Consider the following 56,598-nt stretch of genomic DNA (forward strand, 5'->3'; position numbering starts at 1 on the left):
GGTGCGCAATACCGATCTGGCCGCCGACGAGCGCGTGCGGCGGGACTACGCCGTGCTGTCGCGCGCCATTCTGGCCGGCGCGTCCGGGCAGATACGCAACCGGGCGACCACAGCGGGCAACCTGCTGCAACGCACGCGCTGCCCGTATTTCTACGACACCAACATGCCGTGCAACAAGCGCGCGCCGGGCACGGGCTGTTCGGCCATCGGCGGCGTAACGCGTCAGTTGGCCGTGATCGGCACCAGTGACGCCTGTATCGCCACGCACCCCAGCGACATGGCGGTGGCCATGCGCGTGCTGGACGCGCAGGTGGAAACGGTGCGGCCGGACGGCGCCACGCGCGTGATTCCTATTGCCGACTTCTACCGCCTGCCCGGAGACACGCCGCATATTGAAAGCACGCTGGAACCCGGCGAGCTGATTACGGCGGTAGCCCTGCCCAAGCCGGCCGGCGGCACGCACGTGTACCGCAAGGTACGCGACCGCGCGTCCTACGCGTTTGCGCTGGTGTCCGTGGCCGCCGTGGTCCAGGCGGACGGCAGCGGCCGGGTGGCGTTGGGCGGCGTGGCGCCGCAACCGTGGCGTCTGGACGCGGCCGACGCCGCATTGCCGCAAGGCGCGCAAGCGGTGGCCGACCGCCTGTTGGCCGATGCCCGACCCACCGCCGACAACGCGTTCAAGCTGACGCTGGCGGCGCGAACCCTGAGTGCAGTGCTGGCGCAAGCGAGGGCCTGACGCGATGAAATTCGATACTCCCGCTACCCAAAATCCCATCGATCAAATGAAGGTCGTGGGCCATGGCGTCGATCGCATCGACGGCCCCTTGAAAACCACCGGCCGGGCGCCCTATGCCTACGAGCGGCATGACGTGGCGCCGGACGCCGCCGTGGGCTATGTGCTGGGCGCGGCCATTGCAAAAGGCCGCATCACGTCGATGGACATCGAAGCCGCGCGCCGCGCGCCGGGCGTGCTGGCGGTGGTGACCGCGCAAAACGCCGGCAAGCTGGGCAAGGGCAAGATGAATACCGCCACGCTGCTGGGCGGCCCTGCCATCGAACACTATCACCAGGCCATCGCCTTGGTGGTGGCCGAAAACCTGGAACAGGCGCGCGCCGCCAGCCGGCTCATCCGCGTGCAGTACGAACGCACGCAAGGCGCGTTTGATCTGGCCGCCGAGAAAGCGTCCACGGACAAGGCCGGCAAGGGCGATCCGCAAGAGGACCGCGTGGGTGAATTCGAAAGCGCCTACGCCCAGGCGCCGGTGAAGATCGACCACACCTACACCACGCCCGACCAATCGCACGCCATGATGGAACCGCATGCGTCCGTGGCCAAGTGGGAAGGCGATGCGCTGACGGTGTGGACGTCGAATCAGATGGTGGATTGGGGCCGTGGCGACCTTGCGCGCACCTTGGGCGTGCCGCGCGAAAAAGTGCGCCTGATCTCGCCCTATGTGGGGGGCGGCTTTGGCGGCAAGCTGTTTGTGCGCGCGGATGCCTTGATGGCGGCGCTGGGCGCGCGGGCGGCGGGCCGGCCGGTAAAGGTGGCGCTGCAACGCCCGTTGATGGCGAATAACACCACGCATCGGCCCGCAACGATTCAGCGCGTGCGCATCGGCACGACGCCAGACGGCAAGATCACTGCCATCGGCCACGAAAGCTGGTCGGGCGATTTGCCGGGCGGCCAGCCCGAGTTGGCCGTGCAACAAACGCGGTTGCTGTACGCCGGCGCCAACCGGCTGACCGCGCTGAACCTGATGCAGCTGGACCTGCCCGAAGGCAACGCCATGCGCGCGCCCGGCGAGGCGCCCGGCATGATGGTGCTGGAAATCGCCGTGGACGAAATGGCCGAAGCGGCCGGGCTGGACCCGGTGGAATTCCGCGTGCGCAACGACACGCAGGTGGACCCGGCCAAGCCGGACCGCCCGTTCTCACAACGCCGTTTCATTGAATGCCTGCGCCTGGGCGCGGACCATTTTGGATGGGCCAATCGCAGCGCCAAACCCGGCGCCCGCCGGGACGGGCGCTGGCTGGTGGGCATGGGCGTGGCGTCGGCCTTTCGCAATAACCTGGTGACCACATCGGCGGCGCGCGTGCGTCTGGATGCGGCGGGCCAGGTCATTGTTGAAACGGACATGACCGATATCGGCACCGGCAGCTATACGATCATTGCGCAGACTGCCGCGGAAATGCTGGGCGTGCCGCTGGCCAAGGTGATTGTGCGGCTGGGCGATTCCAACTTCCCGGTGTCGGCCGGCTCGGGCGGCCAGTGGGGCGCCAATAGCTCAACGTCCGGCGTGTACGCGGCGTGCGACAAGCTGCGCACCCAGATCCTGCAACGCCTGGGCTTTGCCACGGACGGGGCGGTCTTTGCGGACGGCTCGGTCACCGATGCAACCGGCCGGACGGCGACGCTGCGCGATGCGGCGGCGGGCGGCGACCTGGTGGCGGAAGACACGATGGAATTCGGGGACCTGGACAAGAAATTCCAGCAGTCCACCTTCGGCGCCCATTTTGTCGAAGTGGCGGTGGACGCGGCCACCGGCGAGACGCGCATCCGGCGCATGCTGGCCGTATGCGCGGCCGGGCGCATCCTGAACCCCAAGACCGCGCGCAGCCAGGTGATCGGCGCCATGACGATGGGCGTGGGCGCGGCCTTGATGGAAGAGCTGGCGGTGGACGACCGCGTCGGCTTCTTCGTGAACCACGACCTGGCCGGCTACGAGGTGCCGGTGCACGCCGACATCCCAAGCCAGGAGGTCATCTTTCTGGATGAGACCGACCCGATTTCCTCGCCCATGAAAGCCAAGGGCGTGGGCGAGCTGGGCCTGTGCGGCGTGGGCGCGGCGATTGCCAATGCGATCTACAACGCCACCGGTGTCCGCGTGCGCGACTACCCGATCACGTTGGACAAGCTGCTGCCGGGGTTGCCGGAGCTGCGCTGATGGAGCTTTGGGGCTGCACAGCGGCAGGCCCCACATCGAGATCGGAAAGCCGCACGGCGGTATTGCGCTGACGGCAATCCCGATCAGCAGCCGGCGCTGTCATCAGCGTGCCGCATGACCCAACAACGCGGACAATTCCGCCGCGCTTTGGCGCACGGTGGCAACCACGGCCTCTTCGTTCAGGGCGCGGCTTTCGATGTGCGTGGTGGGAATGGTGACGCCAATGGCGGCAACGATCCGACCGCTGCCGTCGCGGACGGGCGCGACTACGCTGGCGATAGTGGCCTCAAAAAAACCGACATCCTTTACGTAGCCGCGCGCGGCGTCCTGCCGCAGCATGTCGTGCAACGCCGTCACCGTGGACGGCGTGCGCGCCGTGTAGGCGTCCAGGGTTGCGTTGGGGTAGAGCGCTTGCAATTCGTCCAGCGTCAACTCGCATAACAACGCCCGTCCCAATGACGTGGAATGCGCGGGCAGGCGCGTTCCCACGTGAAGCATGCTGACAAAAGGCGTTGGGGCCGACGACTTCGCGACCACCACTACCGACTGCCCGTCGCGGACCACCAGGTTTGACGACAGCTTGGTCTCGTCGCGCAACCGTTCCAGCAGCGGGCTGCCCAATTCGTTCAATTCCAACGACGCCAGATACTCAAAACCCAGGCGCAACACGGCCATGTCCAGCCGATAGGCCGTCCCGGACTCCACCTTGCGCACGAAGCCCATCCGTTCAAGGGTGGTCAACAGTCTGAAGACAGTCGAGCGCGGGATCGACAACCGACGAGCCAATTCCGGAGCCGTCAACGTCCTGTCGTCTCTGTTGAATTCGGCAAGCAGCAGCAGACCGCGCTCCAACGCGGGTACGGCATAGCGGTCGGACGGCGTCTCGCTGTTTTCGGGGTCGGTCACGTATGGGCTCCGGGCAGGGGGTTGAAAAATTGCGACGTCAGAGTACCGCAGCTCGCTTCGAAAAAGGGCGGCAGATAGGACTAGTTCGAAAAGTTGGGGCGCTAGGGATATCCCGGATGCATCCCCACCAGGCGATCACCATAATTGAATCGCAGGCAAAACAATGTTTCGTATATAAAACGACGCAGCCGCCGTCGCTTAAGGAGAAAGGCCATGCCAGTGCCCGCATCGTCGTCCATGACCGACTTCAACCCCGGCCTCGTCCACCGTCCGTTGCCCAGCGCCGAACACACCGCCGGCAAAGGCGATATCGAAAGGCCGGGAGCCGCGCGAAATCTGATTTGGCAATCGCGTAGCCAAGCGCCGACCGATTTTGAAAACGCGTTGGGCGACGCGCTGGAAACCGCATTCGACGCGGGCGCCGAGACGCCGACGGACGTTGTTGCCAGTTTGAATGCACAAGGCTTGCATACGCCGGACGGCCGGCCCTGGACTGAAGACGCCTTTCTTCAGGCCATGCGCGGGCTTGGCGCGTGACGCTTCGCCCGCGCGGTTGGGCAGCGCTCGGCTGCAAACCCTTTCCACTTCACGAGTTAATGCCATGACAGTCGAACTGATAGAGAACCGCTTGAATCAGGGCCTGCGCAATTATTGGTACCCCGTCATCGCGGATTGGGCGGTGAGCGGCGCGCCGGTCGGCATCACGCGCCTGGGCCAGAACATTGTGTTGTGGCGTGATCAGCAGGGCGAAGTCCATGCGCTGGAAGACCGTTGCCCGCACCGCGGCGCGCGCCTGTCATTGGGCTGGAATCTGGGCGACCGCGTGGCCTGTTGGTATCACGGCGTCGAAGTGGGCAAAGATGGGCAGGTCAAATGTGTGCCGGCCGTTTCCCAAACCCCGCTTGAAGGCCGGCACTGTGTGAAGTCGTACCCGGTAAAGGTCGTGGCGGGCGCGGTGTTCCTGTGGTTTGGCGACGGGCCGGCGCCGGAACTGGGTTTGCCGGACGAGTTGCAACGCGAGGACTATTCGCACTTCCTGTGCACGGCGCAATGGGCCTGTAATTACCGTTACGCCATCGACAACGTCATGGACCCGATGCACGGCGCCTACCTGCACGCGGCGTCGCATTCGATGGCGGATGGCGACAAGCAGGCGCAGATGGCCATCCGCGAAACCGACACCGGGCTTGTCTTCGAAAAGACCAATCAGGCCGGCGTGAATTTTGATTGGGTCGAGTTTGGCGAAACGCAGTCGATGTGGTTGCGCCTGTCCATTCCCTACAAAAAGCGATTCGGCCCGGGCGGGCAATTTGGCATCGTGGGCTACGCCACACCCGTGGACGATGACCACTGCCAGGTCTTCTTCTGGCGGACCCGTCAGGTGCAGGGATGGCAGCGCGATGTCTGGCGTTTTTTGTACCGAAATCGTCTTGAAGGCCTGCACTGGGATGTGCTTGAGCAAGACCGCGTTGTGCTGGAGAACATGGCGCCGGACGCACGCAAGCACGAGATCCTCTATCAGCATGACGTTGGCATCACGCGCGTGCGCCGCATCTTGCAGCGGCGCGCGCAAGCCGAGATCCAGGCCGAAATCCAGTCCAAGACCCAGTCCAAGACCCAGGCTCAGATCCAAACCCCGCACAGTGCCGAGCGTACCGACCATGTCCAAGCTTGATTCCCCCCTTGTCGATCCGCGCTTGCTGGCCGGCCGTCGCATCCTGGTGACCGGCGCGGCGCGTGGGCTGGGCCTGGCATTTTCTGAAGCCCTGGCAGAAGCGGGCGCGCAGGTGGCGATGGCCGACATCCTGGGCACGGAATTGAACGACCAGGCGGACCGGTTGCGTGCCGCGGGCTTGCGCGCGGAGCCTTTCGTGCTGGACTTGCGCGATGCGAATTCCTGCAAGCGATGCGCCCAAGACGCCGTCCATGTCATGGGCGGGCTGGACGGATTGGTGAACAACGCATCCATCACCGATTCCGGCGGCCGCTCGGCCGAAGAATTGGACGTGGCGACGTGGGACAAGGTCATGGAGGTGAATGTGCGCGGCACCTGGCTGATCACCACGGCGTGCTTGCCCGCGCTGCGCGCCAGTGGCCGGGGAAGCATCGTGAACGTGGCCTCGGACACCGCGTTGTGGGGGGCACCGAGGTTGCTGGCGTATGTGGCAAGCAAAGGCGCGCTGATCAGCATGAGCCGATCGCTGGCGCGCGAACTTGGTGCGGACAACATCACCGTCAACACCGTGGCGCCGGGCCTGACGCGGGTGCAAGCCACCGACTACGTGCCGGCCGCCCGCCACGAGCTCTACCGAACCCAGCGCGCCATTGCCCGCGAACAAATCCCCGCCGACCTGTGCGGCACGGTTGCGTTCTGCCTGTCGGACCTGTCGCGTTTCATGACCGGGCAATTGCTGGCCGTGAACGGCGGCATGGTCATGCACTAGGGGCACGATGGCGCAACGCGGTTCCAACTAAGCGCGACAACGCCGACCTACACGTTTCCGGCGGCGGTATCACATCAATCTTCAAGGGAAATTTCATGTGGCAGTTGGATGGCAAGGTCGCGGTGGTGACGGGCGGCTCGTCCGGCATCGGGATGGCGACGGTCGAACGCCTGTTAAGCGCGGGCGCGGCCGTTGCATTCTGCGGACGCGATGCGCAACGCCTGGAAAACGCCCGCGCTTACTTGTTGGACCAACGGCCCGGTGCGCGCTTGTTCGCCGCGCAGTGCGACGTGCTGGATGCTTCGCAAATGGCCACCTTCGCGGAACAAGTGCTGGCGCGGTTGGGCCCGGCCAGCGTGCTGGTCAATAACGCCGGGCAGGGGCGGATATCCACCTTCGCCTCCACTGACGATGCCGCCTGGCAAGACGAACTGAATCTGAAGTTCTTCTCGGTCATACAGCCGACCAAGGCGTTTCTGCCGCAACTGAAGGCGGCTTCGGCCCCCGCCATCGTGTGCGTGAACTCGTTGCTGGCCGTGCAGCCGGAGCCGCACATGGTCGCCACGTCGGCCGCGCGCGCCGGGGTCCACAACCTGGTCCGGTCGATGGCCGCCGAGTTCGCGCCCTTTGGCATCCGCGTCAACGCCATCTTGTTGGGGCTGGTCGAGTCGGGCCAGTGGCGCCGCCGCTTCGAGGCCCGCGAAGACAAATCGCTGGGCTGGGACGAATGGGCCGGGCAGCTGGCTACCGATAAGGCAATTCCGCTTGCGCGCCTGGGCACGCCCAGCGAAGCCGCCAATGCGATCTGTTTCCTGGCCTCGCCCCTGGCGGCATACACCACGGGCGGCCACATTGATGTATCCGGAGGATTAGCCCGTCATGCATGAACCACAGCGCATCACCGTCGGCCATGCCATTGCCGCCTTTTTGGAGCAGTGCGGCATCAAGGCCGCATTTGGCGTGATTTCCATCCACAACATGCCCATCCTGGATGCAATAGGCGAACGTCACAACATCCGCTTCGTGCCGGCGCGCGGCGAAGCGGGCGCCACCAACATGGCGGACGCCTATGCGCGCACCACGGGGGGGCTGGGCGTCTGCATCACCAGTACCGGAACCGCTGCCGGCAACGCGGCGGGCGCGCTGGTTGAAGCCACCACCGCCGGGACACCGCTGCTGCATCTGACCGGGCAAATCGAAAGCGCCTTCGTGGATCGCGGCATGTCTTATATCCATGAAGCCCAGGACCAGTTGTCCATGTTGAAGTCGGTGTCCAAAGCGGCATTCCGCGTACGCAGCGCCGACACGGCCATGCGTGTGATTCGCCAGGCCGTCCAGGTGGCGATGACGGCGCCGCGCGGGCCGGTAAGCGTCGAGATTCCCATCGACATCCAGGCCGCGTTGGTCCCCGCAACACCAGAATTGGCACCCTTGCCCGTTGCACCGATCGCCCCGTGCGCCGACGCGTTGGACCGTCTGGCAGACCTGCTGGTGCAGGCGCGCCGCCCGATGCTGTGGCTGGGAGGCGGGGCGCGCGGCGCGGCGGGCGCGGTCAAACGCCTGCGCGAGCTGGGGTTTGGCGTTGTCACCAGTACACAAGGGCGCGGCGTGCTGCCCGAGGATGACCCTGGCTCGCTGGGAGCCTTCAACCTGCAAGCGCCTGTCGAGGCCTTCTACCAGACCTGCGATGCCATGCTGGTGGTGGGGTCACGCTTGCGGGGCAATGAAACGCTGCAATACCGGCTGACGCTGCCCTGCAATCTGACCCGCATCGACGTCGATCCCGCCGCCGACGGGCGCTGCTACGCCAATACCCACTTTGTACAGGGCGACGCCGCCCTGGCGCTGGATGGCCTGGCCAACCGCTTGCAAGGCAGCATGCGGATCGATGAGGGTTTCCTGGCGGATCTGCGCAGCGCACGCGAGCAAGCCCGCGCGACCCTGCGCGACGGGCTGGGCGCCTACGGGGATTTGGTCGACGCGCTTGAACACCACATGGGCAAGCGATTTAACTGGGTGCGCGATGTCACGGTGTCAAACAGCACCTGGGGCAACCGCTACCTGAAAGTGCTGGACCCGCTGGCCGGCGTGCACGCACTGGGCGGGGGTATTGGGCAGGGCCTGGCCATGGGCATCGGCGCGGCGGTCGGCGCGGCGGTGACCGGGTCGGCCAAAAAGACCTACTGCTTGTCCGGCGATGGGGGGTTCATCCTGAACCTGGGTGAACTGGCCACCGCCGTGCAAGAACGGGCCGACGTGGTGTTCGTGTTGATGAACGACCGGGGTTACGGCGTCATCAAAAACATCCAAGACCGCCAATACGGGGCACGCCGTCACTACGTGGATTTGCATACCCCCGACTACGCCGCCCTGGCCGCATCGCTGACGTTGCCGCACGTGCGTGTGTCGCGGGTGGACGACATGGAAGCCGCCCTGAAATTCTGCGCCGGGGTGACCGGGCCGTGCCTGATTGAAGTGGACATGCTTGCCCTTGGAAAATTCAAAACCGACTTCGCCGGCCCGCCCGTCAAGACGGCTGATGCCCTCTGACCCCCGACGCCATGCCTTGGAGTCTTGCCATGAACGAAAAGAAACTCTTGGACATTTGCGTGGGCGGTGTCTGGCGACCGGGGCGGGGCGAGGCGTATGCCAGCGTGTATCCCGCCACCGGCCAACCCATTGCGCACTTGCGTGCGGCCAGCGTGGACGACGTGCACGAAGCGGTTGCCTTGGCGGACGATGCGTTTCGCCGTGGCGAATGGGCGCAAAAAAAGCCGCACGAGCGGGCCTGGGTGCTCTATCGCGTGGCGCAGATGATCCGCGAGCGCGCCGAGGAACTGGCGCAGAAGCAGCGTCTGGATAACGGCAAGCCCATTACCGAGACCCGGGCGCTGGTCGCCAGCGCGGCGGCAACATTTCAGTTCTACGCGGCCGCGTGCGAGTCCCTGGAAGACAGCTTGACCCCCGCGCGCGGGGACTGCCTGACGATGAGCGTGCACGAGCCCATGGGCGTCGTCGCCGCGATCACACCCTGGAACTCGCCCATTGCCAGCGAAGCGCAGAAGTTGGCACCCGCGCTGGCAGCGGGCAATGCCGTCATTATCAAGCCCGCCGAAATCACGCCGCTGATGGCGTTGGAGCTGGCCGCCATCTGCGAACTTGCGGGTGTGCCGGCCGGCATGGTAAGCGTGCTACCGGGCAAGGGCTCGGTGCTGGGCGATGCACTGGTTCGCCACCCGCTGGTCAAGCGGGTGGCCTTTACGGGCGGCACGCGCACGGGCAAGCAGATCGCGCGTATCGCGGCCGACAAGATGATGCCGGTGTCCATGGAACTAGGTGGCAAGTCGCCCACCATGGTGCTGGCCGATGCTGATATCGATCACGCCGTCAACGGCGTGTTGTACGGCATTTTCAGTTCGTCAGGAGAGTCATGCGTTGCCGGCTCGCGACTGTTCGTGGCGCGGCCGCTCTATGCGCAATTCATGGACCGGCTAAGCGACGCCGCGCGCCGGCTTCGCGTGGGAGACCCGGCGGATCCGGCCACGCAGATGGGACCACTGATCAGCGAGGAGCACCGCGCGACGGTGGAACGCTATGTGGCACTGGGCCTCAGCGAAGGCGGCACCATACGGACGGGCGGCAAGCGGCCGGAGGGCAAGGGCTGCGACCAGGGGTATTTCTATGCGCCGACCATCATCGAAAACCTCAGCAACACCGACCGCACCTGCCAGGAAGAGATTTTTGGCCCCGTGTTGGTTGCGATGCCTTTTGATGACGAGGACGCGCTGATCGCGTTGGCTAACGACAGCGTGTACGCGCTGGCCGCGGGCATCTGGACGCGCGACTACAAGAAGGCATGGCGGATCGGGCGGCAGATCCAGGCCGGTACGGTCTGGATCAACACCTACAAGCAATTCTCGATTTCGACGCCCTTCGGAGGGTGGCGCGACAGCGGCCTGGGCCGCGAGAAGGGCCGGCTGGGTATCCAACAGTACATGGAGCAAAAAAGCATTTACTGGGGAATGAATGCGCAGCCGTTGCCCTGGGCTAATTGCTGACCGCGGTTTATCTGAACGAGGAAAACAATGAACCACCGTATCGTCGGAATCGACCAGATCACTTACAGCGCCGATGATCTTGACGCTTGCCGCGCATTCTTCCTGGACTGGGGGCTGACGCTGCATGAGGCGTCGCCGTCCCGCTTGATCTTCCACACCTTGAACGGGTGCCAGGTTGCGGTCTACGCGCCATCGGAAAACCTGCCGCCCGCCATCGAGCCGGGGCCGACGCTACGCGAAGTGGTATGGGGCGTATCGTCGGACGCCATGCTCATCACCATGGCCGACCGCTTGCGCGACAAGCCGGGTTATTGCACGGGGTACGACGGAGTTTCCTGCCTGGACCCCAACGGCCTGACGATCCGCTTCGAGCGCACGCGGCGACAGCCGGTGGTGCTGGAGTGCGGCGCCATGAACACGTGGGCGGCCAAGCCCCGGGTGAATCAGGCGTCGCCCATCTACGAACGCGCGACCCCGATCGAAATCGGCCACGTCGTCTTCTTCGTCAAGGACGTGGAGGCCACCGCGCGCTTCTACACGGAGTTCTGCGGGTTTGTCATGTCCGACTGCTACCCCGGGCGCGGCGTGTTCCTGCGGTGCGACGCAAGCGGCGGCCATCACGATCTGTTTTTGTTGCAGCTGCCGCAAGCCCGCGCGGGCCTGAACCATGTGGCCTTTACCGTGCGAGATATCCACGAAGTGTTCGGCGGTGGGCTGCATATGGCGCGCTGCGGATGGGAAACCCAGCTGGGTCCCGGGCGGCATCCCGTGTCGTCCGCATACTTCTGGTACTTCAAGAATCCGGCGGGCGGCCTCATCGAATACTACGCCGACGAAGACCAGCTGGACGAGCGCTGGCAGCCTCGCGAATTCGAACCCGGCCCCACGGTATTCGCGGAATGGGCGATAGACGGCGGAATCGACGGCAATACCCGCCGCCAGAAAAGCCTCGACGCGGCGCGCCCTGGGCTGTTCCCCACCGATCAATCCGCCGTCAAGCCCTAGCGTGGAATTCACCATTCATCTGGAAAAATTCTGATGTCAGTTCCTGTTCCCATCCCGGTCCGTGTGCAGGGCATGCGGTTTGAAGCGCGCAACGTCGTCAGCGTGGAACTGATGTTGCCGGACGGCTCGGAGTTGCCCGCCTTCACGCCCGGCGCGCATATTGATCTGCACCTGCAAGATGGCTTGAAGCGCAGCTATTCGATCTGTAGCGAGCCCGGCCAACGCGATCGCTATGTGGTCGGCGTGCTGCACGAGCGCAACAGCCGGGGCGGCTCGGCCTACATCCATGAAAAATTGCGCCCGGGTCAGCAAATGTTGATCGATCCGCCCCGCAATCACTTCCAGCTTGAAGCGTCGGCGGAACATTCGGTGTTGATCGCAGGGGGCATCGGCATCACCCCCATCTTGTGCATGTATGAAGATCTGATGCGGCAGGGCAGGCGCGTGAATCTGTTGTACGCGGCGCGATCGCGCCCCGAGGCCGCCTTCCTGTCGCGCGTGCCTGCCGCGGACGGATCGCAGCTGCACTTCGACGACGAGCACGGCGGCCCGCCCGACCTGAGTCGCTTTCTGGCCGCGATGCCCGCATCGGCGCACTTCTATTGCTGCGGTCCCAAGCCGATGATCGACGCTTTTGAAGCCGCCGCCGCCGGGTTGAATCTTGCCCATTGCCATGTGGAACGCTTCAGCGCCAAGGACGCGGGCCCGGTGCGGGGCAAAGCTTACGAAGTCACGTTGGCCCGGGCCGGAATAACCGTTGCGGTTTCCTCTGGCGCAAGGCTGCTCGACTGCCTGCTCGATGCCGGCATCGACATCCCGCACAGTTGCCGCGAGGGCGTCTGGGGAAGCTGTGAAACGCGCGTGCTGCAAGGCACGCCCGAGCATCGTGATTCGGTGTTGAGCGACAGCGAAAAAGCCGCCAACAACTGCATGATGGTTTGTGTGTCCGGGAGTCTGGGTGCAAACCTGGTCCTGGATTTGTAGCAGTTCATAAAAGCCCGCTAGACGGGAATAAGGGGAAAGGCATGACCGTAAACCATCCGCGCCGATTGTCGTGGCGCATTGCAACGCGCGTCAGAAAGGGCTTGTCGACCGGCATGGCCACCTGCACGGGCGTGTTTGGCGCCGTGGCGGGGTCAGGAGCCACAAGCAGCCTCGATCTGTACGGAAGCCTGAGCCAAGGCGCCAGCTATATCAGCGATATCGCCGGGGGCAGTTCCATGCGTACTGACGTCGGGACCATGCAGCCGGATCGCTTTGGATTGCGTGGGTCCGAGGACGTGGGCGGGGGGCTGCGGGCCAACTTTCTGTTGGAAGGCGGCTTCGCCACGCGCACGGGGGCGTCCATCGTGCCGGGCGTGTTGTTCAACCGCAATGCCTGGGTCGGCATGAGCAACGGTTGGGGCAGCGTCCAGTTGGGACACCAGCCGGACTTCATGTTCGATGTCATTGGGAAGTACAGCAGCGGTTTTCAGCTGACCAATTTTTTTCTATTTCATCCGGGCAACCTGGACAACCTGGCCAATACATTCCAGGCGAACAATTCCATCAAGTTGCAGACCCCGGCATCGCAACGTTGGCAAGTGGGCGCGCAGTATGGATTCGCGTCGATGCCGGCGCGCGACGGGCCGCGCAGCACGACCACGCTAAGCACCTACGCGCGCTATCAACAGCACGGCTTTTCCGGCGCGCTGGCCTTCACCTTGATCAAGGACCGCGCCAGGATGGACCTGGCGCGCAGCACCGGCGTCACCCGTTTGTTCGGTCAAGCCCTGGTCTCGGGCGTGCCCATCACGTTACCGCGCCAGCGCATCTGGGGGGCGGGCGGGGCTTATCGGCTTGACGGCCTGCCACTGCGGCTTAATGCGACGCTTACCGGCGTGCAACTGAAGTATCGCGGGCGCGACGAATCGATGCGCAACGCCGATTTGGGCGCAGCGTGGACCTACCGGCCCCGCAATGTCCTGAACCTGGGCTATTCGCGCAGCGCTTTTGCGGGCGGCCAATGGGATTTGTTCAGCGCCAGCCATGTACACCAGTTCTCCAAGCGCACGGAATGGTTCGCCCTGGCGGTGTATCAGCGCGCGGGTAATGGGTTGGCGCACGCGGCGATCAATGGCGTGGGCGTGTCGTCAACGCGCAACCAGACGGTGCTGACCAGCGGTATCCACCACTCCTTCTAACGCGGCACTTAGGCGCGGCGCAACCCGCGCCTTTCATCGAAGCCTGAACTACCGAGGTCACTATGCAACGTCTATCAAACAGATGGTTGGGCGTGGTCGCGATTTTCTTGATTGTGACTATCTCGTACGTCGACCGGATTAACCTGTCGATTCTGATCACGCAGCCCGACTTCCTGAAACAGATCGGCCTGACATCCGTGGATAAGGGGGCGCAGGGCCTGCTCGCCACGGTGTTCATGGTGGGCTATGGCTTGTCCTCGATCGTTTTGACACCGATGTGCGTCGCGGTCTTGGGCGTGCGGCGCAGCCTGGTCTATGGCTTGTGCCTGTGGGGCGTGATCACCGTCACGTCGCCCTTGTATCACAGCTATTCCCTGCTGCTGCTCTCGCGGCTGCTGTTGGGCTTATCGGAAGGCCCCCTGTTTGCTCTGGCCTCGTGCTACGTCAAGGCGACCTTTGACGGGCACGAAAACGGCAAGCCGAACTCGCTGATCAATAGCGGTACCGGCATGGGCTTTGCGCTGGGCTATCCCTTTGTGGCGATGCTGGTGCTTCAACTCGATTGGCAGGCGTCGTTCTATGTGCTTGGGCTGGTCAACTTGCTGGTGGGCATTCCCGTGGCGCTGCTGTTTGTGCATATGCCGCCGGGTAGCGAGCCGCAGCGCGGCGCCACGGTGTCGCTACGGGATACGTTGGTCCGGCACCTGCCCGGCATGTTCCGGGGCGCCTTGCAGACCCGGCACGTCATCCTCATCACCGTCTTGACTTCAAGCTTTCTGGCTTATATGTGGGGGGTGGGTAACTGGCTGCCTGGATACTTGAAGGAGGCGCGTGGTTTTGATTTGCGTGACACGGGTTGGCTTGCTTCGATGCCGCAATGGTCAACCATCCTGGCGGTGCTGGCCGGAGGATGGCTTATCGACCGGATTAAACGCGAGCAAGTGCCGCTGATCTTCGTGGGCGGCAGCCTGGGCGTCGTGGCAGCGGTGTCGCTTGCGCTGCTTGTCGACGATCGCTACCACGCGATTTACTGCTTGAGCTTGGCCGGATTCTGCTGGGGGCTGCAAAGCCCCGCGATCCCCAGCACAATGCAGTTTTACGCGCGACCCGAGCACATAGGCAGTGCGTTCGGCGTGGTCAATGGGGTGGGCAGCATGGTCGGAGGGATGATGCCGGCCGCCATGGGCGCCGCCATTGCCATGTCATCCGCCGATAGCGCGCCCGGGGCGGCTGCGTACTCGGCCGGGTTTTATCTTCTGGTTGGCTCGCAGTTGATCACCTGGGCCTGCGGCGTGCTGCTGTGGCTGCGTGTGCGCGACCGTTCCGGCGCGGGTGGGGTGCCGGCCGGCACCCCACCCCCCCCCCCCCCCCCCGCCGCTGGGGGAAGCGCGCCACGCAAGCATCGCGGCTAGCGGTCGCCAAGGGTCCTGATTTCGTCGTACAGCGCGCGGCCGATCCACACGCCTTCCTGTTCGCTCTTGGCGCGCGCCTTGAAGCGGCGTTCGGAAGGCAGGCGGGCGCCCTGGCCGCTGATGGCGTCCAGCATGGCCTCGGCGGCGTCGGCGTTGGCCGGCGCCAGGCCACGGCCCAGGATGTTCGGGTCCAGCGCGATCACCAGTTCCCCGTGCAGGGGCGTGCCGCCTTTGCCGGCATCGTGCGCTTGCGATTGCATGCTGGTCCAGTCCCCGATCAGCGGGCCGGCCAGCAGTTCGATCATCGTGGATAGCGCGGAGCCCTTGTAGGAACCGAACGGCAGCATCGCGCCCGCCAGCCCGGCGGCCGGGTCGGTGGTGGGCCGGCCTTCTGCATCGATTGCCCAGCCTTCGGGAATGGCGCGTCCGGTGCGGCGGTGCAATTCGATTTCACCGCGCGCGACCATGCTGGTGGCAAAGTCGAACACGTAGGGGTAGGGGCCGGGGCGTGGCCAGGCGAAGGCCAGGGGGTTGGTGCCGAACACCGGACGCGTGCCGCCCGCCGGGGCCACCCAGCTATGGCTGGGCGTCATCGCCAGGCCCGCAAGGCCATGCTGCGCAATGGCTTCGACTTCGGGCCACAGCGCGGAAAAGTGGAAGCAATTGTTGATGGCCAGCACGGCCACGCCGTTGCGCCTGGCCTTGTCCACCAGATGCGGCAAGCCTTCCTGAAACGCCAACAGGGAATACGCGCGCTGCGCGTCCACCTGCACGACGGCATCCGTGGGGTGCGTGACGTTAGGCAACGCTTCGGGGTCGACCAGGCCGGACTGCAAGGTGCGCACGCAACCGATCAGGCGATACATGCCATGAGACTGGCAGTCATCGCGCTGACCCGCGGTGATCGTTTGCTCGATGGCCTTGGCGTGCGCGGTTGAAAAGCCATTTCGACTCAACACGTCAAGCGATAACTCATAGACCTCGGTGATCGAGAGATTGACCATGTCGGTGTTCACATTACCTCCGGGTTTGCATTGCATGGCCCCGGCCGGCGATGCGGACGGGGTCGAATCAAAGCGGCGCGGGGCAGTCTGCGCTTGGCCAGTGTAGCGAGGTACGGGGTCGGCGCAATGCGCGAGAGAATGCGCGCGGCATGGCACTGGGGATCAGTCTGATTGCGACCTGAAAATGTCGCGCCGGAACAAGTCGTGGTTGCGGTTGTGGCGGTGCGTCAATTAAAGCGCGGGGCATCTTCTGCAAGGGGGTGGAACGAGTTTTGCAATGCAGCAATACAAACCGCGTTCGCTTTCCCGGCAAAGGGCATTTTTCTGATTTATCAGAGCGCCAATTAAGCATCTTCCTAGTTAAATCCGCGCATCTAAATCGTATCGTTCAAGGACTCGCCCCAACCCATCCCCGCGGCATCGTCTTGCCGGGGTTGGCGAGCCCCGTGGTCAGGGTGCGGTGTGCCGTGTCCTGGCAGTCATCAAGGCTTCGGCGGCATATTGCGTGCGTGGCGTATCCCCCATTCGAATGGATCGTCGCGCCGCCTTTTCAGCCGCCAAATTCATCTTCACAAAAGGAATACGCATGAAGCGCAGTATCGTGACATCCCTTGCCGCCTCCGGCTTGCTGCTCGCCGCGTTTGCTCCGGGCGCCAGCTTTGCCGCCGGCGGTACCGTCAATTTCTTTGGCACGATCAGCGACGTGACGTGCGACGTCGAAGGCAGCGCGGGTGGCGCCAATGGCGTTACCGAGGTGCCTTCGTTCGGCACCGTCAACCCGAAGGACGTTGTGAACGGGTCCGCGCCAGAACGCGACTTCCAGATCAAGGTGCACGGCTCTGCCGACTGCACCAACGACACCAAGGTGCGGCTGCAATTCCATGCCAACCACCCGAACGTCGACAAGGTCACGGGCAACCTGAAGCTGGTGGGCGCAACCCCGGCCGCCGGCGTGCAGATTCAGATCCGCAACAATCGCAGCGACGCCCCGGTCAATATCGCGCCGATCCGGCTGGGCATCACCGACCCCAACCCGCAAGTCGCCGAGGTCAAGAACAATCAGGCCATCCTGTATTACTCGGCCAAATATGTGGCACAGGATCCCGCCGCCACCGCGGTCGGCATGGGCGACGGCGATTCGTTCGTCACCTACACGCTGCGCTACAACTAAGCTCGGCGACAGCAATGAAAACGATCATCGGGGCGCTTGCCCGCCATGCGTTCACGCGCGGGCTATCGCTCGCTTTGGTCCTGTGCGCCTGGGCGGTTCCCGCCCAGGCCGCATTGGTTTTGCAAGGCACTCGCCTGGTCATCAAGTCCGACGCGCGCGATGCCATCATGATTGTCCGCAACAACGGGGCAAGCCCCGTGCTGGCGCAAAACTGGGTCGACGACGGCAAGGAAGGCGTGCTGCCCGCCGATTTGCGCCTGCCGTTCGTGTTGACGCCGCCGATCATGCGAATTGAGCCCAACAGCGCTGCGAACATCCGCATTAGCTACACCAAAGAGCCGTTGCCGTCCGACCGCGAATCCCTGTTTTATCTGAACGTCGTGGAAACGCCACCGCGTGATCCAGCCGCCGTCAATGTGCTGCAATTTTCCTTTCACACGCGCATCAAGATTTTCTTCCGGCCCGCCACGCTGCCCGACGAGGCCGCGATGGCGCCCGACAAGCTGACCTGGAAACTAGTCGGCGGCGCGGGTGGAAAACGCCAGCTTGAAGTCACCAACCCCACGCCGTTTCATGTGTCGTTTGCGCGTGTCGGGCTGGTGTCGGGTGGCAAGACGATTGCCGTGGATAACGGCATGGTCGCGCCATTCGCAACAACCAACTTTCCGCTTGCCCAGGGTGCTACGGGCTTGCAAAAAGGTCTATCCACCGTCCAGTACGAAGCCATCAACGACTTCGGCGGGCGGCGTGCACTCAACAAGCAATTGCTTGACTGAGTTTCTTCCTGGCCCTGTCGGTGGAGTCTTCCTGGTTTGATCAACGTTCGAATTGCGCGGGCATCCGTGCGCCATTCCGCTTTTGCTCCCTTTAGGGGACGACGACGTATCCGGCCTGCAAGGCGGGCGCGCTGCTGCCTGCTGGCCGCCGCCTGCGTGTGGGGCGGCTGCGCATCGGGGCAAGACGAAATCGCGATCTTCGACCCCTACATGCTGATGCAGGAAGTGGGCGGCGCCACGATAGACACGCGTCGCTTCCAGCGCGTGAACTTCGCGGAACCCGGCATGCACCGCCTGGACTTGTATTTCAATGGCCAATGGCGCGGTGTCGACGACGTCGAGTTTCGCAATGTGCCGGGCCACGACAGCGCGGTGCCCTGCTATGACGCGCTGATGCTGGAAAGGGGCGGGCTGGATCTGGGCAAGGTGTCGCGCGCGGACGGCGTTGAGCCGCTGCCCGAGGTGCTTGCCTGCGACGACTTGGGCCAGTATGTGCCCGGCGCAAAGATCCGGGTCGATATGGCGCAGCTGGCCCTGTACGTGACGTATCCCGAGTATCTCCAACGGCTGGCGGCGTCAAACCGCTACGTGGACCCGTCGCAGTGGGACAGTGGCATCACGGCCGCACGGCTGAACTACAACACCAACGTATTCACCACCGAAAGCAATGGCCGCCGCATGACGCGTGGTTACGCCGGTATCAACGCCGGGCTGAACCTGGGCGCGGTGCGCCTGCGCCACACGGGGTCGGCGTCCTGGTCGCAGACCAGCGGCGCGCGCTATCAAGCCAGTTCCTATTATTTGCAGACCGATATCCCGACCTGGAAATCGCAGTTGCTGGTGGGTGAAAGCTCAACCAGCGGCGAACTGTTCGACGCCGTATCGTTCCGGGGCATGCAGCTGGGCAGCGACGACCGCATGCTGCCCGAGACGATGCGCTATTACGCGCCCATCGTGCGGGGCACGGCCAACAGCAACGCCAAGGTGTCCGTGTACCAGCGCGGCTTTCTTATCTACGAGACCACCGTGGCGCCCGGCCCGTTCGCCATCGAGGACGTGCGCGCCGCCAGCTATGGTGGCGACCTGGACGTGCGCGTGACAGAGGCCGATGGCAGCCTGCGCAGCTTTGTGGTGCCGTTTGCCACCATCGTGCAGCTGTTGCGCCCTGGCGTGACGCAATACAGCGTAACGGCCGGCCGCGCCGCCGACCCGGGCTTGCGCGGCAGTTCGCGGTACGTGTTGCAAGGCACGCTAAAGCGCGGCGTGGGTGACGCGGTGACCGGCTACGGCGGGCTGGCGTTTACCGACCACTATGGGTCCGCACTGCTGGGCGCCGCGATGGGCACCTCGATAGGCGCCTTCGCGTTTGACGTGACGGGCGCGCGCGCGAACCTGCCATCGCAAGAGTCGCGCGCCGGGGCCAGCTACCGGCTGACCTACAGCCGCGACCTGCCCAACAGCGGCACCAACTTTTCATTATTGGCCTACCGCTATTCGACCAGCGGCTACCTGGGCTTGCGAGACGCGGTGGCGCTGGGCAATCTGCCGCAGAACACGCGCTACCAGAACGACGGCGGCATGCGCAGCCGCTTCGACCTGAACGTCAGCCAAAGCCTGGGCGGCCGTTGGGGCAGCCTGTACGCGTCGGCGTCCACGGCCAACTATTGGAAGCAGGCCGGCAACGACATGAACTTTTCCGTGGGCTACAACAACGACTGGAACGACGTGTCTTATTCCATTGCGCTGCAACGCGTCCACGGCGTGGGCTCGGACTATTGGGGCGGCGGCAGCGTCAAAAGCACGCAGATGACGCTTAACGTATCCATCCCGCTTGGCCGGGCGACGTCATCGCGCGCAACGCGAGTCAGCGCCGTCTACACCGCCGACAGCCGCGAGGGCGCGCGCGTTTCCTCCAGCGTCAGCGGCGCGTTGGATGATGAGGGCGCAGGCTCGTATTCCGTATCGGCGTCGCACAACGGCCGCACCAATGCCAAATCGGCGGACGCGGGCCTGGGTTACGACTTTCCGCAAGGCTCGGTGGCGGCCAGCGTGGGACAGGGCCGGGGGTATCGCCAGGCATCGTTGAACGCCATGGGCGCCATGGTCTTGCACAGTGGCGGGCTGACGTTGGCACAAACCCTGGGCGAAACGGTGGCGTTGGTCCATGCCAAGGATGCGCAGGGCATGCGGGTGGGATACGGCGTCAACCGTGTGGACGCCAGCGGCTACGCGGTGGTGGGCAGCTTGAGCCCGTATCGCTTGAACTCGGTGGACGTGGACCCGGCGGACCTGCCCGTAGACATCGAACTCAAGGCAAGCTCGCTGAACGTCGCGCCCCGAGCCGGGGCAATCATCAAGCTGGTCTACCCGACACTGCGCGCCCGCCAGGTGCTTATCGTGGGTAAGCTGGCCGACGGGTCCCCCTTGCCGTTTGGCGCCGAGGTCATCGACCCGGAAACCGGCGTGGCAGTGGGCGCGGTGGGGCAGGGAAGCCGCATCGTCATGCGCGCGGAAAAAGACCGTGGCACGGTACGCGTCGAATGGGGAGAGGGCGACGGCGAGCGTTGTTTTGTCGACTACGCATTGCCTGACCGCGCGTTGCGGGGCGACAGCGCGTACGACATTCTGGAGCGGGAATGCGTGCCAGCGGCGCAAGCCGATCCGAAGTCCATTTCACCGCAAGGCGGCGTCGGGCCGCTGACGCTTCGATGATCCGGCAGCGCGCATGGAGCCGCTGGCGATTGGTGCGGGCGTTTGGCCTTGCCCTTGCCCTTGCCCTGACGGCGGCCTTGACCATGGTGTGCCATCGCGTGGCGTACGCGGACCTGATCGTGACCGGCACGCGCTTCATCTACCCGGCCACGCAGCAGTCACTGACCTTGCACACCGCCAATATCGGCCAGCATCCGGTCCTGGTGCAAAGCTGGCTGGACACCGGCGACTTCACCTCGGACCCCAGCCTGCAAACCGTGCCATTCCTGTTGACGCCGCCGGTGTACCGGCTGGACGCGGGGCAGCGTGCGAGCCTGTTGTTGCGATACACGGGCGAACGTCTGCCCCAAGACCGCGAATCCGTGTTCTGGATCAACTTCCTGGAAGTCCCTGCCAGGGATCCCGTGCAGAACAACCTGCTTCAGCTCTCGTATCGGCTCCGCATGAAAGTGCTGTACCGGCCGGAGGGGCTGCCGGGTTCTGCCCTTGACGCCATCGCAAACGTCGCGTGGACGTATCACGCAGCGGATCACGAAATCGAGGCTTTCAACGCGGCACCGTATGTGGTGTCGCTGGCGCGGCTGGAGCTGGACGCCAAGGAAAAGCCCGGCACGTTCATCACGCTGATGGGGCTGACCGTTGCACCGCTATCCCGCACGCGGTTCCCGTTGCCCAAGGGGGAAACGCCAAGGGCCGGCAAGGGCGCATTGCGGTATCAGGCCGCCAACGATGACGGCGACATCATTGAAGGCACGCGGCCGCTGGGCCTTCAGTAAACCAACACCAACACCAACACCAACACCAACACCAATGCCAGCCGGGCGGTAGGGCGGGGCAGGGAGACCGATATGCACAATGGACGATGGAGCCGCCGGTGGCGCCGGACAGGACGGGGCGCCGTGATGGCGTTAGCGGGCCTCCTGGCGACATGCGCGGTGCCGCGATGGGCGTGGGGCGCCGACGCTGTGATTGCGGCAGCGGAATGTAAGAACAACATTTTACTCGGCCAAGGGTGGCGACAAATGGAACCTTTGACCACTCAGTCGCAAATGCACCAGGTGCTGTACGAAAGGGAGGCGCCGCTGGCCATCTCATTCAGGGTGGCAACGCTGCCTGGCATGACGGAAAAACACAAACTGTTCACCGCCGCGATGTGGCGCAATCCTACTTTTTTGGCTCGGGGCATTGTCGCTACCAATGTGGCCGGCATAGGCATGAGAATGATGTTTCGCGACACCGTCATCGAGTTGGAGCGCGTCTCTTTGATCATTGACGCGGCCGACCTTACCGTGGGCGTCGGCGGGCTGGGCGGTATGCAATACATGCCGTTTATTCAGCAGTTGGTGTTGATGGCAAGGCCGGAGGATCTGCCTCGCGACTTGAACGTAACGGGGGTAGCCCCCAGTACTGCGTTGGTCCTTCAAATATTCACGAATCGCGCCGGAGCCACCGCGCCGGGTCAGGTCGGCATTCGCCCGCCAACCTGGCAACCCCCGCCCCAGACGATTCCTCCGGGACTGACGCTGTGCTCGATGATGGCGGTGTACCAGGGCAGTCAGATCCTGGAGATAGGCTTGGGGGGTACGGTGCCAGGCATCGTCATCAAGCACCAGTGCGACGCCGGCGCGCATCAGGACATCCGGGTCGACATGCCCCCGGCTTTTGTCGCGGACTTTCCCTTCGAAGGAGCGACAGCCGCGCCTAAGCCCTTCAACATCCGGCTGAACAAGTGCAGCGCCCTGGCGAGGCCGCAGGTTAAGTTCCGGGCCAAGAGCGGCCTCGTGCCCGGCACCGATACAGTCCTGGCGCTGCACGGCCCCAGTGGCAAGGCCGAAAGACCGGCTCGGGGCATTGGCGTCATCGTGGTTGACGCGCAAGACCGACGCGTGCGGTTTGGGCCCGTCGGCGGTGCGTATGGGCCCGACTATGCCATGACGTTGATGGACGGTAGCGCGCAACTGTCGTTGGCCGCCCGCTACATCCGCACGGCGCGCGACCGCGACGACGTGCAGGGGGGCGTAGCGAACGCCGCCGCCGAGTTCACGTTCGAATTTCCCTAGGTATCGCTTCAGGGTGTAAAGCCACGCATCGTTCCCCGGAAAAAAGGTGGCGCAGTCCTGTCGGATTGCGCCACCTTCGTCATGGCGTCATGGCAACATAGCGTCGTGGCGCCAGGTCGCCATCGCGCCTTACCACACCGTACCGGTGTTGCGGCCCACCACGGCGCCGCGCGTTTGCAGCAACCACTGGCCCCACCAGTAATTCACGCTATTGCGTGCATGCGACTGGTGGATCAGGCCTTCGTTCACACCAGCCAGCCCGCCCATCGTGACGTGCAGCCCCCCGCTGATGTCGCCATGCGCGGCGCTGTCCATGATTTCGGCGGTCACCAGGTTGCGGCCCACCAGCCCGCCTATCCGGCTCTTATATTCTGCGCGTACGGTGCCGTGCGCCACGGCCTGTTCAATACTGCCGCGATTCACACCGACCAAGCCTCCCACGTCGCCCCGATCGCGCCCGGAGACATTGCCCCTGGCCTCGGTATGGGCCAGTGTCCCGTTGTTGTAGCCCACGGCCCCGCCGACGGCGCTGTGATCGCCCCCGCTGGTGTGGCCGTATGCGGCGGCGTTGTCGATCATCCCGCCGTTGTATCCGGCCAACCCGCCCACGGAAAAAGCCGAGCCGCTTTGCACTTGAACCCGGCCGTAGGCGGCGGACCCGGCGATAGTCGCCTGGTTGGCGCCGACCAGGCCACCAAAGTGACCATTGCCCGATTCGCCGCTATGGGTGACCGAGCCGCGTGCCTGCACGTTGTAGAGCGTACCGGCCGCGTCGTTGTAACCGGCAAAGCCACCGGCGTGGACGTTGCCCGATACCTGCACGGTGACATTGGCCACCGAGTCGCTGATGAAGCCTCCGTTGTTGTCGCCGATCATGCCGCCCACGCGTCCGCCCGTGGCCCGCAGTGTTGAAGCCATGACGCTTGATCGATCGATCGTGCCGCCATTGCTGCGCCCGATCAAACCGCCGACCGCGCCGATGCCCGCGCCCAGGTCGGTCATGCGCGATCCCGTCGCGTGCACGTTTGTGATGGTTCCGGAATTGGTGCCGACCAGCGCGCCGGCGGCCTTGTCGGCCGATTGCGCGCCTTTAGCCGTGGTCACGGAGATGTCCTCCAGGTTCAGGTTGCGAATGTCGCCTGAAGACTGGGCGAACAGGCCCGCATGGTTGTCGGCGTTGACCTCGAACTTGCTCAAGGTATGGCCCATGCCCTCAAATTTGCCGGTAAAGACGTCGTGGTCGCCGCCGATGCTGGCCACTCGCCCGTCCGCCTCCAGGCTCTTGCCCAGCGCATAGCGCCCGGCCAAGTCCTGGTTCATGGTTTCCCACTGGCTCATGTCGTTGATGACGGTATAGCGACCATCGCGGTTTTCGTAGGTGGCGCCCTTGCCGCTCAGTTCGATGACAACGCCATTGTTCAGTTCGAGGTTTGATCTTGCAATCAGGGCCAGCGCCGCGTTGTCGCCCGTCAGCGCCATGCGGGCGTTGATGTTAAGGTCGCCGCTTTGCGTCTTGGCGGCCAGGCCCGCACCGTCTCCCACGGCGGTCACCGGGGCATTGAAGTCCACGTGCCGGGCGGCTTGCAAGGTCAGCGAGGTGGAGCCATTCCAGTGCACGGGCGCGTTGATCGTGACGTTGCCGTATGTGCCGATCAGCGAAACGTTGCTGGTCGCCAGCCGTTTGCTCAGCATGCTGGTGGACAACGTAGCGCCGGCTTCCGTGTTGCCCCAAGCGACGTTCACGTCGTGGGCCGCTATCGACAGCATGCCCGTCCGTCCGGGTGCCCCGCGCGTGTCGATGTCGACGAAGGCATCCAGCGCGGGGGATTTTCCGGCGATGGATACCGTGCCACCCGCCATGGTGTCCCCGCCCGTCGCGGTCAGGCGTCCGGCCACCATGACACGGCCGAAGTCGCCGCCGTCCAGAACGATGCGGCCGGTTTTTCCGTCTAGCGAGTTGGCCTCGATTACGCCAAGGTTATTCACAACGAGGGACGACATGGCATCTTTGGCCGGCCCCTTGAGCAGTACCTGCCCGCCATGCGCGCGAAGCAAGCCGGTGCTTTCTATCAAGGGGTCCAAGGTGGCCCCTTCCACTTGCAGGTCGATCAACGAATTGCCGGCCAAAGACAGGGTAATCGTCTTGCCCGACGCCAGCGCAACGCTGCCCATGTCCGCCTGGATGCTGCCGTAGCTTGTGATACTGTCGGCGACCAGGATGACGCTGCCGCCACCATGGGCGACGATCGAGCCCAAGTGGGTGATTGCGGCGTTGCCTATACCGATCAGTTGCATCGGGCCGCCGCCAAGAAAATCGTCATGGCTGACTGGTTTGGTCGAGGCAAGCAGGCTGCCTACGTTTACCCGCGATGATTGGCCGAACACGACCCCGTTGGGGTTGATCAAAAATACGCTGCCGTTGGCGCTGATCTCTCCCCGGATGTCGCTGTAGAGTTTGCTTAGCACCTTGTTCAGCACGACGGACTCTCGGCCAGGCTGGTTGAAGATCAGGTGCTTGTCGGAGCCCACGTCAAAGCGTTGCCAATCGATAATCAGCTTGTCGGTCTTTTGATTGACCCGCATGGTCTTCTTGTCGGCATCCATCGTAATGTCGACGGCGCCGAGTTTGACCACCCCATCCTTCGGGAAATCCTGAGCATGGATGACGCCAACAACACCCATCAGCGCCGCCCCGACCGCAATTCGACGCAATGCGCCCGGCGATTTGCCGCGTCGGCGCGCGCCTTCACTGACGGCAACCCAGCCGCCGCGTGATGCGCTCCACACCAATGCAAAAGTCTTGTTCATGTTTTCCTCGGGGAAAGTGCTACGCGGCGCACTTGTGGCGCACCGCGTAGCGGGTGGTTAAGACTCAGAAGTAGCGGGTGGCTTGCACCCAAAATTGGGGTTGACGGTCGGTTCTTGCGGCGCCGCTGCCTTGGCGCCAGGGCCACGCGGCGCTGACATTGACGAGATGCTGGGCGCCGCCATGGGCCACGCCCACGCCGAAGGCGCTTAACGATTGCCGGTTGGGTTCCGCGGTCCAGGCGCGTTTGTTGATTTGGACGGAGCCCGTGTCGACGAAGGCCGAGAATTGCAAGCCGGGCAGCGGCAGGTAGCGCAGTTCGCCCGTGGCCTGCCAGCCTTGGTCGCCGCTGGCGGCGCCCGGCGCGTAGGCGCGCACGCCATAGGGGCCGCCCAGGCTGAATTTCTCGGCGCTGTCCAGATTCTTGCTGGACCATTGCGAGCGCATGCGGGCGAAGAATTGAACCGGGCCCGAAATGCGTTGCAGCCGGCTCATGCCAAGGTTGAACACCCCGAAGCCGCCGCCGGCATGCTTGACGTAGCGATCGTCGCGCCGTTGGGCGTCGTCGCCAAAGCGCAGATTTCCGCGCGACACCGCCAGGCTGACGCCGTTGCTGGCGCCGCCCCATAAGGTGTCGTTGAAGCTGCCATTGACCGCGGCCGTCCACAGGCCGATGCGCTGCGAGCGCGACAGATCGAAGTAGTCGTAGTCGTCGCGCAGGCGCTTGTGTTCGTACTGGAGCGTGGCGTGGACATTGGCATCGCGGCCGCGCAGCAAAGTCTGGCGCAGATAGGCGTTGGTGTTCTGCGCCTGGCCGTGCGCCTCTAGCGCGGCGAACTCGCGGCCCAGCTCGTAGCGCATGTTCGACGCACCCGCGCCGATGCGGGTGGACCAGGGGCCAACGGGCACCTGGAAATCAAGGTGGTAATAGCGCTGCCGGCGGTCGCTGGACAAAAGGCGTATGTCGAACTGGTCGCCCAGGCCCAAGGGGCTGTTGATGTTGGCGGCCGCGCTCAAGCGGTATTCGCCGGTGTAGACGCCACCATAGTTGTCGGCGTCGATGCTGCCGGCGATCCAGGGGCCGGGCTGCGCGTTGACGATCAGGTCGGTCGCGCCCGTGACGGCGCCGGCACGCAAGGTGCCGGTGGCAACGACGCCGGGCAAGTCGTTAAGCCGCAGCAACGCGCCGTCCAGATCGCCGCCGTGCACGGCCGTGCCGGGGGGCAAGGCGTCCAGGATGGGGCGTAACGCACCGTCGCGCGTGCGGGACGTATTGTTCAGGAGGACCTGGCCGTACAGGCCCTCCATGACGCGTATGCGCACGACGCCCCCGTCGATCTGCTGCGGGGGCAGGTAGGCCCGAGCAAGCAGGTAGCCGTGTGCGTGGTAGTAGCCGGAGAGGCGGGCGGCGGCCGCGCGCAGCCCGTCCAGGTCCTGATGCGTTCCGATCACGTCAACCAGCAGCGCCTGCAACGTCGCGTCATCGTATACCTGGTTGCCGTCCAGTTGGAAGGCATGCACCAACAGGGTGGTGACGTCGCCGGATTCAGCGGCTGATCCGGTGGCTGATTCGGTGGCTGATTCGGACGGAGGGGCTGCGCTGGACGGGTCGCTTGGGAATTTCAGTCGGGGCGCCGGGGCGGCCGGCGGCGGGGCCGGGATGGTCAGTTCCAGATCGCGAATGGAACGACCGGCGTCGGGAATTTGCGCGTGAGCCGAATGTCCGCAAAGCCATGCCGCGGACAAAGCGGCAACGATCGCCAAAGTGGGTACGTGCAGCATCGAACCACTATACGAACGGCGACGCGCTCAAGCTTTATGAGGACTATGAATTCCTCATGTGACAAGTACTAATACCGAGTGCCCGCGCGCCGCCTTCGCGCGACGCTGTCGATGCCCGTGGGGCATCTGGCGCGTCGGGTGCATCGGGGCATCAGGGCGCCGGGACTTGCATGGCCATGCGTTGGCACGATGCGCCAAATTCCAACAGGGCATCGCTTAGCTGTTCGACGATACCGTCCAACGATAGGACATGGCCGCGTGGTGCCGCGCAGGCTTCGCTTAGCACGGAACAGAGCCGGCTCAATTGCGTGTCACCCGTCATCTGCGCCGCGCCCTTGATGCGATGGGCAAGGTGGCGTAATGCGGCTCTGTCATCGCGTGCTTGCAGCTCGCAAAGGCGCAGCATGTCGATGTCGTTGGCCTTGACAAACGCGTGGGCCAGGGCGCGGATGCGAGCGGGGTCGGCCCCGGTCAAGTCCGTGATGGTGCGGACACGGCGTTCATGGCGCAGTTGCGCCGTACTGGAGGCAACGGGCGCGCGACCACCGTTGGTGCTGGGCGATACGCCGTTTGGGCTTGCGCGTCGCGCAGGGTCTTCGTTGTTGTTTTTGTTCATGGGCTTGCTGACTGTGCCTGTTTCACCGCTGCATCAGACGACGATAATCGCGAAACCTGGCCCGTAGTGATGGGGATGCGTCCGAGTCATGCGCCGGAACGTTGCGCATCGGGTACTTTCGTAGTATTCCTATTCTCTTATTGGCTGTACGGCAGCACTATATCGGTCTATCGATATAGTGGCTTCACACGGCGTACACCCATGCAAATCTGCCGATGAAAAAAAGAACTTGCTTGCGTCGGGCGCTATTCCCGCGTGCAAGGCAATATGTTGCCCGGGGGCTCCCGATGTGGAAGAGGGAAATGCAGCAATGTCATCACGATACATTCGCGTGATCGTCGCCGACGACCACCCCGCCGTGGCGCTGGGGGTCAGCTATGAATTGGGGCTGGACCCGGCCATCGATGTCATCGGGTGCGCCGAAAACTCCACCGATCTGGTCGCGCGGCTTGAAACCCAGCATTGCGATGTGGTCGTGTCGGACTACACCATGCCCGGCGGCAAATACGGCGACGGCCTGGGCTTGATCGCGCTGTTGCGGCGTCGCTACCCCGCGCTACGCGTTGCGGTGCTGACCATGATCGACAACCCCACGCTGATCCGCGCCCTGCTGGCTTACGAGAATCTATGCGTACTGAGCAAATCGGATTCCACCAGCCACATCATCAATGCCGTGCATGCCATGTACCAGGGCAAAACCTACTACTCGCCCACCATCAAGGAAATGATCGTCAACCAGGCGTTTGTGCTGGGGCGGGCGCGGCTGACCAAGCGCGAAGCCGAGATCGTGCGCCTGTTCTGTGCGGGCGCCACCGTGACTGAAATCTCGCAGATGTCGCATCGCAGCGTGCAGACCGTCAGTTCGCAAAAGCGCAGCGCCATGCGCAAGCTAGGCATCGAACGTGACGCGGATTTGATCCGGTACGGCGCCGACGCCGTCCAAAGCCAGCTGGGCGAAGGCGGTTTTCCGGCGCTGCCCCGGCCGGACAAACCGACCTGGAGCTCGGCCTGAACTCAGGCCCAAGCAGGGGCGGGCAAGCCGGGCCGAAGCGTGAATTGCCTTCGGCTACGGCTTCAGCCCTGAAGCCGCCTTGCCGTCAGAAGCCAACAGCCTGGCCGTCGCGGCGCGAGTCCGACGCGGCGACATAGCCGCCCTGGGGCAAGCGGCAAATCAGCTGCGCCGAGCCGAATTCCAGGCTGTCCACTGGCGCCACGGCCACATTGTGACCACGGTCGCGCAGCGTCTGCACCACGTCTTGCGGCAGATGCGATTCCACATTCACCACCGGGCCCTTTTCAACGCGGAAGCGCGGGGCATCGCTCATTGCCTGCGGGTTCTGTTTGAACGCGGCCAGGCGCGTGACCATTTGCAGGTGCCCTTGCGCCTGCATTGATCCGCCCATCACACCGAACGACATCAACGGTTGACCGCCACGCGTGACGAACGCGGGGATGATCGTGTGCATGGGCTTTTTGCGCGGCGCCACCTGGTTGGCGTGGCCGGGCGTCAGCACGAAGTTCAGGCCACGGTTATGCAGGCTGATGCCGGTGCCCGGCACGACCACGCCCGAACCGAAGCCGTGATAGTTGGACTGGATGAACGACACCATCGTGCCGTCCGCATCGGCGGTCGTCAGGTAAACGGTGCCGCCGGTGGCGGGCGTGCCGGCGGTGGGGACGCTGGCGCGGTCCATGGAAATCAGCCGCGCGCGCTCGGCCAGGTAGGCGCGGTCCAGTAGCGCCTTGGCGTCCGTGCGCATGTGGCGCGGGTCGGCCACATGGTGATGCAGGTCGGCGAACGCCAGCTTCATCGCTTCGATGCTGACGTGGTAGTAGTCGGCGCTGTCCACGCCCATGCCTTCCAGGTCGAACTGTTCCAGCATGCCCAACGCCATCAGCGCGGAAATGCCCTGGCCGTTCGGCGGAATTTCGTGCAGTTCGACGTCGCGGAACGATTGCGAAATGGGGGCGACCCATTCCGGACGATGCTCGGCCAGGTCCGTGGCGCTGAGGGCGCCGCCCGTCTGGCTGGCAAAGTCGGTGATCTTGCGGGCGAGTTCGCCGCGATAGAAGCTGTCGCCGCCGCTTTCCGCAATGGCGCGCAGCGTCTTGCCCTGCGCCGGAAAGCGCCACCATTCGCCTGCTTGCGGGGCGCGGCCTGCCGGCAGAAAGGCGTCGGCAAAGCCGGGCTCGTGCGCCAGCTTGGGGGCTTGCGTGGCCCATTGGCGCGCGATGGTCGGCGACACGGGGAAGCCTTCTTCGGCATAGCCGATGGCCGGCTCGAAGAGCTTGGCGAAAGGCAGCTTGCCGAAGCGGTCCGACAGCGCTTTCCAGCCGGCAACCTGGCCGGGCACGGTGACGGTGCCCCAGCCGGTGCCCGGCATGGCGTCGCGGCCGTTGAAGTAGTCGGGTGTCCACGCGGCGGGCGCGCAGCCGCTGGAGTTCAGGCCGTGCAATTGCCCGCCGTGCCAGACCAGCGCGAACATATCGCCGCCGATGCCGTTCATGACGGGCTCAACCACCGTCAGCGCAATCGCGGTGGCAATGGCGCTGTCAACGGCATTGCCACCGGCCAGCAACATGCGTAGCCCCGCCTGCGCAGCCAGCGGCTGGCTGGTCGCGACCGCGTTGGCGGCCAGGACCGGCATTTTTCGGGAAGCGTACGGAAAAGACCAATCGAAGGAGGGGGACATGGATGCTGGAAACTCGTGGTGTAAGGGTTACTGCGGGGTGATGCCGGCTTGGTCGATCAGCTGCTTGGTGCGCGGAATTTCGGCCTTGATGAACGCGGCGAATTCGGCGCGGCTGCCGCCACGCGGCTCGGCGCCCGCTTCGGCGAGCTTACCGCGCAATGCCGGATCCGCCAGCACCTTGTTGACGGCGCGGTTCAGCTTTTCAAGAATGGGTTCGGGCGTGCCTTCGGGCGCGACCAGGCCATACCAGGGGGCAATGTCGTAGCCCGCGTAGCCTTGTTCGGCGATGGTGGGAATGTCCGGCGCCAACGAGGAACGCTTCGAGTTGGACATGCCCAAGGCCAGCAGCGAGCCGCTCTTGACCTGCGGCAGGCCCGTCATGATGGTGTCGAAATACATCGATACCTGGCCGGACAGCAAGGCGGGGATGGCTTCACCCGCGCCCTTGTACGGCACGTGCAGGATGTCGATGCCGGCAATGGACTTGAGCATTTCGCCCGCCATGTGCGACGTGGTGCCGGTGCCGAACGACGCGTAGGTCAGCTTGCCCGGATTGGCGCGCGCATAGGCGACCATTTCAGGCAGCGTCTTGAAAGGCTGTTGGGGGTTGGCCAACAGGATGTTGGGCGTGTAGGCCACCATGGACACCAGCGCGAAGGCGTCCGGGTCATAAGCCAGGCGCTTTTGCAGGAAGCGGTTGGTGACGACAGCGGCCGGGCCGCCCATCAACAACGTGTAGCCATCCGGGGCCGAACGCGCCACCGAGGCGCTGCCAATTGCGGCCGCCGCGCCCGGACGGGCTTCGACGACAAAGGGTTGGCCCAGTTCGGTAGCCAGCGCGGCACCCAGCTGGCGCGAGATCAGATCCGTGGCCGAGCCGGCCTGGAACGGCACAACGATGCGCACCGGGTGCTGCGGCCAGTCGGTGGCGGGCGCGGCGGTTTGCGCGCCGGCCTGGGCGGCGAAGGCGGCGGCAGCCAGGCCGGCCAGCGTCCGGATGAGACGAAATTTCATTGGATTCCCCTTGATCGCGTTATGGAAAAGCTTGGGCCCGCCGGGCGGGTCTGTTGCCCGTTCCGGCGTGTGACACCCCTTGCGGGGCCGTCCGCCAGCAATTAGACGGGACCCGGCCTCAGCGGACCATTGGTATTTGCATCCATGGATCACTGGATCCAGTTTGTGTTATTTTTGCGTTTATCTATCATGGCGGCTTTCCAAGCCCGGGGACGACAATGCTGCAATTTCAGAAGACAGCGATCAGTGCCGAAGACGAGGCTTATCTGCATCTGCAGCGCGAAATCCGCCTGGGCAACTATGCGCCTGGCCAACGTCTGGTGCCGGATGTGGTCGCCACCGAAATCGGCACCAGCCGCATGCCGGTACGCGGCGCCCTGCGGCGGCTGGCCTCTGAAGGCTTGGTTGAGATCCGCGCGAATCGTGGCGCCGTCGTGCGCGGATTGAACCAGCAGGAAATGCTGGAAGTGTTCGAGATGCGCTCGGTGCTGGAAGGTCTGGCCATGCGCAACGCCGTGCTGCACATGAGCGCCGAACATGTCCGCCGCCTGACCCATATGCTTGAGCAGCTGGACCAGGGCTCAAGCGATTACCTGGACTTTACGACCGCGCATCGGGAATTTCACGAATACCTGTGCAGCTTTTGCCAGCAACCGCGACTGCTCCGCCAGATATCGGAATTGCATTCCGTGGTGGAACCGTACATGCGCCTGTGGGCCGCGCAGCCCGGCCGCGTGCTGCGCGTGCGGGAATCGCATCAAGAGCTGATCGACGCGCTGCAAACCCGCGACCCGGCCCGTTGCGAAGCGGCCATGCGCCAACACGTGTTGAACACCGTGCCCGCGTTGCAGGCGTTCCTGGAAAAGAAGGCGTAAGCCGGACTGACGCTGCCCGTCTTTGGCAACGTAATGGGCAACTGCCCGTTTACCGAACGAATTTTTCCGCGACGCAACGCCATTCCCTCTTATAGCCAGGAGTAATATGTTGCGTCCGGCCGGCCCCTGGCCACCGGCAAAAACACGCCCATTCGCGCCGCGTCCTTCTTACCCGTGTCGATAGCGGATTTTGTCCGCGCGTTCCCTGCGGTGTCTGTAAGCCCTGGCGAGCCTGCGGCTACAAGAAGACATCAAGGAGACGGTTGTGAGCAAGCAAGAGTCGGGCGGCTGGTATTTCGGCTGGAACATCGTCGGCGCCGCCGCGGTTCTTACCCTGTTGACAGTAGGCCTGCGCATGGGCATCGGGCCGTTCTTTTTGCCGATGGCAGATGGCCTGGGCTTTTCGCGCAGCCTGTTGTCGGCCATCGTGGCGGTGGGCATGCTGTGCTACGGGCTGGCCATGCCACTGGCCGGTTACCTGGTCAGCGTGCGCGGCACGCGCTTCGTGCTGTTGACCGGCACGGCCATCGTCGTGGCGTCCTCGTTGTGGACGGTGTTCGCGCGTGGCCCCATTGAATTTCTGCTGTCCTTCGGCGTGGCCTTGTCCGTGGGCCTGGCGTTTACCAGCCCCGTCGCGCTGACGCCGGTCATCAGCCGCTGGTTCACGCGCCAGCGCGGGATGGCGCTGTTCTTTTTGTCCACGGGGTCCATGGCGGGCATCGCCTTGATGACGCCGACGTTGACCTTTGCGATAGCGGCCGTGGGTTGGCAGGAAACCCTGCTGGCCTTCGCGGTGCTGTTCGCCTTGCTGACCGTGCCCGTCGCGCTGTTCATCATGCGCGACGACGCGCCGGAACACACCGACCTGCTGCCACACCAGATCCCGGATCGAAAAGTGTCGGCCGCCTCCGTCTCGCCCGGCGCGTCCTCGTCCTCGTCCTCGTCCTCCTCCGCGATGGCTTCCCGGGGCGCATCCTCCACGCCGGGAAAAAGCCGCGCCCCGACCGTGCGCGACGCGTTGCGCACCTTGCCGTTCTGGCAGGTGGCGCTGGGCCTGTTCGCCTGTGGCTACAGCATGAACCTGCTGGGCACGCACGGCATGCCCATGCTGATGGACCACGGGTTCGACGCCACCACCAGTTCGCTGGGCATCGGCCTGATCGGACTGGTCGCCATCTTCAGCACGCTGGTGCTGGGCCGCATGTCTGACCAGGTCGAACGTCGCAACATCCTGGCCGCCATCTATCTGGTGCGCGGCCTGGGGTTTTTTGCGCTGGTCATGGTGGGCGCGCACTGGGAACTGTATGCGGCCGCCACCATCGGCGGCATCGTGTGGGCGGGCAGCATCGCCTTGTCCTCGGCCATTCTGGCGGACGTCTATGGCATCCGGCTGGTCGGCGTGCTGTACGGCCTGACCTATCTGGGCCACCAGGTCGGCGGCATGATCAGCTCGTGGCTGGGGGGCTGGGCATTCGACACGTTCCATACGCACTGGGTCGCCTTTGGCTCGGCGGGCGTGCTGCTGTTGATGGCCGCGGCCATCTCGCTGCGGTTGCCGGGACGCGGCCTTGCGCCCGCCCCGGCAACCGTGGGGCGCTGACCTAGCGGTCTTTCAGCAACGTCACCAGTTCGGGCACGTAGCGTTCGCCACCGCCCTGCGTGACGGCCTGGTCGAACGTGTGCTGCACGGCGGCGCCGATCTCTCGCACGGCGCCGGCTTCGGCTGCCATGGTGTTGTAGTAGGACAGGTCCTTCTGCGCGTTCGACATGAAAAAGCGCAGCGACGACGGGTCCTGTTCCAGCAGGTACGGCTTGATGCGTTCCAATGCCACGCCGCCGCCGCCGCCCTTGCTCAAGACCTCCACGAACACCGCCGGGTCGATATCCGAACGCAACGCGCACGCGGCCGCTTCAGACAGCAGGGCAACAACGCCCAGCGACACGTAGTTGTGCAGCAGCTTCATGCGATGCCCGGCGCCGATGGGGCCGGCATGCGTGATGTTTTCGGCAAAGCAGGCCAGGATCGGCTTGCATTCTTCGAACAGCGCGGCGTCACCGCCCACCAGCAAGTTCAGCCGGCCTTCGGCGGCTTCCTTGGGCGTGCGGGTCATCGGCGCATCCAAAAAGCGGCCACCGGAATCCGTCACGGCTTGCGCCACCTTGATGGTGGACGACGGAATCGCCGTCGAGCAATCGATGATGACGGTGCCCGCGCGCAAGCCCTCCAGCACACCGCCTTCGGCCAGCAAGACGGCTTCGACCTGCGGGCTGCCGGTCACGCAAAGGATGATCACATCCGACTGCGCCGCCAACGCCGCGCCGCTGGTCACGCTGGTTGCGCCCGCCGCCTTCAGGGCATCCAGGGACTGATTGCCCGGATGCTCAAGCACCGTCAACGCATGACCGTGCTTGACCAGATTGCTTGCAATGCCATGGCCCATAAGGCCGATACCCACCATGCCGACTTTCGCCATCGTTTACTGCTCCTGCCAGGTATAGGAATGTTGTGGCGTAAATCTTACTCTTAGATTTCCGCCGGCACGAAGCCAGGCATGCCGTGCCCGCGACCCGCCCCGCTTCGTTCGCTGTGCGTACACCTCTTGCCGCCGGGCATGTTCGACGGGGCGGGCTTTGCGGTACTTTCAGCCATCCAATGTCGGATGTCATCAATTTTCCCGCCATGACTGAATCCATCCCCGAAGGTTTTGCGCCGTGGCGCCCCAGCAGCCCGTTCATGACCCATCTGGCTGACCTGGGCGCGCTATACCGGCGCGACACGGACAACGTGCTGGCGCTGCGCGTCAACCACGCGCACACCAACATGCATGGCATGGCGCACGGCGGTTTGTTGGCCACCCTGGCGGATAGCGCGCTGGGCTTCACCATCGCCGAACAGGCGCAAGTGTCGATCGTGACGGTGCAAATGTCGGTGGAATACCTTAGCGCCGTGCAACCCGGCGACTGGCTTGAAGCCCATGTGCGGATCGACAAGCAGGGCAAGCGATTGATCTACGCCCACTGCCTGTTGCGGGTCGACGGTCGCGTCATGCTGAAAGCGAACGCCGTGTTCGCCGTGCGCGCCGCGCCGTCGCCGGTGTCGGACGGCTAAGCGGCAGGCCGCGCGTTGAACGCTGTCGAACGCAGCGTTCGAAACATTCAACTCCTCGTGGGACGAGGGCGCGAACATAATTCTCCGAAAGCAGTTGAATCACGGAGACACTATGCTTCACAACGCCCTCTGCGGCATCAAGGTCGTGGACTTGTCGCGCATTCTTGCCGGCCCCTGGTGCACGCAGAACCTGGCCGACCTGGGCGCCCAGGTCATCAAGATCGAACACCCGACGCGCGGCGATGACACGCGCGGTTGGGGGCCGCCCGACTTGCGCGCCGACGACGGCAACGCGGCCATGTCCGCCTATTTCATGGCGTGCAATCGGGGCAAGGAGTCGGTCGCCATCGACTTCGCCTCGGAAGCGGGCGCGGGCCGCGTGCGCGAACTTGTCGCCGACGCCGACATCCTGGTCGAGAACTACAAGGCCGGCGGGCTGCGCAAATACGGCCTGGATTACGCGTCGCTGGCGCGCATCAACCCACGCCTGATCTATCTGTCCATCACCGGCTACGGCCAGTCCGGCCCCATGGCGGACAAGCCCGGCTATGACTACGTGTTCCAGGGCATGGGCGGTTTGATGAGCTACACCGGCCAGCCTGACGGTGCGCCCGGCGCGGGCCCGTTACGCACCGGCGTGGCCGTGGTGGACCTGATGACGGGCATGTACGCCACCACTGCCGTGTTGGCCGCCTTGCGCCAGCGCGACCTCACGGGGCAGGGCATGCCGCTGGACATCTGCCTGCTGGACGTTGCCGTGGCCATGAACGCCAACCAGGGCGCCAATTACCTGGTGTCCGGCGTGGCGCCCACGCGCAGCGGCAACGCGCATCCCAATTGCGCGCCGTACGAAGTGTTCGCCTGCGCCGATGGTCATTTGATATTGGCAATTGGCAACGACGCCCAATTCTCGCGCTTCTGCGGTGTGGTCGGTCATCCCGACTGGGCGCTGGATGCGCGCTACGCCACCAACAGCGCTCGCCTCTTGCACCTGGACAGCCTGCGCGCGCAAGTGGCGCAAGCGCTGGCGCGCGCGCCGCGCAAGCATTGGACCGACGCGTTCGACGCCGCGGGGGTGCCATGGGGGCCGATCCACACCCTGGACGAGGTCTTTGCGCATCCGCAGGTGCGCCACCGCCAATTGGTCCAGACCAGCGTGCATCCCGTGCTGGGCGAAATGCGGCTGGTGCGCAACCCCCTGTTGGCCGGCTCGCCCGCCGACGCACTGGGCGCCGCGCCACCTTTGCTGGGCGAACACACCGACGCGGTACTGGGCAACGCGGTACTGGGCAACGCGGTAGTGGGCAACGCGGTAGTGGGCGCATAGCGCTACGCCGCGGCGGGCGACCCCATCGGCGCCGCGCCCGGCCGTCCCGCCGCGATCTGAAGACCTGATTCACCCCGAGGAGACAACAATGACAATCATCAAAAAAACCCCGCTGGCAATGTTGCTGGCCTGCCTTGCCGTACCCGGCTTGGCCGCCGCCGAGTATCCCGACAAGCCCATCCGCCTGGTGGTGCCGTATGCGGTGGGCGGCACCACCGACATCATCGCTCGCGTCGTGGGCAACAAGCTGGGCGCGCAACTGGGCCAGTCCGTCATCATCGAAAACAAGCCCGGCGCCGGCGGCAGCATCGGGTCCGCCTACGCGGCGAAACAACCGGCCGACGGCTACACGCTCGTGATGGCGGTAGAAAGTTCGCACGCCGTCAACCCGAACGTCTACGCCAAGAGCCTCTACGATCCCGTCCAGGACTTTGCCCCCATCAGCAACCTGGCGGACGTACCCAACGTGCTGGTTGTGAACCCCGCGTTGCCCGCGCGCGATCTGACGGCGTTTCTCGGCTTGCTCAAGGCCGATCCCAACAAGTACGCGTTCGGCTCATCCGGCAATGGCGGCTTAAGCCACATGAACGGTGAACTGTTCATGAAGACGACGGGCACGCGCATGCTGCATGTGCCGTACAAGGGCCTGGGCCCCGCGTTGAACGATCTGGTGGCAGGGCAGGTGCAGGTCGTGTTCGACAATATCCCGTCGTCGTATCCGCTGATCCAGGCGCAGCGCATCCGCCCCTTGGCCGTGGCGGCCCGCGAACGGCTGAAGGTGTTGCCGGACGTGCCGACCTATGCCGAAGCCGGGTTGCCCGCCATGAACAACCCGTCATGGTTCGGCCTGGCCGCGCCGGCCGGCACGCCCGCACCGGTGCTTGATAAATTGAACGCAGCCGTGCGCCAGGCCTTGGCGGACCCGGCAACGGTGGATGCCATTGAAAGGCAGGGCGCCGTGCCCAGCCCGATGTCACGCGAGGCATTCGGCGCGTTGATCGCGCAGTCGTACGGGCATTGGAAGACCGTGGTCGACGACATCAAATTTCAGAAAATGCAGTAACCCGGAGCGCTTGTGAACACCATGAATCTGTCCTTTCCCCACGCAGACGTCCGCATTGACGCGGCCGGCATCGCCACGCTGACCATGCAGGACGCCGGCGTGCTGAACATCTTGAGCACGCCCGTCATCAATGGCCTGCGGCAAGCATTGGCCCAGCTGAGCCACAACAAGGCCGTGCGCGTGCTGGTGCTGCGCGGCGCGGGTGACCGCGCCTTCGTGGCGGGTGCCGATATCGCTGAAATGGCTGCGCTGGATGCGTCCAGCGCCCAGCGCTTCATCGCTAATCTGCGCGACCTGTGCAACGCCGTCCGCCACTTTCCCGTGCCGGTCATCGCGCGCATTCCCGGATGGTGCCTGGGCGGCGGGCTGGAGTTCGCGCTGGCTTGCGACTTGCGTATCTGCGCCGACGAGGCCCAGTTCGGCATGCCCGAGGTCAAGGTCGGCATCCCCTCGGTGATCCACGCGGCGCTGATGCCGCGCTTGATCGGGGCGGCCCACAGCGCGTGGATGCTGTTGACGGGTGAACTTATCGACGCGCGTCGCGCAGAGGGCTGGGGGCTGGTCAATGCCGCCGTGCCGCAGGCGCAGCTGGACGAAACCGTTTACAAGCTGGCGCAGGGCTTTGCCGCGCTGGGGCCGGCGGCTTTGCGTCAGCAGAAGAAGCTGTTGCGCCGCTGGGAAACGATGTCGGTTGACGACGCCATCGAGGACAGCGTCGCGGAATTCGGCGCCGCGTTCAACACCGGCGAACCGCAGAAGTTCATGAATGAGTTTCTGGCCAGCAAGCGGCGCGGCAAGGGTTGAGCAGGGGTGAGCTGGGCTGAGCTGGGCTGAGCTGGGCTGAGCTGGACCGAGCTGGGTTGAGCTGGGTTGCGCTTGTTTGAGCTCGGTTGAGCTGGCCCGAGCCGGGTTGAGCTGGCCCGAGCCGGGTTGAGCTGGGTTGGGCAGGGGGGCGATCAGTCCGTCCCGCCGCGCGTCGCCGCTACGATCGGATCGTCCAGCAGATACGCGGCAACCTGCTCCACGAAGGGTGACAGCGGCACGTTGGCTTGGGTCACCAGCGTCAATTCACGGCGCGCCCAGGGTTCGCTGATGGCCACCGCCGCCACGCGCTGTTCGCGCAGCCCGGTGGCCGCCACGCTGCGCGGCACCAGCGATACGCCCACGCCGGCCTGCACCATGGACAGCACGGCGTCGAAGGTGTGCACGTGGATGCGCACCTTCGGCGTCTTGCCCGCCAGCCTGGCCATGTCGCGCAGGAAGATGTAGTTGCTGCTGGCACGGCTCATGCAGACAAAATCCAGGTCCAGCACCGCCGGAAAGCGTACCGGCGAATGCTGCGCCACCGGGTGGTTCGGCGGCGCAGCGATGATCAGTTCGTCGATGGCATAGCGCACCGCCTGCACGCCGGCCGATTCGGCATGACCGGCAAAGATGCCAATATCCGCTTCCTGTCCCGCGATAGCGGCCTCGATCGTGGTGCTGGATCGTTCCTCCAGCAGGATGTTCACGTTTGGATTGGCCGACAGAAATCGGCTAAGGCTGGGCACGATGAAGCCGTTCAGCGAACTGCTGTTGGCAAACAATTTGACGCTGCCTTTCAAGCCACTGGCGAAGCCGCTGACTTCGCCGTGCATGCGTTCTACGCCGGCCAGCAGCGACCGCACGTGCTTGAGCACAAACGCGCCTTCCGTCGTCAACTCCATCCCGCGTGCTTCGCGCTTGAACAGCGGCACGCCCATCGCCGCTTCCAGATTCTTCAGGCGGTAGCTGGCGGACGAAGCGGTAAGGTGCACGGTGTTGGCGCCGCCGGACAGGCTTTGCGCCTCGGCGATGGCAAGGAACAGGCGCAGGTCGGTCAGTTCATAACGCATCGTGCAGGAAGGTTCGGCGGTGTTGTGGTTGGCGCGTGGTGGTGGCGCGGGGTGGTGGCGTGTGTTGTTGACGCGTGTGGTTGAGGCGTGTGGTTGAAGCGTGTTGTTGACGCGTGTTGTTGACGCGTGTTGTCGAAGCGTCACAAATACGGGGTAGCCAGCCAGATGACCTTGTTGCGCAACCGTTTGGCAAACGGCGCTTGGGCCAGCGTATCCAGCGTTTCCGCCTTGGCATGATCAATTAGCGTATCGATGCGCTTGCCGATCCAGCGCGCCACGCCGGGGTCATAGATTTCGGTGTCCAGCTCGAAATTCAAGCGCAGGCTGCGCGGGTCCAGGTTCGACGAGCCGACGTAGGCCCAGGCGTCGTCCACCGTCATCAGCTTGGAGTGGTCGAATGTGCCCACCGCCCGCCACACGTGGCAGCCCGTGCGCACGACCTGGTCCAGTTGCGCCGACATGGCGTAGTCCACCAGCCGCAGATTGTTCTTGTCGGGGATGACGATGTCTACGCGGATGCCGCGCCGCGCCGCGGTAGCCAGCGCGCCGATCAACGTCTGGTCAGGCAGGAAATAGGGCGACTGGATGCGCACGTGATGCTGCGCCACCGCCAGCGCGCCCAGCAGCATATTGTGCGAGCTGCCCAGCGCGCGGTCCGGGCCCGACGGTACGCAGCGCATCGGCACGTTGCCGGTGGGCGGCAGCGCGTGGGGGTCGAACCACGGGCGCGCGGGCAACGATTCGCGCGTGGTGAAATTCCAGTCGTGCGCGAACACCGACATCAGCTGCGTCACGATCGGCCCTTCGATGCGGAAATGCGTGTCGTGGTTGACGGCCTTGCCCGCCAGCGCCGTGACAAACGCCGCCCGCACGTTCATGCCTCCGGAAAAGCCCACGCGTCCATCGATGACCAACACTTTGCGGTGGCTGCGCAGATTGGCATAGGGCATGCGCAGCACGCCCAGCGGATTCGTCATGAAGCGCGCCACGGGCACGCCGCCGCGCGCCAGCATCCGCACGATGGGCGGGCGCGAATACTTGGACCCGATGGCGTCGATCAACACGCGCACCTGCACGCCGCGCCCCTGCGCCTCGATCAGCGCCTCGGCCATCTCGCGGCCGATCTCATCGTTATCGAAGATATAGCTTTGCATCGCGATGGCGCTACGCGCCCCGCGTATGGCTTGCATCATGGCCGGATAGGCTTCGTCCCCGCCGTCCAGCGGCTGCACCGCGTTGCCGCCCAACAACCGAAACCGGCTGACGCGATCCCCCAGTATTTTTAGCGACGCAAACTGCGGTCCGGACACCGCCGTCACATCCACCGGCAGGGTATCGACCTGCTCGGCATCCACCACCATGGTCTCGTCACGTTGCTGCGACACCCGCGTCTTGCGGATCCGGTTGATGCCGGCCACAAAATAGAACAAGGCGCCAAACAACGGAGAAAACAGCGCCATCCCCACCCACCCGATCGCCGCCCGCACATCCTGCTTGGTCATCGCGGCATGCACCGCCGCGCCCGTCCCCGCCACGATGCTGATGGCAAAGACCAGATGAGGCCAGTAATCGATCAAAATTGCGTGTATGCGATCCATAGCAATGACGTGAAAACCAGCCTTGGAAAGTGAGCCATGCGGAAGAATAGCAAGGTGCGTGGTATTGGCAATGGAAAGGCAAAAGGGGGCTTTTGACACGCCGAAAAAATATGCTATAGTTCGGCCTCTTCGTTGTTGAGCTTCTTTTGAAGCACGGCAAAGAAGCACCAGAGGTGGCTGTAGCTCAGTTGGTAGAGTCCCGGATTGTGATTCCGGTTGTCGTGGGTTCGAGCCCCATCAGCCACCCCAAGAATTCCCCTTACATTACAGACGCTTAGGCGTCTGTTTTGCTTTCTCGGGGAGATTCCGGGGAGAAATCGCCGTTTCTAGGCGGCTCATCTCTAGGTCCCTTCAGGGAAATCGCGGAATGCCATCTCCCCATCTCGTCCCCGTTGTCGTTCTCGATCTCCAGGTGAGGCAGTATCCATCGCCACCGCGCTGCTTGTGCCGCCTCCTCGGCTACAGGGGCGCTTGCCAGGGCGGCACGGGCTTCTTTCCACAAAGGGCGGGCGTATTTATCCAGCCGGTTGTACGCGTCTTCCTGGTTTTGATACTCCGAAGACTTGTATTTGTCCCATTGGCCCAACAGAGCGGCCAGCGCCGCACGTACCCGCTCATCGCCCGCCTGCACGCCCTCCGCGCGCAGCTTGGACAGCGCTTCGACCACCGTTTGCCATTCCTCAGTGCCGCGCGGATCGTAATCACGCTCTTTCCTCGCGTCCTGGTATCCAGCTTTGTAAAGCGCATCCGCCATCGAATAGGGGTTAACCCCACGGCCAGGCTGGGCGGCGTTGTTCTCAGTCATATGCACCTCATGCTTTCTTCGATGAAGATTTGCGCTTGCTGCGCGTTGATCGCGTTGCCGTAGGCGCGCAGTCGTCCCACTCGGGCGGGAGCGCCATGAGCCAGCGGGGATGTGCCGGGCTCAACTGGCCGCCACTTTCCATCCCGGCAGAGCAGCCAGTCAGCAGGCCGCCATCGCAGCGACATCCGCCGCGCCCGCACGCTCTGCATGTCCTTGCTCGAAGAGTTGGAAACGGAGACGGGCGACATTGACCTGTTCCGCGAGCTGGGGGACACCGATCTGATTTTGGGCCAGAGAATTATCGCGGAATATCCCATCCTGCCGTACCGCTACCTCAGTCAGCAGGGCAACTTCGCCATCCTGACCCGGGACGGCGAATTGCCATGGTGGGAAGAGTTCGGGCGGTCGCAGTCGATGATTTACCTGGAACCGGCGGAGGTCGGCATCGATGATTGACCTACGCGCTATCCGGATCGGGATCGAGGTATCCGGCCGGATGAACTACTACAGCGCCGCGGATGGCATGCGGATCAAGGCCAGCGGCACGAAGTACGCCAACGCCACGCAGAACGAATGCAGCGTGACCATTTCGAACCTGCGCCGCGAGACGCGTGACTTCCTGCTGACCGAAACGAGCCCGTTCAACAAGAACCGGACGCCGAAGCGGCTGATCGTGGAAGTGGGGCGCGTCTCCACAGGGCTATTCAAGGTCTACACGGGCGACATCATCAGCGCGGAGCCGAGCAGCCCGCCGGACGTGGACATCGTCCTGAAGTCCAAGACGGGCAACGCGGCAAACGGGGTGGTGGTGTCCAAGAGCGCGCAGGCGACTTCGAAGCTGTCGGCGATCGCCGCGGCTGTGGCCACGGACATCGGCGCCACTCTCGTTTTTCAGGCGCTGGACAAGCTTATCGGGAACTACACCTATACCGGCGGCGCGCTGGGCCAGGTCAACCGGTTGGCCGAGGCCGGCGGGGTGCGGGCGTTCGTCGACGACACCCGGCTGATCGTGCAGGACTTCGACAAGGCCGTCAGCGGCCGGGTCAAGATCTTGAGCATGAGCAGCGGCATGGTCGGAATCCCAAAGGCGACGGAGAAGGGCGTGGAGGCGACCTACCTGATCGACGGCGAGTCGGTCCTGGGCGGCACGTTGCGCCTGGATAGCAAGTTCAACAGGTCGCTCAACGGCGACTACAAGATCGATCAACTGAAGTTCGACGTGGCAAGCCACGAAGATCCATTTTTCTATCAAGCGACATGCAGCCGACTGTAGTCCCCGATATCGACGGCGCCGACGATGGAAGCATGGCGGGCGTCCTGAAATCCTGGATCCGCGCGTTCATCCGCGAGAACCTGGACGACATGCTGCCAGCCCAGGTCGTCTCCTATGACGACGCCGCCAATCGGGCGGTGGTCAAGCCACTGATCATGGTCGGTACGACGGACGGGCAGAAGATCTCGCGCGGCAGCATCCCGAACATCCCGGTGTTTCGCTTCGGCGGCGGGGGCTTCTTCATGCGGTTCCCCATCAAGCCAGGTGACTTCGGGTGGCTCAAGGCGAACGACCGGGATGTGTCGCTGATGTTCCAACGCGGCGGCCGAGAGGATTGGCCGAACACCGAGCGGCTGCATTCGTTCCCGGACGCGATGTTCTTTCCGGACACGATCAAGGATTGGGCCATCGACGGCGAGAACGCTGACGCGCTTGTCCTGCAGTCCATGGATGGCACGGTCTGCATTTCGTTGCACGCAGGCGAAGTACGCATCAAGGCGCCCAAGGCGAAGGTTGAGATACCTGTGACGGAGTGGATCGGGAACATCGAATTCAAGGGCAATGTGGTCACCAGCGGCGGGAATGTTGCGATGTCGGGCGGCACGCTGACGCACGACGGCAAGAACATCGGCAGCACGCACACGCATAGTGGCGTGCAGACCGGTAGCGGTAACTCGGGAGGCCCGAATTGATCTCTTTCCAAACGGACGACGACAACGACTTCGTGACACTTCCCAATGGAAATCTGGCCATGGTGACGGATCGCCAGGCCGTGGCCCAGGAAGCCAAGCATTTCGCGGCCACGGCGCGCGCGGAGATGATCCACGCCTATGACGAGGGCATTCCGTTTCTGCGGGAGGCGTTCAGCAAACAGCCGAACTTGGCGCAGTTCGAAGCATCCTTGCGGCGTCGGCTGCTCGGTACGCCGGACGTCACGGGCATCGTGAGCCTGACAACCCAAATAGAAGGCGAGACGCTGAAGTACACGGCGACGCTCCAAACCACATACGGCACGGTAACGATCAATGGCTGATTACAGTTTCATCGCAAACCGCGGCGTCATCGTCGTGGATACGGCCACCACGCGCGCCCAGGTGGAAGCCGAATTTCGGGCTGTGTTCGGCGCCGACATGCCGACCGACCCGGCGACGCCCCAGGGCATGCTCATAACGCGCATTACCGAAGAGCGCGACGCGATCGCCCGGAACAACGCCGAGTTAGCCAACCAGATCAACCCGAATCTGGCCGGTGGGGTGTTCCTGGACTCGCTCATCGCGCTGACCGGGGGCAGGCGCCGTAGCAGCGTGCGGTCTCTGATCGTCGGCGCGGTGCTGGGCGGTGTCCCAGGAACCAACGTTCCGGCCGGCTCAATCGCTGAGACGGCGCAGGGTGAGCAGTTCGAGATTGTGACGACTGTCGTCTTGGACTCGGCCGGTACCGCGTCGGGCAACCTCCGAGCCCTGCAGGATGGGGAAATCGTGGTGCCTCCTGGCGGTTTGAATACCGTGGCCTCCAGCGTCTTGGGGTGGGAGACCATCACCAATCCGATCGCAGCGATTCCGGGCCAGGTGGAGGAGAACGACGTGCTGTTGCGGCGCCGGCGCGCGCAGACGCTGGCGCTACAGACAACGTCGATCAATGAGGCCATCGTGTCACGCCTTTACAGCATTGAGGCCGTGCGCTCCTGCTACTACCTGGAGAACTATGCCGACGTCGACCAGGTCATCGACGGCATTCCCATGCGCAAACACAGCATTTGGGCGTGCGTAGAGGGCGGGACGGATCCGGAAGTCGCCCAGGCGCTTTTCGAGACCAAGACCGTCGGCGGGGGATACAACGGCGCAGTGGTTGTCCAGGTTCCGGATCCGGTGAACGGCCGACTCTACGAGGTCAAGTTTGACCGGCCCGAGGAGATCGCCCTGTTGATCCGAGTGACCGTGCGGGGCAGCGCGCTGGACGTCCAGCAGTTGATTCCTGACTTGGTCATGAACTACGTCAATGGCGACATCGAGGGTGACGTGAGCTTTGTAGTCGGCAGCGATGTCTCAACCTTTGAGATCGCCAGCGCTATTAACCAGCAGGAGCCGACTATCTTCGTGAAGAAGGTAGAGCTGTCGGTGGTTGGCTCAGGCGTGGGCGCCAGCGGCTGCACGTCGCTGCCACCTGCCCCCCCGCCAGCAGTGGAGTGCCTAAAGCCGGAACCGCCGCCCGCCTGGGTGATGGAGCCCGCGCAGAACTTGATCCCGCTGCTAGATCGGATTATTTCGCCCTCCGGGCGGGAATCCGGCGACTGACTGCACAGTTGGCGGCTTGTCAGGGGTACCAGCGCTAGGTGGCGCTGCTAAGTCGTAATTCCAGCGCAACGCGGGTTGTATCTTCCGCCATGTTCTTCGCACACCCGTGTATCAAGAGCGGTGAGAAAATCAGGGCTTCGCCTTCGCCCACCTTGGCTCTAGTCATAGCCTTCTCACCGTCCCATTCCACAATCGCCGGAACTCGGTAGGGTTTTCCGTTCAGGAGTGCGCCGGCTGGAGTGCGCTTGATTTTGTCTTCTGGAAGCAAGTGGCTTCCCGCTACAACCGGAAGTGCGGATTTTTCCGAGACTCCCGCAATGGGGACCCAGAGGTTCACCGTCCGTTGCCAAACCGGCAGGTATCCATCCTTGTGCGGCGGGTTGTAGTCTTCTGACTGAGGACGGTTGATGCGCACGATCAAGAAAGCGTCTATGTCGCTGGAGGCATTGTTTGCAGACTTGAGGGGGTGGCCGATTGATTCGGACACTTTGCGAATAAACGATTCAAAGTCGAACTTGAAGTGAGGCATGCGTAGCTCGCGGGTCACTTCAATGATCTTCTGATGCAGGGAATCGTCACCTGCGACGAACTTGTGATAGTCCGCCAATCGGAAGTCGTCGGGTGCTTCTACGCCGTTAAGGCGCAACAAATCGCGCACCTTTTCAGTGACTTCGGCAGAAATTTCTTTGAATTCTGCGTCAGACAGCAAGGTCTCCACTGTGTATCCCGTGCTGTACCATTCCGTACCACCAAGGATATCCTGCTCGGCGTGAGCCAAAACCACTGGGTCACCGAATTGCGGTGCGGCTCCCCCTAGTTGGAAACTGATTTCGTCGTTGTCCACGATAACGCTGTACAAGTCTGCTCCTTGGATATGGATGTTCATCATCGTTTACGATGACCGGCGATTTTTTACAACCGTGTAGTTTACACACCGGGCTTAGGGAGCATTTGATGTTGCGCAAAATCCGTCGCGCAATTGCTACGGCGATCAACACAGTGGATAAGAGGTTTTATATCAGGGAATACCCTGATGTTGGGGCTTCCGGTATGGACGCTGCAGACCACTACAAAAGACACGGAGCCGAAGAGGGGCGTTTCCCCAATGGTTTCGTAAAAGCGCACAGAATGAGGCGCGAGCGCTTCATCGTTCCGAGAACGAAGCCGAAGCCTTACACCTTCGAATCTCCAAACGCGGCCAGGGACGGTTTGTTTTATCTAGCTCGCAGTCAGCCGGCTCGCAAGCTCGAGAAGGCAATGCTCTCTGTCCTTCCAGACTTTAGCGGCCACTCCATCGTTGCCCAAGTCGTAAAGCTTGTGAACGTTTCCAAGGTCGGTGTTATTGACCGCATAGAAGCCGCTTCTTCCCACACGTTCAGGGAGCCGGCGGTGTATGGAGAAACGGTTCAAAGACCTATCCGGACCGTTGAAACGCCGTCAACTTGGATCGCTCAGGTTCTGGGCGCGAGAATTATTGGTGGCTTCCAGGTAGTGAAAGGCAATCAGCTCGTGATTTATGAACCGGCCGCGGACCTCAGGAAGGGCTTTGTGGCTGGCGTGTGGCAGTGCGTTTCTTCTATCAACAAGAGTCCCGACCGGGCGATTGTTTGGTTCGAATATGATCGGGTTGTGCGTCTCCCTGAGGCCGTTTTGATCAGCGGCAGATGTAGCCCGAACTATTTCCATTGGCTGATCGAATATTTGACCCGACTAAGACCGGTAATGCGTCGACTCGGAGAATCCCGTCCGCCGCTTCTGATCGACGCAGACATGTACCCGCAAGAGTTTGAGTCACTAAAGGTGGTGGCCGGGGATTGGCCGATACACCTCGTCGGAAAAAGGACGCTGCTTGAGGTCGAGAAATTGCATATTCCTTCGATCCCGACCTTTCATCCAGATTGGATGGATGTACCATTTTGGGCTGGATCTGCACTAAATCCGGAGTCGTTGAGGTTCCTCCGCGATCGCGCTTATGCGGCTGCCGGCTTGACTGAAGGTAGCGCCTTCACCGGGCGCCGAATCTATATCGCACGGCGACAAGGACGCAATATCCTAAACGCTCCTGATGTCGAAAGGGCGTTGGAATCCATGGGGTTTGAAGCCGTAGACACAGGGCAAATGGGATTTCTGGATCAGGTGAAGCTCTTCGCATCAGCCGAGTTTATTGTTGGGGCAATGGGCGCCGGCTTCACAAATGCAATTTTCTGCGACCGCAGGTGCAAGATGGTCGCGATGGGCTCGCCGTTCGGAAAGCGGTTTTCGATGCAATCCAATCTTGCCTCATTTGCTGGCGCTGACTACCTGGTGGTAGCTGGCGAGCATGAAAAGTACACGCCAGGGGCGGAAGAAAACAATCGTGACCTGAATTTGTTGATGGAGTCCTTCAGCGTGTCGATTGATGATCTGGTTGGAGCGGTTCAGGTAATGACCCGGCGTCTCGAAAAGGGATCTTCACATCTCACCTAGCGCGGTGCCATGCCCTTGCGCAGCTTGTTCGGGGCTTCCATCAGATCCTGCACGTCCTGGTCCCGCTCGATCACACAGGGCTCCGCGCGCAGCGCTTCCATAAACTCGTCGTACAGGTCCGCCGTGGTCCCGGCCGGGCGTTTGAAGTCGTCCGATAGCTGGTAGGCGCGCAGCAGGCTGGAGCGTAGGCGCTTGACCTCCCACAGTAGGACGATCACGTCGGTGTTCCACGGCTGCCGCTCACGGATGGCGCGCAGGTCGTTGTGGGAAAGGGGCGATTTGAACGGCATAGCTGAAAACACTGGTTGAACATCCAGTATATTCCAGCGATATCGGGGTCACTTCATCGGCGTGGCGACGAGCTTGTCAGAGGGGAATGGGGCCGGGAAGTCACGGCTGTCGGCTGCTGGCGCTGTGAGCCAGTCGCCATAGGCGACTTCGGGCAGGATGACGACCATCCGCTTTTCCTTGCCCGCCTGGTGGTAGTCACGGAAGAGCGGGTCATCATCCGCATTGATGGTCAGCATGGTGTAGCTCTCTTGCCACTGGCCGGTCGCGTCCCGGTACCGATCCCAGAGGCCGGCAATGCCGAGCGGTCCACCATCTGCCCGCGTGAAGCGAGTGGGCACCGCTTTCCCCGAGCGCCAATCAGGTTCGAAGATCGCATCGGCCGGGATGACGCAGTGCTGCGCACGACGCCAGGCGTTGCGGAAAGTGAAGGCATTGGCGACGCGGTCGTCGCGGGCATTGAACGTGGATAGCTTTTCAGCGGCGGCCAGGCCGTCCGGGCCGGTCGATCCTGAGATAAGGCCCCAGCGGCCAAGGACCACTTCCCGCTCAGGCACCGCTTCGTCACCCGCGTCATGCTCCACCGGTCGCCGCACGAACACGCCCTCGTAGCGCGGCCACATGTCGTACTTGCCGATCGCGGCTGTCTTGTCGCGCACGCCGAATTTCTTGAGCAGCAGCTCAGCGTCTTTCAGGGTCTGGTAATGGCTGCACATATTGCCGCCTCAGTGGCTTACACTCATCTGCCTTGTAACCGGAAGGAGAGAGGTTCCGCTATGGATGACGTAAACGACATCGGAAAGATCTTGGGGAAGCGTCAAGAGGCGCTAGATGCGATCAAATGGGACGAAGACGAGCAAGAGTATCAAGTTCCCGCCATGGGCGCTGCCATCACCGTGCCGAAATCTTATCTGGGTACTCCAGAGGGGCAACTTCGACAAATCTTGAGGCTTTTGGAAAAAGGTGCGACCCAGGAAATGGTGTTGGCGTTCGCGCACAAGGTTGGCATGAAAACCGGCGGTCCATTCTAGATTGATCATCGCCATATCTCCGCGTCTTTTCCGGGGAAGAATTCAGGGAAGAATAGGGGAAGCACAGGGGAACGAAAAAATTTGGATTCCTTTGAAATCAAAGGCATAGCTCCCCGTCAAGCCCCCCCGGTTCCCCTACTATCTGGGTTCGAGCCCCATCAGCCACCCCAAAGAATTTGTCAAAAAGGCGCTTAGGATACCCTAAGCGCCTTTTTTGTTTTTGCATTTCCCGGGATTTCAGCGGATGGCTTAGTCCAAACGCGTCTTTAAAAATTCCTACGACTGTGGAAAGATTCAATCGATTGTGTCATTGCACGTGAGGACCCGATGAGAGATAGCCAGCAGCCTGACAAGGGAAAAGAACGCAAACCGGAGACGGATATCGTCCGTCCCGACATACCGGTCGACACTGACTTAGAAACCCCGCAAGACACCACCAAGGAAAAATCCCCGAACGACTCGCCCCGCAAGATGCGGTGGCCTGCCGATTTTCCCGCCAAACATTGAACGACGTCGCCGCCCCGGCGGCCCGTCACACACGCCGGCAATCTTCGCCACCCCCGCCTGACCCCGCGGACGCCTTCCGCACCCCCCCATCAGGCATGTCCCTTGCTGGCCTCCCACAGCCGCGCATGTTGCGCGCCGCTGACCGGGAGGCTCACATGTATCAACCCAGATTGAAATTGAAAGCACTGCGTGACCAGGTGATCGTCATCACTGGCGCGGGCAGTGGTATTGGCGCGGCCACGGCCAGGATGGCTGCGAAGCAGGGCGCGAAAGTGGTTTTGGCGGGCAGGCAGGAAGAGGCGTTGACCCGTGTTGCGGACGATATCGTCCAGGCGGGTGGGGCGGCTATTACCGTGGTGGCCGATGTGGGGGTTGCCGAGGATCATGACCGCATCCTGGAACAGGCCGTGCAGCACTACGGGCGGGTCGATACCTGGGTGAACAACGCCGGGGTTTCCATTTTCGGTACGTTGGAACAGGTGCCGGTCGAGGATCAGCGCAAGCTCTTCGATACCGTGTATTGGGGCGTGGTGTATGGCTCGATGGCGGCGGTGCGGCACTTGAAGCAATCGGGCGGCGCCTTGATTAATGTGGGCAGCGAAGTGTCGGATCGCGCGGTGCCGCTGCAAGGTGCCTATTCCGCCGCCAAGCATGCGGTCAAGGGTTTTACCGATGCGCTTCGGATGGAGCTGCGCGAAAGCCAGGCGCCGGTATCCGTCACGTTGATCAAGCCGGCTTCTGTCGCAACCGGGTTTGCCGCGCACGCGCGCAATTACATGGATGTGCAGCCTAACCTGCCGCCGCCGGTATATGCCGCCGACACCGTTGCCGAAGCGATTTTGCACGCGGCGCAGTATCCGACCCGGGATCTCCACGTGGGCAGCGCGTCGCGCGCGATTTCGGCCTTGGGTCAGAATATGCCGACGCTGGCGGACCGCATGACAAGCTGGCTGTTCCGGCATCAGCGTGGTGACATGCCGGCGGGCGGCGGGTCGGATTCGCTGTACGAAGGGGGCGGCGAACATCCGTCGACGCCGCTGCATCCGCGCCGACACAGTGTCTACACGCAACTGGCGATGCACCAACGCACTGTTTTGCTTGCGGCTGTGGTGGCGGCGGGGCTGGCGCTTTGTCTGCCGCGTGGGCGGCGTTGACGCATGGGCTTGGAAGCTGTGCCGCCGTAACGGTAGCCCGTGGAGCGTCTCAGGTCATGGCCCTGGAAAAGTTCTGGGAACTGCGGCCTGAGGCGCGGCCCGGGCGCGCCACGTCCAGCGCCAAACCGAGCACGCCAAACCGAGCACGCCACACCCAGCACGCCACACCGAGCACGCCACACCCAGCACGCCACACCGAGCACGCCAAACCCAGCACGCCAAACCCAGCACGCCAAACCCGGCGGGCCACACCGAGCTCACCATACCAGCGCGCCACACCCCGCAAGCCTTGCGCGGCTTTCACCGCATTCCGTTGGACGGTCCAATACACCGCCGGCTACGCGGGCCGTCCGGCCAGGCGTTGAAATTCCTCGGTGTCGTGCCCCGAAAACACGTCGACTTCGCCGCCTTTCGTGCGGATCAATTCGCGAAGGCGATGCTGGTTGTCCCGGCGCGCCGCGCGGTCGTGGTCCAGCATGTGCTGATACATGCGCAGACCGATCGGGCAGCTGGGCCGGTCCAGCGCCATTTCGTCTGCGTGAAAGTACGCGTCGCCGGCCAGCAGCATCCAGCTGGCGCCTCGGTTGACGGCGATGCCCGCGTGACCCACGGTGTGGCCTCGCAGCGGAATCATTGCAATCTCGGCGGGCAAGCCCACCAAGGGACGCGCCCGCTTGAAGCCGTACCATGATTCGCCGGCGGCTTCGTCGTACACCAGCCAACGATCGCGCGACGACCATTGCTGCGGCCGAAAACGCTGGCGGTCCATCCACGTGCCTTGCCGCTGCGCCACGTCGGCTTCGGCCCGCATCATGTGCACGGTCGCCTGTGGAAAATCGTCGAGCCCGCCTGCGTGATCGAAGTCCAGATGCGTCAGGATGATGTGGCGCACGTCCGATGCAGAAAATCCCAGCGCCTCGATCTGCCGTCGGGCCGTCATGGCGGCTTTCCATTCGGGCTTTACCAAGGCCAGAAAGAACGCGCTTAATCGTGGGCGCGGATGCGCCACGTCCTGCAAGCCCAGGCCGGTATCCAGCAACGCCAACCCGCCCGAATCCAATTCCAGCAAGGCGCAGTGGCAGCACAGCCGCCCGCGCGTGGCCAGCCACGATGACCGGCCGTCCATCAGCCGGCCTCCTGCGGGGCAAGTCGAAATGCAGTTCAGGTGATGCACTTTCATAGGGGGCCTCCTGATCTCAAACCGTCTCGGGGCGCGGCGGACGGACGGTGCCGCTGCGCGGGTCGGACCGCAAACCGCGTGCCGTGCAGGCGAGAGGGAAAGGCGGTGTCGGGCGACGCATCCGAAGCGGCCCTCCGAAGCGGCGGCGTCGGTCAATATTGCAAGCGACGTGTAGGGATCGCACCGGCGCAGGGATCGCACCCGCGCGCGCACGTTGCGACTGTTAAGCGGATAGGAAGATCGCTGACTATTCAAATGGCGCACCTTCGCGCCCGATGCGCGCATCCGCGATGTGCGCCCTGCGGCATGGCGATTGCTGCGTGCCGTTCGTTTATCCCGCGCGCAAGCCGTCAGCGTGCGGGCAACTGAAACGGGGGGACGTGATGGACGAGCCGACACTTCAGAAGCATCAGCCACAGCGGGCGGAGTCCGCGCCACAGCCACAACGGTCGGCGCCACCGCAGCAGGCGTCAGGACGACAGCAGCGGGTGGGACGACAGCATCAAGCAGAGCAACAGCGACCGCCCCTACAGCGGCAACAGCGACAACAGCAACAACAGCAGCAACCGCCGCAACCGCCGCAACCGCCGCAACCGCCGCAACAGCAACAAGCGCCGCAAACCACCCCATCCGCACAACAAGATATCAACCCCGGCGATGACGCCGCGCCGGGCACGCCCGGGACCGGTGAAGTGGATTGCCCTGACTGCTCGGGAAGCGGTCAGGTGAACGACCGACCGTGCCAGACATGCGGCGGCACGGGCAAAGTCGTAAAGGCGGTGGGCGGTGCGTAAAACGGGTGGCTCACTTGCGGACGGGGCTTACAGCAAGCGCTCATCGACCCCATTTCGCAGGTCGTACGGCGACCACAGGATGCGTCCGACGATGCGGACTTCGCAGCCGTCTTCTTTCTCAAGGGCGAAGGGCGCGTAGGCAGGGTTCAACGACTTTGCCAACCAGCCGCCCTCGCGCCCGCGCGTGATGCATTTGACGATCATCTTGCCGCCGTGGTTGATCGCGTAGACCGTGCGTGGGTCGATTTCGCGGGGGTCGATGACGGGGTCCTCGTAGAACAGCATCGGTCCGCCGTTTCGGATGACGGGTTCCATGCTGTCCCCTTGCGCATACACGATCTTCATGCGGCTGATGGGCAGTTTGAACGACTCCAGAAACGAGCGGCGCAACAGGATCTCGCCGATCTCCGTCTCGTGGTAGTTCTCGATGCCAAGCCGGCCGGCAGCCAGGCGCACGTCCAGTTCGGGGATGGGCATGAATTCCTGATCGTTGGCGGAGTACCCGGCATTGGCGACGTGGCCGACGTTGGCGGCCGTGCTGATGCGCAGCGCTTGCATGCGTTCGGCCTGATGCGTGGTGACGCCGTCGGGGTCCCAGGGGGCGGCCGGGATCGGCGCCATGGGGAACTCGTCCGCCACGCTGTCGATACTGGCCAGCGCACCGCGTTTAGGGGCTGGATTCCTGCCCAGACCCGCAGCCCCTTTCGCCTTGACGCCCATCTGGCCCAGCGCCAACAGCAGCGCGCCTTCCAGGCGTTTGACCTGGTCGTCGGCCAACCCATGGATAAGCGATGCCGGCACCGATGGGAACGGCCATTGGGTGTCGGCCGTGGGGGGGGCAAGCGGAGCGGCGGTCGATAGCGACGCGGCCTTTTTAGCCTCAGCGGCTAACCGCGGGCTGATTGCGGCCAGCGTGCAGCCAAATCCTTCGGCGTAGGCCATTGCCGCTTCGATCCCAATAGGACGGCGGCCGGTGATGTGCTGATAAATCATCGCCTGGCCGCCCTTCACGTGGTGGTCGCGAGCAAATGCCGCGCGGTTCACGCCTTCAAAGCGTGCGCGCAGGGCGGCGGCTTCCTCTTCGATAGTCCACATTTTCATATAGCAATGCTATGCAAATAAAACTATAGCATGGCTTGCTAATAAGCTGTAGCGTCGCTATAGTTTTGGTGATGAATCTACCTGATTATTTCAAGCAGGAAGGGGCGCTGACCGCGGCCACGTTCGCCCGGCTGGTGGACGTGTCGCCTGCGCTGGTCTATCAGTGGCGCACCGGCCGCAGGCCCGTGCCGGTCAAGCACTGCGCCTTGATAGAACAAGCCACCGACGGCGCCGTCACCCGGCGCGACTTGCGCCCTTCCGATTGCACTCAAATCTGGCCGGAGCTGGCCGAAGGGATCACGGCGCAATGAACTATTACCCCCACCACATCGGCGACTTCAATAGCGCAACGCGGCACCTGACGCGCATCGAACGTAGCGTCTACCGGGACCTGATCGAGCTTTACTACGACACCGAAGCGCCGCTATCTCAAGAGATCGACAAGCTTTGCCGCTTGCTGATCGCGCGGTCCGACGACGAAAAGACCGCCGTGTTCCAGGTGCTGCACGAATTTTTCGAGGAAACCGAGGAAGGCTGGCGACATGCTCGCTGTGACGCCGAGATCGCGCGTTATCACGGCAACAAGGAAGCCAAGTCCGCAGCCGGTAAAGCCAGCGCGGCCAAGCGCGCACGGCAGGCCGGCACGGCCGGCAGACCGGCTGCGGGGCAACAGCCGTTGAACATCGGTGCAACCAACCAGGAACCACAACCAGAACCACAACCAGAACCACAACCAGAACCAGAACGACCCCACCCCGAATGGACCATTCCGAAAACAGCATCCGTGAGCTCCCGCAAAACTGCCTTTGATGCGATGGATTGTGCGTTGCCGGACTGGCTCGATCGCGCCGATTGGGTCAGCTGGGTGGCGGACCGCAAAGCGCGCAAGAAGCCGATCACACAAGAGGCGGCGCGGCGCCAGTTGCAACAGCTTGCCGGCTACCGGGCCGAAGGCGTGGCGGCGCGCGATGTCATTTCCCACAGTATCGCCAGCGGCTACCTCGGCCTGTTCCCACCCAGAGAAGCGACCCGCACCACGGGCGCGAAGCCATCGCGGCAACGCGCGCAATGGTCGTCGGAATTGCGCAGCGTGCTGGCCGAAGGCCATGTCCGGGGCGAAATCGACATGGGGGTGATCGATGCAAGTCGTTGAATCAACGGTCGGCCTGGGTGCGCTGGTCGTCAACGAAATGCACTTGCTGTATGGCGCCAAGTTCGCGCAGCAATGGGAGGGCCTGACGCCGCGCGAATTGAAAGACTCCTGGAACCAGAAGCTGGCCGGCCTGACCGAAGCGCAAGTGCGGCGCGGGCTCACTGCCTGCCTGACACGGGAATGGCCGCCGACGCTGCCGGAATTCTTGAAGCTTTGCTGCCCGTGGTTGATCCCCGAACTTGCCTATCACGAAGCGGTGCGCGGCGTGTCGGCGCGGCGTCGTGGCGAGGTGGGCGACTGGTCGCATCCGGCGGTGTATTGGGCAGCGGTGGGCGTCAGCACGGTTGACCTGTTGAACAGCAACTTCGGCGCAATCAAAGTCCGATGGGAAAGAACGCTGTCCGAAGAGCTGGCCAAGGGCGCATGGCCCGACATTCCGGCACCGCGCGCGGCGTTGCCCGCGCCGGGACAGACGCTGGCCACGCGTGCCGAAGCCGAGGCCGCGCTGAGAAAAATGGGCGCGGGAAAAATGCTGGCAGCCCGCAGCCGGTCACATCGCGAATGGATCGAACGCTGGGAGGCGCGCATCGCGTCCGGGGGGCATCCCACCAAGGCCATCGCCGACATGTTGATGCACGCCAGGCACACGGCCAAACCGGAGGGCACATGACGATGCGGCGCATGAATGATGGGCCAACGCGCGCGAACGGCGCGCCAGGTAAGGACCGCAAAGCACGGACCGCAAAGCACGGACCGCAAAGCACGGATCGCAAAGTAAGGACCGCAGGACAATGAAAATGAAAAATGCACCGTCGAGACAAGCCGGTTTGCCGCGTTGGGTGGAAGACGAAATTCATAACTGGGCAAGGTCCCAATGGGAAGGCGATTGGCCCGGCCCGCGGCGCATGTTGCACGAGACGCCCGACGTGTGCGAATTTCCGCCGCTGCCCGGGCACGGCGATGACGACGAACCGCTGCGCATTCCCGTGAACCATGAACGCGCGCGCCGCGTGCATGCCCTGTATGAAACGTTGCCGCTTCTGGAACAGCGCGTGGTGCAGGCGGAATACACGCGCCGCGCCGACTACGGGGACTTGCCCGCGCATGGCCGCCAGGACA

At 63.7% G+C, this 56,598-nt stretch carries 52 protein-coding genes and 1 tRNA gene (2 of these 53 cut by a window edge); 37 read left to right on the forward strand and 16 right to left on the reverse strand.

Going from position 1 to position 56,598, the window contains the following annotated elements; translation table 11 throughout:
• Nucleotides 1–736, forward strand: partial view of an FAD binding domain-containing protein gene (locus tag V6F88_RS20110; RefSeq protein WP_332611720.1) — the 3' portion only. 215 nt of this gene lie to the left of the window's left edge; the window shows 736 of its 951 coding nt (coding positions 216–951); the start codon falls outside the window, past its left edge; the stop codon is at nt 734–736.
• A 4-nt stretch (nt 737–740) separates the two neighbouring features.
• The gene (paoC, locus tag V6F88_RS20115; RefSeq protein WP_332611722.1) at nt 741–2,945 is read left to right on the forward strand and encodes an aldehyde oxidoreductase molybdenum-binding subunit PaoC; all 2,205 of its coding nucleotides are present in this window, start codon (nt 741–743) and stop codon (nt 2,943–2,945) included.
• A gap of 102 nt (nt 2,946–3,047) precedes the next feature.
• Here the strand turns inward: paoC and V6F88_RS20120 are convergent, their stop codons facing one another.
• Nucleotides 3,048–3,851: an IclR family transcriptional regulator gene (locus tag V6F88_RS20120; protein ID WP_332611724.1), complete on the reverse strand. Its 804-nt coding sequence runs from the start codon at nt 3,849–3,851 to the stop codon at nt 3,048–3,050.
• Between the two features lie 237 nt (nt 3,852–4,088).
• Between V6F88_RS20120 and V6F88_RS20125 the strand changes: the two genes are divergently transcribed.
• The 10 genes from V6F88_RS20125 to V6F88_RS20170 all read left to right on the forward strand — a co-directional run bounded on the left by V6F88_RS20125 (nt 4,089) and on the right by V6F88_RS20170 (nt 14,953).
• Entirely contained in the window at nt 4,089–4,388 is a 300-nt protein-coding gene (locus tag V6F88_RS20125) for a recombinase-like helix-turn-helix domain-containing protein (RefSeq protein ID WP_332611726.1), read from the forward strand.
• A gap of 64 nt (nt 4,389–4,452) precedes the next feature.
• Entirely contained in the window at nt 4,453–5,526 is a 1,074-nt protein-coding gene (locus tag V6F88_RS20130; protein WP_332611728.1) for an aromatic ring-hydroxylating dioxygenase subunit alpha, read from the forward strand.
• A complete protein-coding gene (locus V6F88_RS20135; RefSeq protein WP_332611730.1) occupies nt 5,513–6,295 on the forward strand; it encodes an SDR family oxidoreductase in 783 nt (260 codons plus the stop codon). The genes V6F88_RS20130 and V6F88_RS20135 overlap by 14 nt, the downstream gene beginning before the upstream one ends.
• 95 nt (nt 6,296–6,390) lie before the next feature.
• Nucleotides 6,391–7,182, forward strand: a complete 792-nt coding sequence (locus tag V6F88_RS20140; protein WP_332611732.1) for an SDR family oxidoreductase — start codon at nt 6,391–6,393, stop codon at nt 7,180–7,182.
• Nucleotides 7,175–8,845 (forward strand): thiamine pyrophosphate-binding protein, encoded by a 1,671-nt coding sequence (locus tag V6F88_RS20145; RefSeq protein ID WP_332611734.1) that lies wholly within the window; start codon nt 7,175–7,177, stop codon nt 8,843–8,845. The genes V6F88_RS20140 and V6F88_RS20145 overlap by 8 nt, the downstream gene beginning before the upstream one ends.
• Nucleotides 8,846–8,874: 29 nt before the next feature.
• Nucleotides 8,875–10,353, forward strand: coding sequence for an aldehyde dehydrogenase (locus tag V6F88_RS20150; protein WP_332611736.1), 1,479 nt, complete (start codon nt 8,875–8,877; stop codon nt 10,351–10,353).
• 27 nt (nt 10,354–10,380) lie between these two features.
• Entirely contained in the window at nt 10,381–11,358 is a 978-nt protein-coding gene (locus V6F88_RS20155; RefSeq protein ID WP_332611737.1) for a VOC family protein, read from the forward strand.
• Nucleotides 11,359–11,391: 33 nt separating this feature from the next.
• The gene (locus tag V6F88_RS20160) at nt 11,392–12,342 is read left to right on the forward strand and encodes a PDR/VanB family oxidoreductase (protein WP_332611738.1); all 951 of its coding nucleotides are present in this window, start codon (nt 11,392–11,394) and stop codon (nt 12,340–12,342) included.
• A 41-nt stretch (nt 12,343–12,383) separates the two neighbouring features.
• Nucleotides 12,384–13,541 (forward strand): porin, encoded by a 1,158-nt coding sequence (locus V6F88_RS20165; RefSeq protein ID WP_332611740.1) that lies wholly within the window; start codon nt 12,384–12,386, stop codon nt 13,539–13,541.
• A 62-nt stretch (nt 13,542–13,603) separates the two neighbouring features.
• Entirely contained in the window at nt 13,604–14,953 is a 1,350-nt protein-coding gene (locus V6F88_RS20170; protein WP_332611742.1) for an MFS transporter, read from the forward strand.
• Here V6F88_RS20170 and V6F88_RS20175 read toward each other — a convergent pair.
• The gene (locus V6F88_RS20175) at nt 14,950–15,957 is read right to left on the reverse strand and encodes an Ldh family oxidoreductase (RefSeq protein ID WP_442880373.1); all 1,008 of its coding nucleotides are present in this window, start codon (nt 15,955–15,957) and stop codon (nt 14,950–14,952) included. The genes V6F88_RS20170 and V6F88_RS20175 overlap by 4 nt on opposite strands.
• 586 nt (nt 15,958–16,543) lie before the next feature.
• Between V6F88_RS20175 and V6F88_RS20180 the strand changes: the two genes are divergently transcribed.
• The 5 genes from V6F88_RS20180 (at nt 16,544) to V6F88_RS20200 (ending at nt 22,676) form a co-directional block, all read left to right on the forward strand.
• A complete protein-coding gene (locus V6F88_RS20180; RefSeq protein WP_332611746.1) occupies nt 16,544–17,128 on the forward strand; it encodes a fimbrial protein in 585 nt (194 codons plus the stop codon).
• Nucleotides 17,129–17,142: 14 nt separating this feature from the next.
• Entirely contained in the window at nt 17,143–17,904 is a 762-nt protein-coding gene (locus V6F88_RS20185; RefSeq protein ID WP_332611747.1) for a fimbrial biogenesis chaperone, read from the forward strand.
• 36 nt (nt 17,905–17,940) lie between these two features.
• On the forward strand, nt 17,941–20,616 hold the full coding sequence (locus V6F88_RS20190; protein ID WP_332611748.1) for a fimbria/pilus outer membrane usher protein: 2,676 nt from the start codon (nt 17,941–17,943) through the stop codon (nt 20,614–20,616).
• Nucleotides 20,613–21,392, forward strand: coding sequence for a fimbria/pilus periplasmic chaperone (locus tag V6F88_RS20195; RefSeq protein ID WP_332611750.1), 780 nt, complete (start codon nt 20,613–20,615; stop codon nt 21,390–21,392). Before V6F88_RS20190 ends, V6F88_RS20195 begins: the two co-directional genes overlap by 4 nt.
• A 246-nt stretch (nt 21,393–21,638) precedes the next feature.
• Entirely contained in the window at nt 21,639–22,676 is a 1,038-nt protein-coding gene (locus tag V6F88_RS20200; RefSeq protein WP_332611752.1) for a fimbrial protein, read from the forward strand.
• Nucleotides 22,677–22,805: 129 nt separating this feature from the next.
• On the opposite strand, the gene V6F88_RS20205 is transcribed toward V6F88_RS20200, so the two are convergent.
• The 3 genes from V6F88_RS20205 to V6F88_RS20215 form a co-directional block, all read right to left on the reverse strand.
• Nucleotides 22,806–25,484 (reverse strand): two-partner secretion domain-containing protein, encoded by a 2,679-nt coding sequence (locus V6F88_RS20205; RefSeq protein WP_332611753.1) that lies wholly within the window; start codon nt 25,482–25,484, stop codon nt 22,806–22,808.
• Between the two features lie 64 nt (nt 25,485–25,548).
• A complete protein-coding gene (locus tag V6F88_RS20210) occupies nt 25,549–27,264 on the reverse strand; it encodes a ShlB/FhaC/HecB family hemolysin secretion/activation protein (RefSeq protein WP_332611754.1) in 1,716 nt (571 codons plus the stop codon).
• 151 nt (nt 27,265–27,415) lie between these two features.
• Nucleotides 27,416–27,880 carry an Hpt domain-containing protein gene (locus tag V6F88_RS20215; RefSeq protein ID WP_332611755.1) on the reverse strand — a complete coding sequence of 155 codons (465 nt, stop codon included), beginning with the start codon at nt 27,878–27,880 and terminating at the stop codon, nt 27,416–27,418.
• Nucleotides 27,881–28,190: 310 nt separating this feature from the next.
• Between V6F88_RS20215 and V6F88_RS20220 the strand changes: the two genes are divergently transcribed.
• A complete protein-coding gene (locus tag V6F88_RS20220) occupies nt 28,191–28,892 on the forward strand; it encodes a response regulator (protein ID WP_046806004.1) in 702 nt (233 codons plus the stop codon).
• 85 nt (nt 28,893–28,977) lie between these two features.
• Here V6F88_RS20220 and ggt read toward each other — a convergent pair whose 3' ends face one another.
• Complete coding sequence (gene ggt / locus V6F88_RS20225; RefSeq protein WP_332611756.1) at nt 28,978–30,573, reverse strand: gamma-glutamyltransferase; 1,596 nt, start codon at nt 30,571–30,573, stop codon at nt 28,978–28,980.
• A gap of 27 nt (nt 30,574–30,600) precedes the next feature.
• Entirely contained in the window at nt 30,601–31,587 is a 987-nt protein-coding gene (locus tag V6F88_RS20230; protein ID WP_332611757.1) for a Bug family tripartite tricarboxylate transporter substrate binding protein, read from the reverse strand.
• A 218-nt stretch (nt 31,588–31,805) separates the two neighbouring features.
• On the opposite strand from V6F88_RS20230, the gene V6F88_RS20235 reads away from it, so the two are divergent.
• A complete protein-coding gene (locus V6F88_RS20235) occupies nt 31,806–32,462 on the forward strand; it encodes a GntR family transcriptional regulator (protein ID WP_332611758.1) in 657 nt (218 codons plus the stop codon).
• Nucleotides 32,463–32,727: 265 nt separating this feature from the next.
• A complete protein-coding gene (locus V6F88_RS20240; protein WP_332611759.1) occupies nt 32,728–34,062 on the forward strand; it encodes an MFS transporter in 1,335 nt (444 codons plus the stop codon).
• 1 nt (nt 34,063) lies between these two features.
• Here the strand turns inward: V6F88_RS20240 and V6F88_RS20245 are convergent, their stop codons facing one another.
• Nucleotides 34,064–34,936 (reverse strand): NAD(P)-dependent oxidoreductase, encoded by an 873-nt coding sequence (locus tag V6F88_RS20245; RefSeq protein WP_332611760.1) that lies wholly within the window; start codon nt 34,934–34,936, stop codon nt 34,064–34,066.
• Nucleotides 34,937–35,142: 206 nt separating this feature from the next.
• Between V6F88_RS20245 and V6F88_RS20250 the strand changes: the two genes are divergently transcribed.
• The 4 genes from V6F88_RS20250 to V6F88_RS20265 all read left to right on the forward strand — a co-directional run bounded on the left by V6F88_RS20250 (nt 35,143) and on the right by V6F88_RS20265 (nt 38,765).
• Nucleotides 35,143–35,571 (forward strand): PaaI family thioesterase, encoded by a 429-nt coding sequence (locus V6F88_RS20250; protein ID WP_332611761.1) that lies wholly within the window; start codon nt 35,143–35,145, stop codon nt 35,569–35,571.
• A 112-nt stretch (nt 35,572–35,683) separates the two neighbouring features.
• A complete protein-coding gene (locus tag V6F88_RS20255; RefSeq protein ID WP_332611762.1) occupies nt 35,684–36,898 on the forward strand; it encodes a CaiB/BaiF CoA transferase family protein in 1,215 nt (404 codons plus the stop codon).
• Nucleotides 36,899–36,986: 88 nt separating this feature from the next.
• Nucleotides 36,987–37,961: a Bug family tripartite tricarboxylate transporter substrate binding protein gene (locus V6F88_RS20260; RefSeq protein ID WP_442880363.1), complete on the forward strand. Its 975-nt coding sequence runs from the start codon at nt 36,987–36,989 to the stop codon at nt 37,959–37,961.
• Nucleotides 37,962–37,982: 21 nt separating this feature from the next.
• Nucleotides 37,983–38,765: an enoyl-CoA hydratase gene (locus V6F88_RS20265; protein WP_332612035.1), complete on the forward strand. Its 783-nt coding sequence runs from the start codon at nt 37,983–37,985 to the stop codon at nt 38,763–38,765.
• A 152-nt stretch (nt 38,766–38,917) separates the two neighbouring features.
• Here the strand turns inward: V6F88_RS20265 and V6F88_RS20270 are convergent, their stop codons facing one another.
• Together V6F88_RS20270 and V6F88_RS20275 are read right to left on the reverse strand one after the other, a co-directional pair.
• Nucleotides 38,918–39,835 (reverse strand): LysR family transcriptional regulator, encoded by a 918-nt coding sequence (locus V6F88_RS20270; RefSeq protein WP_332612036.1) that lies wholly within the window; start codon nt 39,833–39,835, stop codon nt 38,918–38,920.
• A gap of 140 nt (nt 39,836–39,975) precedes the next feature.
• Entirely contained in the window at nt 39,976–41,433 is a 1,458-nt protein-coding gene (locus tag V6F88_RS20275) for a phospholipase D-like domain-containing protein (protein ID WP_332611763.1), read from the reverse strand.
• Between the two features lie 173 nt (nt 41,434–41,606).
• Between V6F88_RS20275 and V6F88_RS20280 the strand changes: the two genes are divergently transcribed.
• Nucleotides 41,607–41,682, forward strand: a tRNA-His gene (locus tag V6F88_RS20280).
• A gap of 25 nt (nt 41,683–41,707) precedes the next feature.
• On the opposite strand, the gene V6F88_RS20285 is transcribed toward V6F88_RS20280, so the two are convergent.
• Nucleotides 41,708–42,238 (reverse strand): hypothetical protein, encoded by a 531-nt coding sequence (locus V6F88_RS20285; RefSeq protein WP_332611764.1) that lies wholly within the window; start codon nt 42,236–42,238, stop codon nt 41,708–41,710.
• 207 nt (nt 42,239–42,445) lie between these two features.
• Between V6F88_RS20285 and V6F88_RS20290 the strand changes: the two genes are divergently transcribed.
• The 5 genes from V6F88_RS20290 to rz1 are packed head-to-tail and all read left to right on the forward strand — an operon-like array spanning nt 42,446 to nt 45,805.
• Nucleotides 42,446–42,694, forward strand: coding sequence for a phage baseplate plug family protein (locus tag V6F88_RS20290; RefSeq protein ID WP_332611765.1), 249 nt, complete (start codon nt 42,446–42,448; stop codon nt 42,692–42,694).
• Entirely contained in the window at nt 42,687–43,511 is an 825-nt protein-coding gene (locus tag V6F88_RS20295; protein ID WP_332611767.1) for a baseplate hub protein, read from the forward strand. Before V6F88_RS20290 ends, V6F88_RS20295 begins: the two co-directional genes overlap by 8 nt.
• Nucleotides 43,496–44,203 carry a Gp138 family membrane-puncturing spike protein gene (locus tag V6F88_RS20300; RefSeq protein WP_332611768.1) on the forward strand — a complete coding sequence of 236 codons (708 nt, stop codon included), beginning with the start codon at nt 43,496–43,498 and terminating at the stop codon, nt 44,201–44,203. Before V6F88_RS20295 ends, V6F88_RS20300 begins: the two co-directional genes overlap by 16 nt.
• Nucleotides 44,200–44,544, forward strand: a complete 345-nt coding sequence (locus V6F88_RS20305; RefSeq protein WP_332611769.1) for a hypothetical protein — start codon at nt 44,200–44,202, stop codon at nt 44,542–44,544. The genes V6F88_RS20300 and V6F88_RS20305 overlap by 4 nt, the downstream gene beginning before the upstream one ends.
• Nucleotides 44,537–45,805: a lysis system o-spanin lipoprotein Rz1 gene (gene rz1 / locus V6F88_RS20310; RefSeq protein WP_332611771.1), complete on the forward strand. Its 1,269-nt coding sequence runs from the start codon at nt 44,537–44,539 to the stop codon at nt 45,803–45,805. The genes V6F88_RS20305 and rz1 overlap by 8 nt, the downstream gene beginning before the upstream one ends.
• Nucleotides 45,806–45,839: 34 nt before the next feature.
• Here the strand turns inward: rz1 and V6F88_RS20315 are convergent, their stop codons facing one another.
• On the reverse strand, nt 45,840–46,664 hold the full coding sequence (locus V6F88_RS20315) for a phytanoyl-CoA dioxygenase family protein (RefSeq protein ID WP_332611773.1): 825 nt from the start codon (nt 46,662–46,664) through the stop codon (nt 45,840–45,842).
• Nucleotides 46,665–46,759: 95 nt separating this feature from the next.
• On the opposite strand from V6F88_RS20315, the gene V6F88_RS20320 reads away from it, so the two are divergent.
• Nucleotides 46,760–48,271, forward strand: a complete 1,512-nt coding sequence (locus V6F88_RS20320) for a glycosyltransferase family 61 protein (RefSeq protein ID WP_332611774.1) — start codon at nt 46,760–46,762, stop codon at nt 48,269–48,271.
• On the opposite strand, the gene V6F88_RS20325 is transcribed toward V6F88_RS20320, so the two are convergent.
• Together V6F88_RS20325 and V6F88_RS20330 are read right to left on the reverse strand one after the other, a co-directional pair.
• The gene (locus V6F88_RS20325; protein ID WP_332611775.1) at nt 48,268–48,561 is read right to left on the reverse strand and encodes a hypothetical protein; all 294 of its coding nucleotides are present in this window, start codon (nt 48,559–48,561) and stop codon (nt 48,268–48,270) included. The genes V6F88_RS20320 and V6F88_RS20325 overlap by 4 nt on opposite strands.
• A gap of 48 nt (nt 48,562–48,609) precedes the next feature.
• Complete coding sequence (locus V6F88_RS20330; RefSeq protein ID WP_332611777.1) at nt 48,610–49,275, reverse strand: SOS response-associated peptidase; 666 nt, start codon at nt 49,273–49,275, stop codon at nt 48,610–48,612.
• A gap of 60 nt (nt 49,276–49,335) precedes the next feature.
• On the opposite strand from V6F88_RS20330, the gene V6F88_RS20335 reads away from it, so the two are divergent.
• A complete protein-coding gene (locus tag V6F88_RS20335; protein ID WP_332611779.1) occupies nt 49,336–49,590 on the forward strand; it encodes a hypothetical protein in 255 nt (84 codons plus the stop codon).
• Between the two features lie 632 nt (nt 49,591–50,222).
• Nucleotides 50,223–51,251: an SDR family oxidoreductase gene (locus V6F88_RS20340; RefSeq protein ID WP_332611780.1), complete on the forward strand. Its 1,029-nt coding sequence runs from the start codon at nt 50,223–50,225 to the stop codon at nt 51,249–51,251.
• Between the two features lie 337 nt (nt 51,252–51,588).
• On the opposite strand, the gene V6F88_RS20345 is transcribed toward V6F88_RS20340, so the two are convergent.
• Both V6F88_RS20345 and V6F88_RS20350 read right to left on the reverse strand, forming a co-directional pair.
• Nucleotides 51,589–52,431 (reverse strand): MBL fold metallo-hydrolase, encoded by an 843-nt coding sequence (locus V6F88_RS20345; protein WP_332611781.1) that lies wholly within the window; start codon nt 52,429–52,431, stop codon nt 51,589–51,591.
• Between the two features lie 821 nt (nt 52,432–53,252).
• Nucleotides 53,253–54,326, reverse strand: coding sequence for a S24 family peptidase (locus V6F88_RS20350; RefSeq protein WP_332611782.1), 1,074 nt, complete (start codon nt 54,324–54,326; stop codon nt 53,253–53,255).
• Nucleotides 54,327–54,397: 71 nt separating this feature from the next.
• Here V6F88_RS20350 and V6F88_RS20355 point away from each other — a divergent pair, with 71 nt between their 5' ends.
• The 4 genes from V6F88_RS20355 to V6F88_RS20370 all read left to right on the forward strand — a co-directional run.
• Nucleotides 54,398–54,637 (forward strand): transcriptional regulator, encoded by a 240-nt coding sequence (locus V6F88_RS20355; protein ID WP_332611784.1) that lies wholly within the window; start codon nt 54,398–54,400, stop codon nt 54,635–54,637.
• The gene (locus V6F88_RS20360) at nt 54,634–55,479 is read left to right on the forward strand and encodes a YdaU family protein (RefSeq protein ID WP_332611786.1); all 846 of its coding nucleotides are present in this window, start codon (nt 54,634–54,636) and stop codon (nt 55,477–55,479) included. Before V6F88_RS20355 ends, V6F88_RS20360 begins: the two co-directional genes overlap by 4 nt.
• The gene (locus tag V6F88_RS20365) at nt 55,466–56,149 is read left to right on the forward strand and encodes a hypothetical protein (RefSeq protein ID WP_332611787.1); all 684 of its coding nucleotides are present in this window, start codon (nt 55,466–55,468) and stop codon (nt 56,147–56,149) included. The genes V6F88_RS20360 and V6F88_RS20365 overlap by 14 nt, the downstream gene beginning before the upstream one ends.
• Nucleotides 56,150–56,276: 127 nt before the next feature.
• Nucleotides 56,277–56,598, forward strand: partial view of a hypothetical protein gene (locus tag V6F88_RS20370; RefSeq protein WP_332611788.1) — the 5' portion only. Its footprint extends 89 nt past the window's final position; 322 of the gene's 411 nt are visible here — the first part of the coding sequence; it begins with the start codon at nt 56,277–56,279; its stop codon lies beyond the right edge, outside the window.

The sequence above is a fragment of the Achromobacter sp. ESBL13 genome (assembly GCF_036668755.1).
GTDB lineage: Bacteria > Pseudomonadota > Gammaproteobacteria > Burkholderiales > Burkholderiaceae_B > Achromobacter.

Bases quoted from the DNA above. Each gene is read 5' to 3' on its own strand.
- paoC (WP_332611722.1), top strand. From the start codon at position 741: ATGAAATTCGATACTCCCGCTACCCAAAATCCCATCGATCAAATGAAG.
- V6F88_RS20125 (WP_332611726.1), top strand. From the start codon at position 4,089: ATGACCGACTTCAACCCCGGCCTCGTCCACCGTCCGTTGCCCAGCGCC.
- V6F88_RS20130 (WP_332611728.1), top strand. From the start codon at position 4,453: ATGACAGTCGAACTGATAGAGAACCGCTTGAATCAGGGCCTGCGCAAT.
- V6F88_RS20135 (WP_332611730.1), top strand. From the start codon at position 5,513: ATGTCCAAGCTTGATTCCCCCCTTGTCGATCCGCGCTTGCTGGCCGGC.
- V6F88_RS20140 (WP_332611732.1), top strand. From the start codon at position 6,391: ATGTGGCAGTTGGATGGCAAGGTCGCGGTGGTGACGGGCGGCTCGTCC.
- V6F88_RS20145 (WP_332611734.1), top strand. From the start codon at position 7,175: ATGCATGAACCACAGCGCATCACCGTCGGCCATGCCATTGCCGCCTTT.
- V6F88_RS20150 (WP_332611736.1), top strand. From the start codon at position 8,875: ATGAACGAAAAGAAACTCTTGGACATTTGCGTGGGCGGTGTCTGGCGA.
- V6F88_RS20155 (WP_332611737.1), top strand. From the start codon at position 10,381: ATGAACCACCGTATCGTCGGAATCGACCAGATCACTTACAGCGCCGAT.
- V6F88_RS20160 (WP_332611738.1), top strand. From the start codon at position 11,392: ATGTCAGTTCCTGTTCCCATCCCGGTCCGTGTGCAGGGCATGCGGTTT.
- V6F88_RS20165 (WP_332611740.1), top strand. From the start codon at position 12,384: ATGACCGTAAACCATCCGCGCCGATTGTCGTGGCGCATTGCAACGCGC.
- V6F88_RS20170 (WP_332611742.1), top strand. From the start codon at position 13,604: ATGCAACGTCTATCAAACAGATGGTTGGGCGTGGTCGCGATTTTCTTG.
- V6F88_RS20175 (WP_442880373.1), bottom strand. From the start codon at position 15,957: ATGGTCAATCTCTCGATCACCGAGGTCTATGAGTTATCGCTTGACGTG.
- V6F88_RS20180 (WP_332611746.1), top strand. From the start codon at position 16,544: ATGAAGCGCAGTATCGTGACATCCCTTGCCGCCTCCGGCTTGCTGCTC.
- V6F88_RS20185 (WP_332611747.1), top strand. From the start codon at position 17,143: ATGAAAACGATCATCGGGGCGCTTGCCCGCCATGCGTTCACGCGCGGG.
- V6F88_RS20195 (WP_332611750.1), top strand. From the start codon at position 20,613: ATGATCCGGCAGCGCGCATGGAGCCGCTGGCGATTGGTGCGGGCGTTT.
- V6F88_RS20200 (WP_332611752.1), top strand. From the start codon at position 21,639: ATGGAACCTTTGACCACTCAGTCGCAAATGCACCAGGTGCTGTACGAA.
- V6F88_RS20205 (WP_332611753.1), bottom strand. From the start codon at position 25,484: ATGAACAAGACTTTTGCATTGGTGTGGAGCGCATCACGCGGCGGCTGG.
- V6F88_RS20210 (WP_332611754.1), bottom strand. From the start codon at position 27,264: ATGCTGCACGTACCCACTTTGGCGATCGTTGCCGCTTTGTCCGCGGCA.
- V6F88_RS20215 (WP_332611755.1), bottom strand. From the start codon at position 27,880: ATGAACAAAAACAACAACGAAGACCCTGCGCGACGCGCAAGCCCAAAC.
- V6F88_RS20220 (WP_046806004.1), top strand. From the start codon at position 28,191: ATGTCATCACGATACATTCGCGTGATCGTCGCCGACGACCACCCCGCC.
- ggt (WP_332611756.1), bottom strand. From the start codon at position 30,573: ATGTCCCCCTCCTTCGATTGGTCTTTTCCGTACGCTTCCCGAAAAATG.
- V6F88_RS20230 (WP_332611757.1), bottom strand. From the start codon at position 31,587: ATGAAATTTCGTCTCATCCGGACGCTGGCCGGCCTGGCTGCCGCCGCC.
- V6F88_RS20235 (WP_332611758.1), top strand. From the start codon at position 31,806: ATGCTGCAATTTCAGAAGACAGCGATCAGTGCCGAAGACGAGGCTTAT.
- V6F88_RS20245 (WP_332611760.1), bottom strand. From the start codon at position 34,936: ATGGCGAAAGTCGGCATGGTGGGTATCGGCCTTATGGGCCATGGCATT.
- V6F88_RS20250 (WP_332611761.1), top strand. From the start codon at position 35,143: ATGACTGAATCCATCCCCGAAGGTTTTGCGCCGTGGCGCCCCAGCAGC.
- V6F88_RS20255 (WP_332611762.1), top strand. From the start codon at position 35,684: ATGCTTCACAACGCCCTCTGCGGCATCAAGGTCGTGGACTTGTCGCGC.
- V6F88_RS20260 (WP_442880363.1), top strand. From the start codon at position 36,987: ATGACAATCATCAAAAAAACCCCGCTGGCAATGTTGCTGGCCTGCCTT.
- V6F88_RS20265 (WP_332612035.1), top strand. From the start codon at position 37,983: ATGAATCTGTCCTTTCCCCACGCAGACGTCCGCATTGACGCGGCCGGC.
- V6F88_RS20270 (WP_332612036.1), bottom strand. From the start codon at position 39,835: ATGCGTTATGAACTGACCGACCTGCGCCTGTTCCTTGCCATCGCCGAG.
- V6F88_RS20275 (WP_332611763.1), bottom strand. From the start codon at position 41,433: ATGGATCGCATACACGCAATTTTGATCGATTACTGGCCTCATCTGGTC.
- V6F88_RS20285 (WP_332611764.1), bottom strand. From the start codon at position 42,238: ATGACTGAGAACAACGCCGCCCAGCCTGGCCGTGGGGTTAACCCCTAT.
- V6F88_RS20290 (WP_332611765.1), top strand. From the start codon at position 42,446: ATGTCCTTGCTCGAAGAGTTGGAAACGGAGACGGGCGACATTGACCTG.
- V6F88_RS20295 (WP_332611767.1), top strand. From the start codon at position 42,687: ATGATTGACCTACGCGCTATCCGGATCGGGATCGAGGTATCCGGCCGG.
- V6F88_RS20300 (WP_332611768.1), top strand. From the start codon at position 43,496: ATGCAGCCGACTGTAGTCCCCGATATCGACGGCGCCGACGATGGAAGC.
- rz1 (WP_332611771.1), top strand. From the start codon at position 44,537: ATGGCTGATTACAGTTTCATCGCAAACCGCGGCGTCATCGTCGTGGAT.
- V6F88_RS20320 (WP_332611774.1), top strand. From the start codon at position 46,760: ATGTTGCGCAAAATCCGTCGCGCAATTGCTACGGCGATCAACACAGTG.
- V6F88_RS20325 (WP_332611775.1), bottom strand. From the start codon at position 48,561: ATGCCGTTCAAATCGCCCCTTTCCCACAACGACCTGCGCGCCATCCGT.
- V6F88_RS20330 (WP_332611777.1), bottom strand. From the start codon at position 49,275: ATGTGCAGCCATTACCAGACCCTGAAAGACGCTGAGCTGCTGCTCAAG.
- V6F88_RS20335 (WP_332611779.1), top strand. From the start codon at position 49,336: ATGGATGACGTAAACGACATCGGAAAGATCTTGGGGAAGCGTCAAGAG.
- V6F88_RS20340 (WP_332611780.1), top strand. From the start codon at position 50,223: ATGTTGCGCGCCGCTGACCGGGAGGCTCACATGTATCAACCCAGATTG.
- V6F88_RS20345 (WP_332611781.1), bottom strand. From the start codon at position 52,431: ATGAAAGTGCATCACCTGAACTGCATTTCGACTTGCCCCGCAGGAGGC.
- V6F88_RS20350 (WP_332611782.1), bottom strand. From the start codon at position 54,326: ATGAAAATGTGGACTATCGAAGAGGAAGCCGCCGCCCTGCGCGCACGC.
- V6F88_RS20355 (WP_332611784.1), top strand. From the start codon at position 54,398: ATGAATCTACCTGATTATTTCAAGCAGGAAGGGGCGCTGACCGCGGCC.
- V6F88_RS20360 (WP_332611786.1), top strand. From the start codon at position 54,634: ATGAACTATTACCCCCACCACATCGGCGACTTCAATAGCGCAACGCGG.
- V6F88_RS20365 (WP_332611787.1), top strand. From the start codon at position 55,466: ATGCAAGTCGTTGAATCAACGGTCGGCCTGGGTGCGCTGGTCGTCAAC.